43 protein-coding genes (1 of these 43 running past the window's edge) are annotated in these 57671 nt (G+C 56.2%); 13 read left to right on the top strand and 30 right to left on the bottom strand.

All coding sequences use genetic code 11. The features are described 5' to 3' along the window. Positions 1 to 514: 514 nt before the first annotated feature. Positions 515 to 2152, bottom strand: a complete 1638-nt coding sequence (locus BLQ12_RS18670; RefSeq protein ID WP_226860196.1) for a putative Na+/H+ antiporter — start codon at positions 2150 to 2152, stop codon at positions 515 to 517. 1313 nt (positions 2153 to 3465) lie between these two features. Between BLQ12_RS18670 and BLQ12_RS18675 the strand changes: the two genes are divergently transcribed. Continuing rightward, positions 3466 to 3912 (top strand): DUF6144 family protein, encoded by a 447-nt coding sequence (locus tag BLQ12_RS18675; RefSeq protein ID WP_092212910.1) that lies wholly within the window; start codon positions 3466 to 3468, stop codon positions 3910 to 3912. A 177-nt stretch (positions 3913 to 4089) separates the two neighbouring features. On the opposite strand, the gene BLQ12_RS18680 is transcribed toward BLQ12_RS18675, so the two are convergent. From BLQ12_RS18680 to BLQ12_RS18730, 11 genes are all read right to left on the bottom strand, one after another. Continuing rightward, positions 4090 to 4308 (bottom strand): hypothetical protein, encoded by a 219-nt coding sequence (locus tag BLQ12_RS18680; RefSeq protein WP_139164032.1) that lies wholly within the window; start codon positions 4306 to 4308, stop codon positions 4090 to 4092. A gap of 534 nt (positions 4309 to 4842) precedes the next feature. Further along, positions 4843 to 6105: a hypothetical protein gene (locus BLQ12_RS18685; RefSeq protein ID WP_092212914.1), complete on the bottom strand. Its 1263-nt coding sequence runs from the start codon at positions 6103 to 6105 to the stop codon at positions 4843 to 4845. Between the two features lie 839 nt (positions 6106 to 6944). Further along, entirely contained in the window at positions 6945 to 8210 is a 1266-nt protein-coding gene (locus tag BLQ12_RS18690) for a hypothetical protein (RefSeq protein ID WP_092212916.1), read from the bottom strand. A gap of 14 nt (positions 8211 to 8224) precedes the next feature. Beyond that, positions 8225 to 9313 (bottom strand): Lcl C-terminal domain-containing protein, encoded by a 1089-nt coding sequence (locus tag BLQ12_RS18695; RefSeq protein WP_092212918.1) that lies wholly within the window; start codon positions 9311 to 9313, stop codon positions 8225 to 8227. Positions 9314 to 9443: 130 nt separating this feature from the next. Continuing rightward, positions 9444 to 10853, bottom strand: coding sequence for an HlyD family type I secretion periplasmic adaptor subunit (locus BLQ12_RS18700; RefSeq protein WP_092212920.1), 1410 nt, complete (start codon positions 10851 to 10853; stop codon positions 9444 to 9446). Beyond that, on the bottom strand, positions 10850 to 13129 hold the full coding sequence (locus BLQ12_RS18705; protein WP_092212922.1) for a type I secretion system permease/ATPase: 2280 nt from the start codon (positions 13127 to 13129) through the stop codon (positions 10850 to 10852). Before BLQ12_RS18705 ends, BLQ12_RS18700 begins: the two co-directional genes overlap by 4 nt. 1463 nt (positions 13130 to 14592) lie before the next feature. After that, complete coding sequence (meaB, locus tag BLQ12_RS18710; RefSeq protein WP_092212924.1) at positions 14593 to 15579, bottom strand: methylmalonyl Co-A mutase-associated GTPase MeaB; 987 nt, start codon at positions 15577 to 15579, stop codon at positions 14593 to 14595. A 350-nt stretch (positions 15580 to 15929) separates the two neighbouring features. After that, positions 15930 to 18056 (bottom strand): methylmalonyl-CoA mutase, encoded by a 2127-nt coding sequence (scpA, locus tag BLQ12_RS18715; RefSeq protein WP_092212926.1) that lies wholly within the window; start codon positions 18054 to 18056, stop codon positions 15930 to 15932. A gap of 206 nt (positions 18057 to 18262) precedes the next feature. Continuing rightward, positions 18263 to 18685, bottom strand: coding sequence for a methylmalonyl-CoA epimerase (gene mce, locus BLQ12_RS18720; protein WP_092212928.1), 423 nt, complete (start codon positions 18683 to 18685; stop codon positions 18263 to 18265). Positions 18686 to 19097: 412 nt separating this feature from the next. Continuing rightward, positions 19098 to 19934: an OmpA family protein gene (locus BLQ12_RS18725; RefSeq protein WP_092212930.1), complete on the bottom strand. Its 837-nt coding sequence runs from the start codon at positions 19932 to 19934 to the stop codon at positions 19098 to 19100. A gap of 199 nt (positions 19935 to 20133) precedes the next feature. Beyond that, positions 20134 to 20685, bottom strand: a complete 552-nt coding sequence (locus tag BLQ12_RS18730; RefSeq protein WP_092212932.1) for a ferritin-like domain-containing protein — start codon at positions 20683 to 20685, stop codon at positions 20134 to 20136. A gap of 415 nt (positions 20686 to 21100) precedes the next feature. Between BLQ12_RS18730 and BLQ12_RS18735 the strand changes: the two genes are divergently transcribed. From BLQ12_RS18735 to BLQ12_RS18745, 3 genes are all read left to right on the top strand, one after another. Further along, positions 21101 to 22414: a M20/M25/M40 family metallo-hydrolase gene (locus tag BLQ12_RS18735; protein WP_092212934.1), complete on the top strand. Its 1314-nt coding sequence runs from the start codon at positions 21101 to 21103 to the stop codon at positions 22412 to 22414. 131 nt (positions 22415 to 22545) lie between these two features. After that, positions 22546 to 23130 (top strand): hypothetical protein, encoded by a 585-nt coding sequence (locus BLQ12_RS18740; RefSeq protein ID WP_092212936.1) that lies wholly within the window; start codon positions 22546 to 22548, stop codon positions 23128 to 23130. An 8-nt stretch (positions 23131 to 23138) separates the two neighbouring features. Beyond that, positions 23139 to 24869, top strand: a complete 1731-nt coding sequence (locus tag BLQ12_RS18745; RefSeq protein ID WP_092212938.1) for an Ig-like domain-containing protein — start codon at positions 23139 to 23141, stop codon at positions 24867 to 24869. Positions 24870 to 24974: 105 nt separating this feature from the next. Here the strand turns inward: BLQ12_RS18745 and BLQ12_RS18750 are convergent, their stop codons facing one another. The 3 genes from BLQ12_RS18750 to BLQ12_RS27530 all read right to left on the bottom strand — a co-directional run bounded on the left by BLQ12_RS18750 (position 24975) and on the right by BLQ12_RS27530 (position 29043). Beyond that, positions 24975 to 27161, bottom strand: coding sequence for an acetyl-CoA hydrolase/transferase C-terminal domain-containing protein (locus tag BLQ12_RS18750; protein WP_254782084.1), 2187 nt, complete (start codon positions 27159 to 27161; stop codon positions 24975 to 24977). Positions 27162 to 27637: 476 nt separating this feature from the next. Then, on the bottom strand, positions 27638 to 28879 hold the full coding sequence (locus BLQ12_RS18755) for a glycosyltransferase family 4 protein (RefSeq protein WP_092212942.1): 1242 nt from the start codon (positions 28877 to 28879) through the stop codon (positions 27638 to 27640). Further along, a complete protein-coding gene (locus BLQ12_RS27530) occupies positions 28876 to 29043 on the bottom strand; it encodes a hypothetical protein (RefSeq protein ID WP_175469931.1) in 168 nt (55 codons plus the stop codon). Before BLQ12_RS27530 ends, BLQ12_RS18755 begins: the two co-directional genes overlap by 4 nt. 279 nt (positions 29044 to 29322) lie before the next feature. On the opposite strand from BLQ12_RS27530, the gene BLQ12_RS18760 reads away from it, so the two are divergent. After that, positions 29323 to 30741 carry a deoxyribodipyrimidine photo-lyase gene (locus BLQ12_RS18760; RefSeq protein ID WP_092212944.1) on the top strand — a complete coding sequence of 473 codons (1419 nt, stop codon included), beginning with the start codon at positions 29323 to 29325 and terminating at the stop codon, positions 30739 to 30741. A gap of 224 nt (positions 30742 to 30965) precedes the next feature. Here the strand turns inward: BLQ12_RS18760 and BLQ12_RS18765 are convergent, their stop codons facing one another. The 11 genes from BLQ12_RS18765 to BLQ12_RS18815 form a co-directional block, all read right to left on the bottom strand. Then, entirely contained in the window at positions 30966 to 31550 is a 585-nt protein-coding gene (locus BLQ12_RS18765; protein WP_092212946.1) for a DNA-3-methyladenine glycosylase I, read from the bottom strand. Positions 31551 to 31584: 34 nt separating this feature from the next. Next, on the bottom strand, positions 31585 to 32655 hold the full coding sequence (gene mutY / locus BLQ12_RS18770) for an A/G-specific adenine glycosylase (protein ID WP_092212948.1): 1071 nt from the start codon (positions 32653 to 32655) through the stop codon (positions 31585 to 31587). Between the two features lie 379 nt (positions 32656 to 33034). Beyond that, on the bottom strand, positions 33035 to 33928 hold the full coding sequence (locus tag BLQ12_RS18775) for a DMT family transporter (protein ID WP_175469932.1): 894 nt from the start codon (positions 33926 to 33928) through the stop codon (positions 33035 to 33037). Between the two features lie 361 nt (positions 33929 to 34289). Continuing rightward, positions 34290 to 36017 (bottom strand): NAD-dependent malic enzyme, encoded by a 1728-nt coding sequence (locus BLQ12_RS18780; protein ID WP_092212952.1) that lies wholly within the window; start codon positions 36015 to 36017, stop codon positions 34290 to 34292. 160 nt (positions 36018 to 36177) lie between these two features. Next, positions 36178 to 36930 (bottom strand): succinate dehydrogenase/fumarate reductase iron-sulfur subunit, encoded by a 753-nt coding sequence (locus BLQ12_RS18785; RefSeq protein ID WP_092212954.1) that lies wholly within the window; start codon positions 36928 to 36930, stop codon positions 36178 to 36180. After that, positions 36927 to 38840: a fumarate reductase/succinate dehydrogenase flavoprotein subunit gene (locus BLQ12_RS18790; protein ID WP_092212956.1), complete on the bottom strand. Its 1914-nt coding sequence runs from the start codon at positions 38838 to 38840 to the stop codon at positions 36927 to 36929. The genes BLQ12_RS18785 and BLQ12_RS18790 overlap by 4 nt, the downstream gene beginning before the upstream one ends. 353 nt (positions 38841 to 39193) lie before the next feature. After that, on the bottom strand, positions 39194 to 39832 hold the full coding sequence (locus BLQ12_RS18795) for a succinate dehydrogenase cytochrome b subunit (protein WP_092212958.1): 639 nt from the start codon (positions 39830 to 39832) through the stop codon (positions 39194 to 39196). A 69-nt stretch (positions 39833 to 39901) separates the two neighbouring features. Continuing rightward, on the bottom strand, positions 39902 to 40774 hold the full coding sequence (sucD, locus tag BLQ12_RS18800; protein WP_092212960.1) for a succinate--CoA ligase subunit alpha: 873 nt from the start codon (positions 40772 to 40774) through the stop codon (positions 39902 to 39904). 28 nt (positions 40775 to 40802) lie between these two features. After that, complete coding sequence (sucC, locus tag BLQ12_RS18805) at positions 40803 to 41963, bottom strand: ADP-forming succinate--CoA ligase subunit beta (RefSeq protein WP_092212962.1); 1161 nt, start codon at positions 41961 to 41963, stop codon at positions 40803 to 40805. Then, the gene (locus BLQ12_RS18810) at positions 41960 to 42679 is read right to left on the bottom strand and encodes a TetR/AcrR family transcriptional regulator (protein ID WP_092212963.1); all 720 of its coding nucleotides are present in this window, start codon (positions 42677 to 42679) and stop codon (positions 41960 to 41962) included. Before BLQ12_RS18810 ends, sucC begins: the two co-directional genes overlap by 4 nt. A 289-nt stretch (positions 42680 to 42968) precedes the next feature. Beyond that, positions 42969 to 44627 (bottom strand): sigma-54 interaction domain-containing protein, encoded by a 1659-nt coding sequence (locus tag BLQ12_RS18815; RefSeq protein WP_092212964.1) that lies wholly within the window; start codon positions 44625 to 44627, stop codon positions 42969 to 42971. A 206-nt stretch (positions 44628 to 44833) separates the two neighbouring features. Here BLQ12_RS18815 and BLQ12_RS18820 point away from each other — a divergent pair, with 206 nt between their 5' ends. The 7 genes from BLQ12_RS18820 to BLQ12_RS18850 all read left to right on the top strand — a co-directional run bounded on the left by BLQ12_RS18820 (position 44834) and on the right by BLQ12_RS18850 (position 50857). Then, positions 44834 to 45799: a tetratricopeptide repeat protein gene (locus BLQ12_RS18820; RefSeq protein WP_092212966.1), complete on the top strand. Its 966-nt coding sequence runs from the start codon at positions 44834 to 44836 to the stop codon at positions 45797 to 45799. After that, entirely contained in the window at positions 45789 to 47471 is a 1683-nt protein-coding gene (locus BLQ12_RS18825) for a 4Fe-4S dicluster domain-containing protein (RefSeq protein WP_092212967.1), read from the top strand. Before BLQ12_RS18820 ends, BLQ12_RS18825 begins: the two co-directional genes overlap by 11 nt. Before the next feature lie 61 nt (positions 47472 to 47532). Further along, the gene (locus BLQ12_RS18830) at positions 47533 to 47835 is read left to right on the top strand and encodes a VcrB family reductive dehalogenase putative membrane anchor (RefSeq protein WP_092212969.1); all 303 of its coding nucleotides are present in this window, start codon (positions 47533 to 47535) and stop codon (positions 47833 to 47835) included. Between the two features lie 13 nt (positions 47836 to 47848). Beyond that, positions 47849 to 49021 carry an FMN-binding protein gene (locus BLQ12_RS18835; protein WP_092212971.1) on the top strand — a complete coding sequence of 391 codons (1173 nt, stop codon included), beginning with the start codon at positions 47849 to 47851 and terminating at the stop codon, positions 49019 to 49021. Continuing rightward, positions 49018 to 49236 (top strand): hypothetical protein, encoded by a 219-nt coding sequence (locus BLQ12_RS18840; protein WP_092212973.1) that lies wholly within the window; start codon positions 49018 to 49020, stop codon positions 49234 to 49236. The genes BLQ12_RS18835 and BLQ12_RS18840 overlap by 4 nt, the downstream gene beginning before the upstream one ends. A 47-nt stretch (positions 49237 to 49283) precedes the next feature. After that, positions 49284 to 49604 (top strand): DoxX family protein, encoded by a 321-nt coding sequence (locus BLQ12_RS18845; RefSeq protein WP_092212975.1) that lies wholly within the window; start codon positions 49284 to 49286, stop codon positions 49602 to 49604. Between the two features lie 383 nt (positions 49605 to 49987). Then, positions 49988 to 50857, top strand: coding sequence for a DMT family transporter (locus BLQ12_RS18850; protein WP_217640353.1), 870 nt, complete (start codon positions 49988 to 49990; stop codon positions 50855 to 50857). A gap of 499 nt (positions 50858 to 51356) precedes the next feature. Here BLQ12_RS18850 and BLQ12_RS18855 read toward each other — a convergent pair whose 3' ends face one another. Then, complete coding sequence (locus BLQ12_RS18855; RefSeq protein ID WP_092212977.1) at positions 51357 to 51971, bottom strand: flavodoxin family protein; 615 nt, start codon at positions 51969 to 51971, stop codon at positions 51357 to 51359. A 197-nt stretch (positions 51972 to 52168) separates the two neighbouring features. Between BLQ12_RS18855 and BLQ12_RS18860 the strand changes: the two genes are divergently transcribed. Continuing rightward, entirely contained in the window at positions 52169 to 52582 is a 414-nt protein-coding gene (locus BLQ12_RS18860) for a winged helix-turn-helix transcriptional regulator (protein ID WP_092212979.1), read from the top strand. A gap of 52 nt (positions 52583 to 52634) precedes the next feature. On the opposite strand, the gene BLQ12_RS18865 is transcribed toward BLQ12_RS18860, so the two are convergent. The 3 genes in view from BLQ12_RS18865 to BLQ12_RS18875 are tightly spaced (at most 24 nt apart) and all read right to left on the bottom strand, a layout consistent with a single transcriptional unit that may run on beyond the window. Then, positions 52635 to 54230 carry a cation:proton antiporter family protein gene (locus BLQ12_RS18865; RefSeq protein ID WP_092212981.1) on the bottom strand — a complete coding sequence of 532 codons (1596 nt, stop codon included), beginning with the start codon at positions 54228 to 54230 and terminating at the stop codon, positions 52635 to 52637. Between the two features lie 21 nt (positions 54231 to 54251). Then, entirely contained in the window at positions 54252 to 56621 is a 2370-nt protein-coding gene (locus tag BLQ12_RS18870; protein WP_092212983.1) for a TolC family protein, read from the bottom strand. A 24-nt stretch (positions 56622 to 56645) separates the two neighbouring features. After that, positions 56646 to 57671: the end of an efflux RND transporter permease subunit gene (locus BLQ12_RS18875; protein WP_092212985.1), read on the bottom strand. The gene runs 2028 nt beyond the window's last position; the window shows 1026 of its 3054 coding nt (coding positions 2029-3054); its start codon lies off the right edge, out of view; the stop codon is at positions 56646 to 56648.

A 57671-nucleotide genomic window follows, 5' to 3' on the forward strand; every position in this document is an offset into this window, starting at 1 on the left:
TCAGTACAGTTAATGCTCCCATTTACGTGAGTTGGACAGCAGGCAAAATAATGGGACCTGTTTTTCAAGAATTGAACAACATCTACTAATCACAGGGGCCTCTCGAAGAAAATTATTCTTTGAGAGGCTATTTTGGACAGTAGTGCTATATTTATTTTATTGGGCATAATGATGGGCACGCCTCGGGCTTAGCCCATCCTACCGGGAACCAACCATCCTTGAACCTTTATGGTCATATACTGCATCCCAAAAGCCATGCTCGGGCAACGCGTCGGAATGGAGACAAAACGTCTGCATTTACCAAAACATTCGGTGCGCACAGCGAACCCTACCATAGGACAAGGCGACAAATACCCTGATGCAGGTCGGGAGATGGGCCAGCCAGACAAAAAAAGCGCTTCCCATCCACGAAGATGAAAAGCGCTTTTTTTTATACCGTATCTTATGTGCGGGCCCTTATTCGCAAAAGGGCCCGTTTATTATGCAGACGGCTTTGTAAGCCTTTGCCCCCAGTCTACAGAAGCAGAAAGGCGAGCACCACCACAACCGTGGGAAAAAAGGCCGCCATGGCAAGCTTGCCGGGGTTCACGCCGTTTTTGAAGTACTTCTTCAAAATGGCCTGGCCCGCGGGGTTCGGGGCGTTGGCGATAACGGTCATACCGCCACCGGCAACGGCACCGGCCACCACCGCGTACTTGAGCGGATCGGTGAAGTTGGGTACCAGCGTACTCAGAAAGGTAATGGCCGCGTTGTCGTTAAACGCCGTGAGTACGGTGGCGCAGATCATCAGGGTGAGTTCACCCAGGTTGCCGAGGACAGGGGCGATCCACCATCCCTGAACGCCGCCGTGGATGACCAGACCGCCGAGGAAGAAACCAACAAGAAGTGCGGGCTTCAGGTCGATGCGGTTCTGGAAAGGCGAGGTCACCTGAGCAAAGCCCAGGAAGAAAAGCATGCCGCAGACAAACAGCGCCGGGTAGTGGGCGTTGAGAATGGTCCAGACCATGAAGAGGACATGGACGACGATCACCCAGATGGGGACGGGATCATCACGCTTGTCCCATTCGGGATCGTAGAAGTTCGCACGCTCGTTGTGGGGCATGAGGCCGGGAATGGTCTTTCGCATCTCGCGGCGCTTGATCTCTTCAAAGCGCTCGTTAAAGGCCTCCCTCACCAGTTCGGGATCGGTGCCCCTGCGTTCAATGCGTTCTGCCAGCTCCTCACGAAGCCGGGTGCGGGTCCTTTCCTTAATCCGGCTGCACGCCTCGTTGAAGGACTCGGTGAACCCAAGCTTGTTGCTGATGATGTGTTCCAGGTCGCTGAACTCCTGCTCAAGGTTTTCCCGGGTAAAATATCTTTTACCGATCTCCTCCTTGAGGCTCGTAAGCTCAAATTTTTCCTGCAGCTTATTGAACTCTTTTTTGAAAAGCAGGAAGTAGACCACGTTGGAAATCAGGATACCGGTCAAGGCTTTCCATCCGAAATTGGTCAGCATATGCATCATGCCCCAATCCCAGGGACTCGCAACCATAAGGACCGGAGGCGCCGCAAAATGGGTCAGGGTACCGCCCACGGAGATGTTCACGAACAGCAGGCCGATGGTGGCATACTTAAACTTCTCGCTGGGGTTCAGATCGTAGAATTTTGCGGAAAGAAGAAGCGCCGAGATGGTCATGGCGGCAGGCTCGGTGATGAAGGACCCAAGAAGGGGACCGAAGGTAAGGATGGTAAACCACCAGGCGATGAGGGTTCCGCCGGCAAGGTTGGCGATCTTCCACATGGCCCCTTCGGCCAGTTTCAGAATAGGCCGCGTGGAGGCCAGGGTCATGATGACCACGACGAACATGGGCTCCGTGAAATTGACCTTATGACCGAGGTAGTTCAGAAGAGTGTGCCAATCGTAAAACCCGAGAATGGACACAGCAAGGGCAATGGCCCAGATGCCGAAAATAGCCTCCACTTCCCCAAGAAAGTGAAACAGCTCGGCCCCATGGCTCACGGAATACTTATTCGCGTCCCCACGCTCAATCTTTGCCTGATGTTCATGTTCCCACTTGTGGGCTATGGCAAGAAACTTGTTGGCAACAAAGGTGTGAATGATGGCAAAGAGGAAGATGAGGCTCGCCACCAGGTTAAAGGGTTCCTCGACCACTCGGTCCTTTAGAATCTCTAAAATGCCAGAGGCATGAGCGTCCCCGTAAGAATCAAGGGCTCTCGGGAAAACATCTCCACTTGGCGCGCCATGCCCTCCCCCACTGGCGTAAACCAGTGAGGCCATAGCCACAATTCCAAGCGAAAACAAAACGATACTTAATAGCTTTCTTTTCTCCATAACATTTACTCCACGACAGACTGCGAAAATATTTCAAAAGAGGAAACAAACCTTAAACACGCCAAAGGACCGAGGGATTCTCATTGGACTATGATAATCCTCGGCTTCAAAAAGAACATGGAGCGCCTTTATAATCGCAAAAGACAGTCCATGCGTCTTGAAAATCTATTTCCTGAACCTGTAACACGTCGAGTCATACTGCTCCGGGAACGAGCACAGTGCAGAGTTACCATCACTGTCGGCAGCACCCGAAATACCAGGTGCTAAGGCTCGTGACTTATTGGAACTCTCAAGAATCTTCCAAAAAAGCAAGCCCCTTCCTGAACCTTTTTTCCCGGCCCATGAAGGACAAATACGATAAAACCTTCTGATTTCGGGAAACTCCAAAAAACGCGCCCCAATAAAAACAACGTTTCATGTCCAGATTTTAATGTTGTTTTCAGCCACCGACGACATCAAGCGCCGCCAAATCCACGAAAGGGGAAAGAAAAGCCCCGGCCGTTTACTTAAAAAAAATTGGACGGTTACATCAAAATAATTTATCTCATTCCTACGCATAGAAACACGACAAATATTCCCCGGCAGGCCACGTTTCATGCATCGACATCGGCTAACCCCGGAACAGACAACGCACAGGCGAATGTGCCATCGGGAAGCCCTGCCACGCATTCCCCCTTCCGGTTCGATGGTCACCACAGTTATTAATAAGGATGGAGCCCCCCCCCGTTGCAGCGTAATCGATGCCTGCTCTATCCTTTCTGCTGTAATAACGGCCACAGCAGGACTGCAAGGCGGCAGACATCTCACCGCTCATCATAAGACAGAACAGCTACAGTGCCATAGGGCCTGTCAACCCAAACCGCTCCTCAAGCGACGTCGAAGCCCTTGCCGGCTGATGTCGCCAGCCTTGCCCTGCAAAAGCCCGTATGTTAAGCCGTTCAATGATCACCTGGGTTCTTTTTGTCCAGAGGCTGTCCCGTCATTAAACATACGGATCGCCGCAAAAGCCAGGCCATACCGGGTGTAAAAACCAGAACGCTCTCAGGCGTCACGAAAGATTCCACTCGTTTCTCGCCATGCGGCGTTGTGATGCCGGTTGTTTATGCGTCAGTATTATGAAGGGTAATCTTTAAATGATTGAAAAGAATAGACGTTGGGTTGGAAGCTTGCAGACGGCCATAAATCAACTCAGTAAAAAAGACCGTTTAATGGTTATGCGTGAGGCGGGTGTTGGATGTTCCTCTGACATACTGGCCTTGTGTGAGAGCGTGTTGAATCATCCTGTGGGTTCTCTTGAGGATCTAATCACTGGCTGGAACACCGTCAGGGAATCGAAAAATCTTCAGGGAAAGTGGGTCATGCATGGTGATTGCATCACGGGAACGTTCCATGAATGCGGCTGCCCATTGGTTCGGTCGGGCTTTGTTCAGCTTACTCCTATTCAGTGTTTGTGCTCAAAGGGCATGATTGAAAGGGTTTTCTCACACGTCACATGTAAAAAAGCTGACGTCCATATCAAACAATCCATTGGAAACGGCGATGATATTTGTGAGTTCACGGTCATGATCCGGGACGATTGAATTTTAGGATTACATCGTCATGGTGAAGGGGGCGCACTGATACAATAACAGCACCCAAGGCCGTCCATCGATGGGTTGTTGCCAAAAAACCGGTGCAACGGTATACCGTCCGTATCCCGGTGCCCCGATGCAAGAGCAACACCCATCCTGCCACAAGGCAGATCGGGATGTTTGAGGTCACTCGGCATGAGCCACTTGGTCCCCCACCAATCCAGTCCCCGGGTCTCCCACGTATTGAACCAGAAGGCGACCTTCGGCTGCACGCAGTTCCACCATGGATTTTTGAAGCTGCACAAATCCGTCCAGCCTGTCCTCTTTGGCTTCAATGGCGTCCTCTTCTCTGTTTAACACCTCGTCGCTGTTGGTCCTGCCTGCGTTAAATCGCGCAAGAACCATTTTAAGCAGACGGTCATTGGTTTCACAGGATTTTGACAGGTACGCCAGCTGATCAAAGGCGCTGTTGACCTCACCGGTCAATGTGTGGATTAGAAAAATGAGGGTCGCGTCTTGACATTCGACAAAAAGAAAAAATGTTCAAATTCAACACCTTTATTTTGAGCAGCAACTCAATACACCCCTCATTTTCCGATCCCCCCATTGTGACGATCAACTCAAGAAACAAAAGAGCCAGACGTCTTCGACCTGAAGAATTGGTTTGCTCACTAAGCACTTGGCACAATCATTTGCCCCCAAAGGACTGTCCACCCTTCTCGCCTGCAATCGCTGCTGCAGCCAGCAAAAAAATGCTCGGAACAATTACCCCAACCTTAACTGGTGCACTGCTTCACGCCGCGATCCTGTTTCCATAATCATTCCCAATAAAATGATAATCGTAAGAACCAGCTCTCTAATCACGAAAAGCAACGAGTACTTCCGTGATAAAAGAGCTGCCTCTGATTTGTAAAATATCAAGACGTGCCCCCTTTTCACTCATCTCGCCGCCTCAATTATATTCATCAATTCTTCACGATAAACAAATTCTATTGACCTTTTCGTTTTAAAATTACAAGAGTGGCCTTGCCTACTAACCACAACATATTTTTCTTCTGGAAATTCACGCCCACACATATGCTTTAGAAGATAATACCCTGAAGATCCAATGGCCCCATAAACAGCGCTTTTATAAAGAAGTTTGGCTTGTTTTACGTTTCTTTTCTTGTATTGTAGAAACGTATTTCGTTCCGGGTCATCGGACATGGCATTCAAGTATTCTTCATACAGCCTTTCCACCAGGGGATGATCACAACGGAACTCTCCAGTGATAGCCAATGAAAGTGAGAGGTTTTGAAGGATATTCATGAGAGCATCCTGCCTGCATGCCGACACCCAACTGTACCTTCCCTTCACTTCATCTTCATAGCCATTCTCAGCCCAAACACTCTCAACATTATCCAGCCAAACGAACAATTCGTACAACTTACCCATCAACACAGGATCTTTTCGCCTTAAAGTCCCCCCGCCAAATAATTTTCCAGTATAATGACTCTGCAGAATTGAATAATAAGACGCAAGATTTGGGTATCCCAAGGCGTACTGGCGAATCATCCGCTTGTCCTGGTACTCGTTAGAGGCCATACCTTCCAGTGAAGACCAGCAGGCATCAAGCAATGTGACCATTTTGGGTTCGTATCTCTTATCCGTCACAAAATAAGGGCGGTCTTTTTTCCTTGTGTAATGGTATAAAAACCATTGATTCATCCAGACATATCTTTCCCCATCGTTTTCCGGGAGATACTTCACCCCCATCCTGTAAACAGCTTTCAAAAAAAGAGTGTATGGATAATGCATAGGATTTTCAGGATGAAGATACTGCCCCAACACCATGCGATGGTAATTAACAACCTGCCCTACCACCCAGTACTCTCTTGCCTCATAGTAGGCATTACCGTTACGCATCCATTGAGAACGCTGGTAGACATAAATCAGACTTAAAAAAGCCATGCACACAATAAAGAATTTTTTGGCCAGCTGACCATTGCGGCAGTGCCATGAGGGGCGGCTCAAAACGTCTTGCGGAGCAGGCCCTGAGCCTTGGATCCAATTCTTTTCCGCAACAGAATAGCGAGCCTTATACAAGACAGTGCGTAGCAACAAAGTTATTAGGTAGCCCAAATAGAGCATGCTCACAGTTACACACACACAACCGGCAAGAAGTAAAAGACTCACGAAAAAATGAATTCCGCCAAAATTCATACCCCGCCTTTCGATGCCCATTTAGACAATGGAAAAAAATCATTACCCGACTCTGCGATTACCTTCTGAATCATTCAAAAACGGAGCATAAACACCGGTTATTTCCTTTTAAACTCTCCCCCACCCCCCTAAAAAGACGTCAGAAAGAACTCAATGAGCCGGCGTTTACCGGTTTTTATTACCAACCCATGGAGCTACGCATCCTTCTCACCAGCAATCGCTGCTGCAGCCAGCAAAAGAATGCTAAGAACAATTACCCCGACCTTAACGGATGCAATGCTTCACGCCACGAGCCTGTTTCCATAATCATTCCCAATGAAATGGTAAACGTCAGAACCAGATCTCTAATCACGAAAATCAACGAGTACTTCCGTGATTACAGAGCTGCCTCGGAGTTGTCAAATGTCAAGACGCGACCCCTTTTCCTATGATACCGTCATAAACACTCAGATTCTCGTGAACAACTCTCTCGATCGAATTCGTTTCATTTTCTGTTGCACTCATGTCCACTCCTTTTCAATAAGAAAGTATTGATACACAAACCAGCTTCACAGATACAATGAGAGGCTTACTTTTCTCGCATTTAGCCACAGTTCTGTCAGTCAAAATGCTAAATACAAACAAAGTAGAGACTTTAAAGCTTCTTTAACACGCAACAATTCGACAGAGTATAAGTCAACACATCGGCATAAAGAGGCATTTAAGTTTTAGCAACTTTCCTTCACCAACCATAACACCATGCTTATATTTCCGCGATGCAATCAATAATTGTGATTCCAAATTGTTGGCAACCATAGCTTTACTACTTTAGTATAATCATAGGTTCCATAATCCTATCTTTAATTCAACTTTTCAATTTCTGCTTTAAAATTATATTGGAGTTCTTTTAAAGACAAACGATTGATATCCAGAATAGATCTATGGATCGGATATCCACAGTGTTTCTTCAATACATAGTCATTCAAAAAGTCTGCAGCATATGGCTTCATAGCCAACACAAAAAGGCGCTTCCTTTGTGTGCGGTTCTTAACTTTCCTTAGAGAGGATTTTGGATTAAGAATCAGGTCTTCCATAATTTCTTTATATTTGAGAACTGAGGTATCAGAACAGTCAAAAACTCCGTCTCTTATTTGTTTATAAATAATATCTCTTAATTGAAGCAACTCAACAATACTCAATGTTGCTTCTAACTTGGGATGTTGATCAATATTGACCTTCATATACTCTGAATTATTCCATGCTATCCGAATCTGGCCTGTCCATTTTGCAATCTTATTGATCCGATAGTTCAAAACCTCATCAGACAATGCGCTTTCACGAGACCCGAAGATTATCCCAATGCTATAGTTTTTATAAAGACTATAGTAAAATAACATTCTCGGGATATTCCTCATGAAATGGACTTCTTCCATTTTTTTACTTTCAAAAGAATTCGTCATACACTTATTGATCGAATACCATGACAAATCTATTAATCGAATCATATCATGAGGAGTTTTCCCGGTCCCTGATTCATCTCGAGTCAAATAAAAAGAGCGCGAATAAGTACCCACAAACCAAAGATCGACCCAAACCCCAGCCTCACCGTCATTAGCCGGTAAATATCTAACACCACGGTTAAAAATTATTTCCTGCAAAAGATTGTACGGATATAGTAATTTATTTTCAGGATGTACAAACCGTACGGTCATACTGCGGAAAGCATTGACAACTTGCCCCGCCACAAAATATTCACGCGCTATAGTATGGTGAGCGTCCTTACGTATCCATTCGTTACGTTGAGAATTATAAATTATAACATTAACGACACAAACAACGCACAACGGCCAAAAAACCATCTTTATTTTATTCTTAGAAAGAAATATTAGCCCTTGTTTTAATATTATCGGTCTGCCATATGATGGTTTATTAATGTCTTGATATTCAGATCTTCTTGCCACGCCATTGTTAATCAACGCACAAGATATAGATCTTTTAATTCGTGCATAAAAAGGCATAAAAATGGCAACACAAAGCAATCCCACCAACAGGCCCATAACAAGCAAATAAATCCATTGAATAAAAATCACTGATACCACACAGAACATGCCGCAAAGCAGATGCATTCTATCCTCACTTATTATTCAGTAAAATTTCTTACGAGGCGTATATATGACGGAGTGCCGGCTATATCAAAGTCACCATTTTTCAAGGGAAGAATATATGGGCATTGGCTTTTACCGTTGGGAGTTGACGACATAAAATCACCATTATCAATGGTATCATTAAAAATACTATATATAGCGGGATATTCTTTTCTATAATCAACAATGGATATAAGTTCTTTAATATTAGGAAGTCTCCAATCTGTATAGCCCGCATAATCAGATTCTTCACTAAATACTCTTGCATCGTGCCATTTAAATTTATTTTTTTTCTTCTCACCGGTTTTATTTTTCGAACAATCCTTTTGCCACATAAGACCGGTTGAATAATCTGTAACTGTTCCGTCTCCATTGTCTTTAAATCGTATTGTCTGATCACCGAATAGCTTCACATGCTCAAAAGCCTCGTTTTCAATACAAACTGCCCGAAAACAATAACGCACCTTTTTAAAATGGTTTAGTGCAACGCCTCTTTGGAATAAAATGCCCCAAGCAAACCGATTATCATCAACACATTCAGTGGATGACCAATAGAAAGATGAATATTGATTTTTAAAATAATCCGTATTACTCGAAGGAAATTTTTTTTCGAAATGTATGATTGAAGACAACTCCTTGAGGTTGGGAATTCGCCAATTTGAGAAACCGCCATATTTAATACTATTTAGCCAATCAACATGATCTTGCGCTTCTTCAAAGGTAAAAAAAGTATTTCGGTCATGAATGGATCCATCGGCTGTTTTAGCCTCCCAAACTCGGCCTGTTATATTATCCCTGATAAGAGCCCATTTCTCAGTAGAATCAGGGAGAGAGGCTCCTTCCGAATTTAACTTTGTATAGGAAGGCTGATTAGAATCATAATTATAATCAGCGTCTTCTTTTCCTCTCTTGGTTTTTTCGCTTAAATACTCTTTTTTAATTCCCATCATTTCGTAAAGATGCACCTCTACACCGGTATCAACGACTGGAATGACATAATAATCAGGGCCTTCGGCTTTCTCTTGTCGACACGAACAGATAGATAAAAAAAATATGACCATCGACAATTTCACAATTCTATTCATTTGATTTTACTCATTTTTTCGATATGATTCATTAAAGATTAGTTAGCAGTAGCGGGTCAAATAAAAAACCTTAAAAACCACAACACTCAATTAGCCAAAACACTGCTATTCCGTTTAATAGGACTTCCCATTACCTTTCCTTCAAACTCTCATCCAGCCCCCTTAAAAAGGGAGTCAGAAAAAACTCAATAACCCGGCGTTTGCCGGTTTTTACTTCGGCCGTGACACTCATGTCTGGAGAAAGGCGCACCGGTCTCCCCTCGACCTGAACATGTTGCTTCTCCATCGAGACCTTGACTGGAAAGAGGATCCGGCCGTCTTCAAACTCCTCTGCGTCCATGGAGATATGCCTCACGGTGCCTTCGATCATGCCGAATTTGGTGTAAGGGAAGCTGTCCACTTTGACCTTCACGGCCTGGCCGTTCTTGATGAACCCAATATCCTTGTTTTCCACCATGGCTTCCACTTCGAGGCGCGTATCCTCTGGCACAATGGTCAAGAGAGGCACAGCGGGTTGCACCACGGCCCCGACGGTATGGACCTGGAGTTGCTGGACGATGCCTGCCACAGGGGCTGTGAGGATAAAATTCTTTTCCCGTTCCCGGGCTTTGACAATGGCCGGACGAAGCCTGGCGGCCCGGGCGCGGGCTTCGGTGAGTTCGGTAAGGCGATCGGAGAGAAAGGATTCACAAAATGAGGTTTTTCGTTTCTCCAGGGCGCTGATTTCAGCCATGCACCGGTTGATGGTGCTCTCTTCAACGGCCAGCTGCTCGCGGGTATTGACCAGTGTCTCTTTGCTCCGCAGCCACTCCATATGATCGATCAGCCGGGCGTCCTCAAGTTTACGGTTCACCTGCTCCTCTTCCAGATACAGCGGCAGAAGGGTTGCGAGCTTTTTGACACGGGCGCGGGCTGAGACGGTTTCAGCTTGATAGGTTTTAATCTGCTCTTTGTAGTCGTCCACCTGGGCTGTATACTGTCCCACCTGGCGATTGCACAGCACCTGGTGCAGACGAATCTCCTCTTCGGGGATCCCGTCTGAAAACGCAACCTGTCTCACGGCCTCCCTTAGGCCGGTGCTGCGGACCGGAAGGCCTGACCTCAATGCTTTAAGCACCTCTTCGGCCCGACAGCTGATGAGGAGGTCTTGAAGATATTCCTGGGTTACCTGCTCCAGGTCACTGGTACGTTCCGTGGGGTCCAGCCGGATCAGCTCCTGGCCATTTTCCACATATTGCCCCTCTTCCACGAGGATACTTTCCACCTTGGCCATGTCCAGGCTCTCTACCTTTTTGATATGTCCCAGGGGAATTAATTTGCCCCGGGCAACGGCTTCGATGTTCATCCTGCCGAAAATGCAGAGAAGCAACACAAGGACAAAAAGCGCGCACAAGCTCAAGGCCACCGCTCGACCCGCCGGTGAGACCGGGATTTCAACGGCAGCGGGCAGGAACTCCACCTCAAACCCTTCCCGAGGAGTCTGCTCTTTCTCTTTTTCCAGGCGAACCGCCTCCCTGAAAATACGGATCCAGCTCATCATGCTGCTTTTCCTCCGCTCTCCTGTCGTTTCCAGAGTTCAGAATAGCGACCGCCACGGACCAGGAGTTCGCTGTGGGTGCCGGATTCGATGAGCCGTCCATTTTCCATGGTGATAATGCGATCCGCATGCCTTACGGCCGTCAGGCGATGAGCAATGATAAGGACGGTGCGTCCCCGTGCGATATGCTTCATGTTGTTCTGGATAATCTCTTCGGACTCGTAATCCAGGGCCGAGGTGGCTTCGTCAAAAATCAGCAGGCGAGGGTTGGTGGAGAGGGCCCGTGCAATGGCGATGCGCTGCCGCTGTCCTCCGGACAGGCTGGAGCCCCTTTCTTCCACCAAGGTGTCGTAGCCACAGGGAAGTTCCAGAATAAACTCATGGGCCCCTGCCAGCTGTGCAGCCTGGATCACGCGTTCCATGGGCATGCCGGGATCGGCCAGGGCGATGTTGTCTCGAATGCTTCGGTTAAACAGGGTGTTCTCCTGGAGAACCACGCCGATTTGCCTGCGAAGCCAGGAGGGATCGAGAAGGGAAATATCCTGGCCATCCAGGAGTACCCGCCCGTGCTCCGGCATGTAAAGTCGCTGGACCAGCTTTGTCAGGGTGGACTTGCCTGAACCAGAGCGACCCACAATACCGATGGTCTGGCCCGGAGTGACTAATAGGGAAAGGTCATCCACAGCCAGTGGGCTCTTCGGGGTGTACCGAAAAGAGACGTTTACAAGATCGATCTTACCGGTGAGGGGCGGCATGCCCGGGCGATCCAGCTTTACACTGGATTCAGGGGGCGAATTGAGTACATCCCCAAGGCGGTCCAGGGAGATACGAAACTGCTGAAAGTCCTGCCAGAGTTGAGCGAGGCGAAGAATGGGTTGTGCGACCTGGCCGGAGAGCATGTTGAAGGCGATGAGCCCGCCGATGGTAAGTTCGCCACCGATGACGAGCTTGGCCCCGGTAAAAAGAAGCAGGGCACCCACCACCTTGCTGATCAACTGAACCGACTGGCTGCCGAAGATACCCAGCACATTCCGGCTCACCGATGCGCCGACGTACCCGGCAAGATTGTCTTCCCAGACGTTTCGCATCTGCGGTTCCACGGCCATGGACTTGATGGTCTCCATCCCCACGACCGCTTCGGTGAGAAAGGACTGATTCAAGGCGCCGCGCTGAAAGGTCTCTTCGGTGCGGGCCCTCAAGGACGGGGTAATCAAAAGAGAGAGGATGACATAAAAAGGAATGGATCCCAAAACAATCCAGGTAAGAAGGGGGCTGTAGACAAACATCACGGCGATAAACACAACGCTGAAGATGAGATCCAGCACTACCGTCAAGGCGTTGCCTGTCAAAAAGGAACGAATGGTCTCCAGCTCCCGAACCCTTGCCACCACCTGACCGGCCTGGCGCGTGCTGAAATAAGCCAGGGGCAGCCGCAACAGGTGATCAAAAAGCCGGGCCCCGAGTTCCACATCGATTTTGCTGGTGGTGTGGCTGAAAATAAAGGAGCGCAGCCCCCCTAAGATGTACTCAAAAAGGTGGATGATCACTAACCCGGCAAGTACCACATGGAGGGTGCTGAACGCCTGATGCACGAGCACCTTGTCCATGACCACCTGGAAGAGTAAAGGCATCACCAGGCCGAAGAGCTGAAGAAAAAGGGAGGCGATAAGGACTTCACCGAAAATTTTGCGGTACTTTGCAACGGAAGGGATAAACCAGGTGAGATCAAACCGCCTCTCTCCCCCGGCGATTCGAGAGCGACTGGTGATAAGGACCGCGGTCCCGTCCCAGATTTGCCAGAGCGCTTCTTCGGAGAGGGTCTCCGGCCGTTGGCCCGGCCTGTGGATCAGGGCTTCGCCGTCCTTTGCACCCCCGAAAATAAAAAACCGCGACTGCGTGTCGCGGCATATAAACGGGGGATTGAATTTTGAAAGCCTGTCCTGCTTTATCGTGACAACCTTTGCCTTAAGCTTGAGCCTCTTGGCGGCCCTCACGAGGGTATCGGTACCAAACGAACTCCCGGAAGCCGCAAACTCATGTTTGATCGCTTCCGGACTCACCGGTTTCTTCATAAATGCAAGCATCATGCAAAAAGCCATGACCGCTTCGTCACTATAAGAAAGCTCCTGCTCTGCACCTGCAGGCGATTTAAACTCTGTGGGCCCGGGCACCACGCCTGAACCTTTGTTTTTTTCCTTCGCAGCCCCATCATGCTTCGGGCTTACACTGGCAACCTGAACCTTCACATCATCCACGACACATGACTCCCGACAATACATAACCCTGATATTTCATGAGAAGACAGTCGATATAAAGCTATTAAATGTCATCACAGATAGTTATCGAGTAAAATTGAGGCATTTCAAAAAATGCAAAATGTAATTGACCGTTTTTTGCTTGATTTTCTCTCCCTTCAAGGGAACCGAGTGCGCGTTATCAGAGCTTTGAGGTAAACCACTACATCTGCAGCTCTGAGGCCTTGGATTATGGGTGCACTCGGCTCGAAAAATATCCGGGCTAAAACAGTCACAGCACGATCAACATGCGGCCTGTACCTGAATACCTGGAAATATCGAATTATCGATTTACATGCAGGCCCTTATCTGGCCTGTCATATGACTGATATCAAAACGAGGGATCTATCGGGCATGTCGCTTAAAGGCTGAAAACGCGACACGTATAACGAATTTCATCGCATCGGCAAGGCCAATGAGTCTCCCCGATGGTTAAATGGATGTGTGTAAAGCCATGGACTTGCCTTGGCCAATCAACAGACTCGCCACATTAATTCGCAGATTATGATATTTCTGAATTCGTACCGGTATGCAGGGCAAGTCTGAGGCTGCCAAAAATCGTCACTGGCAGAGCACGGCGAGGCACAACACGATGCGGACACAAAAATAAGGCATTTCATGGTGTCACTCTGGTGATAGAACACGGGAAGATAGATATCATCCGTCCTCCCCGGGGTATGGCAAGAGAAGACCTAAAATTGTCCCCAAACCTTGGCATGGCTAAGGTTATTTTTTCATCGATATAGTCATTGAATTTGTATTCAAAGGAAGACCCATAACGGCAAGTAAGAATTGCTTTTGTGGTTATGGACCATTATAGACATAATGAATTATCTCATCAGGAACGTAAAAGAAAATGTACTTAATACCGATTCCTCTTTGGCAAAATCACAATAAACAGCGTTCAACCACATTGTCAACACTTATCTACATAGAAAACTATTCTACATTCAATATTTCACTTACAGGTTCCCCCAAAGCTGTACATTGCGAATCTCGAAATTCCTGAATTCAATCCATAGGAACGCAGCAATAAAATAAATCGTCGTGCTATACTCACTCCATCGTCAACACCATCACGGCAATGAAACTTCCTGCAACGGAGGCCATATTGGGACTGGAAAATCGGTGCGCACGGCTCACACTACCGCATCTCGTTGCCCAGCAGAAAAAACGACAACCATACCGACACAGGGGAGAAGACGATGCCACCGGTTCTTCACCCCACTGCAGGCTTTATAGATGATAGACAAATGGGGCGATGAGGGTGTTTGCTATGGAGCCCTTTATTGTCGCATTAACTCAACGCCATGCGTTCCGCGTGAATTGTAGGATGGTCAAAGGTAATGCCGTACCCACCGGGCTCTCGCGCAACCGATTACGCAGGAGCAAAGTATCGAGCACTCGATATACTGCTGTTTTTGTATGCTTTATTCGTGCAACAAACCTTACCTTTTCTGCCCGGCAAACCGATCCAGAAGATTCCGGGCTGCGTGGCCGGGGAAAAGATCCCCTTTTTCGACCCCCGCCACCGTTTCCTCCATAAGGGACGCCACCATGGGGGCATGCCTAAACCGATCCATGAGCCCTTCTTCCACCAGTTCCCAGAACCAGGCCACTTGCTGTTTTTTTCTTCGTTCAAAAAGGGTCCCGGAGGCCCTGTCAGCGTCATACAATTCAAAGAGGCTGCCCAACAGGTACTCCAGCCCTTCTCCGTCAAGGGCGCTGGTGGTGACAACGGGCACATGGCGATCAAGGCGGAACAGGCCCAAGGCGTTTTCATAGGCTTTGCGGGCCCTTTCCGCGGGCTCCCGATTCTCACCGTCGGCCTTGGTGATGGCCACGACATCGGCCAGCTCCATGATGCCCCGCTTGATTCCCTGGAGTTCGTCACCGGCCCCTGCCAGCATCAGAAGAAGAAAAAAATCAACCATGCCTTTGACGGCGGTCTCGGACTGCCCCACCCCCACCGTCTCCACGAGGATGACGTCAAACCCTGCCGCTTCACAGGCCACCATGGCCTCCCGGGTCCGTGCGGCCACACCGCCCAGGGTTCCCCCCGAAGGAGAGGGGCGGACAAAGGCCTCCGTCCGTCGTGACAACTCCTCCATACGGGTCTTGTCCCCCATGATGCTCCCCCGGCTCAGACGACTTGAGGGATCCACGGCCAGCACCGCCACCCGATGCCCCCGCTCAACCAGATGAAGTCCCATTCCTTCGATAAGGGTGGATTTTCCCACACCCGGAACCCCGGTGATCCCCAGGCGCAGGGCGTTGCCCCCATGGGGGGCCAGGCCTTGCAAAACCTCGGCGGCCAACCGGAGGTGGTCGGGGTTCCGACTCTCGAACAGGGTGATGGTCCGGGCAAGGACACGGCGGTTTCCGGCAAGGACGCCCTGGATGAGATAATCTGGAGGATGAGGGAAACAAGACATGGGATAGTGAGTAGTAAGGGGTGAATGGTTAATTGAGGCCAAGGGCTAAGGTAAAAAACGCACGTCTCCGCTTTCGACACGTCGTAGCGTCAAGAAAAAACCAACATCCATGGAAGCACCGTGATGTGTAGGGTGCATTCCATACACCAAAAAGAAAGCGTTACGCATATCGAATACGGTGGTTTAATTGAGGCGCCACCACCGTTCCAAGATGGTGCTTAAAATGCACCCTACAAAGGTGTCGTCAGGTTCAGCTGATGCCTTGAATATGGGTGCACTCGCCTCGTGAAATATCCGGGCTAAAACACGCATAAAAAGCATACAGTAGAGTGATAGAATACCCTTTTATCTTATCCTTCCATCAACACGTTGAGAATCCGGTTGGCGGATTCGGTGACGCGGGTACCGGGGCCGAAGACGTCTTTGACGCCCATTTTGGATAAAAGATCGTAATCCGACGGCGGAATGATGCCGCCGACGAAAACGACGATGTCATCGGCATCCTGGTCGGCAAGGTGACGGATCAATTCCGGAACCAGTATGTTGTGCCCGGCGGCCAGGGAGGAAACACCGATGGCGTGGACGTCGTTTTCCACGGCCATTTTCGCGGCCTCCTCAGGGGTCTGGAACATGGGGGAAAGATCCACGTCAAACCCGAAGTCAGCGTAAGCGGTGGCGATGATTTTGATGCCGCGGTCGTGGCCGTCCTGGCCCATCTTGGTGAGGAGGATGCGCGGACGCCGTCCGTTGCGTTCGGCAAAGGCATCGGTGCGATCCCGCAGGGTCGCCATGGTCCCGTTGTCTCCCATCTCGCCGGCGTAGACCCCGGAGATGCATCGGGTGGTGGCGGTAAATCGGCCGAAGATCTTCTCCATGGCTTCGGAGACCTCCCCCACGGTGGCACGGGCACGCATGGCCGGGATCACCGCCTCTAAAAGGTTGCCCTCCCCTTCAGCGCAGCGGGTGATGGCCGCAAGGCATCGGTCCACCTCAGCCGGGTCCCGTTTTTCCCTCAACTCCAGGAGCCCTCGGACCTGCTCCTCCCGGATGGCGGCGGGCACGTCCAACACCTCCATCTCCTCTTCCTCCTCCACCTGGTATCGGTTGACCCCGACGATGACATCCAGCCCCTGGTCTATGCGCGCCTGACGCCGGGCAGAGGCCTCTTCGATACGCATCTTGGGCATGCCCGATTCAATGGCGCGGGCCATGCCGCCCAGGGCCTCCACCTCGGCCAGGACCCCGCGCACCTTTTCGACGATCTCCCTGGTCAGGGATTCCACGTAGTACGAGCCTCCCAAAGGATCCACCACACCGCACACCCCGCTCTCCTCCTGCACCACGATCTGTGTGTTCCGGGCCACCCGGGCGGAAAGTTCCGTGGGAAGGCCCACGGCTTCGTCGAAAGCGTTGGTGTGAAGGGACTGGGTACCGCCCAGGACGGCGGACATGCACTCCAGGGTGGTGCGGATGATATTGGTGTAGGGATCCTGCCGCGTGAGGCTCCACCCGGAGGTCTGGCAGTGGGTGCGCAGCATGGAGGACCGGGGGTCCTTCGGGTTGAACCGGGCCATGATCTCCGCCCAGAGAAACCGGGCCGCCCGGAGCATGGCGATCTCCATAAAAAAATTCATGCCGATACCGAAGAAGAACGAAAGACGCGGGGCAAAGGCATCCACATCCAAACCCGCGTCAAGGGCGGCCTTGACGTACTCCAGGCCGTCGGCAAGGGTAAAGGCGCACTGAAGCACCGAGTCTGCTCCGGCCTCCATCATGTGGTACCCGCTGATGCTCACCGTGTTGTACCGGGGCATCTCTCCGGAACAGAACCCGATGATATCCGAGACGATGCGCATGGAAGGAGCCGGAGGATAGATGTACGTGTTGCGGGTAAGATACTCTTTTAAGATGTCATTCTGGATGGTGCCGGTGAGCTTGTCGTGGGGCACGCCCTGCTCTTCCGCGGCCACGATGTACCCGGCCAGCACGGGCAGCACCGCTCCGTTCATGGTCATGGAGACACTCATGGCGTCCAGGGGGATCCCATCGAAAAGGACCTTCATGTCCTCCACGGAATCCACGGCCACCCCGGCCTTGCCCACGTCGCCGGATACCCTGGGATGATCCGAGTCGTAGCCCCGGTGGGTTGCCAGGTCAAAGGCCACGGAGAGGCCCTTCTGCCCCGCCGCCAGGTTGCGACGATAAAAGGCGTTGGACTCCTTGGCTGTGGAAAAGCCCGCGTACTGGCGAATGGTCCAGGGGCGCCCGGCATACATGGTGGCCTTGGGCCCCCGGACGTAGGGCGGCAACCCCGGCATGGCGCCGGCCCACTCCAGGCCCTCCAGGTCTTCCTCAGAGTAGAGAGGCTTGATGGATATCCCCTCCGGCGTGGTCCGGGTCAGCTCCTCAAGGGACCTGCCCCGAAGTTCTTTTTCCGCCAGCTTCCGCCACGCCTCAAGGCGCTTGCCACTGTCCATGCCGAGTCTCCTATGGTCAAAAAGCATGAAAAAAGCCTCCGGCGGCAAGGTGAGCCACCTTGAAAGCAGGCTTCCGCTGGACTTTGCCCCTTGTTCCTCGGGTCAAATCCCAGAGGTATTCTGGTGAGCTATTCCATCATTGCTTATTTCCACCAACAGAACCTGATCACATTTTCCCTGTGCCCTAGTCTCTATTACCTATTTTCCTATGACCTGGTTTCCCTGCCTCCCCTCTCACACAACTCCACCAGCACCCCTTGCGTCTCTTTCGGATGGATAAAGGCGATCCGAGCGCCCCCGGCGCCCAGACGGGGTGTCTCGTCGATAAGGCGAATGCCTTTGGCCTTAAGTTCAGACAGGGCCTCGTCGATATCCGCCACCCGAAAGGCGATGTGATGAACCCCTTCGCCTTTTTTCGCAAGGTATCGCCCCACGGGACTGTCGGGCTCCACCGCCTCCAGAAGCTCCACTTCGCTCTCCCCCACAGGGAAAAAAGCGGTGGTCACCTTCTGTTCGGACACGGTCTCCATCCCGTCAAAGGGTAATCCCAGTATCTCTTCCCAGAAACGGCGACCGGCCTCGATACCACTTACCGCCACACCGATATGATCCACGTGAAGCACCTTCATGGTGATCTCCTCCCATGGTGAGAACTATAAAACACCGCCAAGATCGGCACACAGTTTGTCATTGATGGACCGCGCTCGCGGGTAAAGGAATAGAAAAGAAGATCACCAAAAGAGAAATAAGAAAAACTCCGGCGCAGAGGAAGAAGAAACGAAGTTCAAGGGCCTGAACGAGCGCTCAGTCAGGTAAGAAATACCACGCCGCTTTTTTGGTTGTCAAGGGGATTCAAGGAAGAACACCGAACAATGGTGAGGAAAGGATACGACCATAAAAAAAGACACAACAAGCCATGTTGTTTAACGATCCATGCCACTTTTCATCGCTGGTCACAGAAGAAAAAGCTGCACAGGGGTGCGGCGCTCCGGGCAGACGACGCCCTTATATGCCACAAAAAGACTTCGATTCGGCTGCCCCTTACCCCGGGGTCACCTCATCGGGAGACGAAATCCTGAAGGAGACCTCCACCCGATCCATGCCCGCCTCTTCCTGACGTGTACGGATGGAGAGATCGTCAGAGGCCATGCCGGCGTCCAGAAACTCCCGGGCCACATTGGCCGCACGTTCGGCGCTCAGGGCAAACCGGGCGTTGGCCCTGGCAGAGTCTGTGTACCCCGTCACCACCACCACGGGACGGTAGGGTTTCAGCACAAGGGCCACGCGATGGAGGGTGTCGCGATATTCGCCGGAGACACGGCTTCCGTCGGCAGAAAAAATCACGGGAAGTTCCAGGTGAACCACCAGCTCGGTGGTGGTCTTGTCCAAGGTGAGCCAGGTGCCCACCTCGCTTTTTTCAATGCGGGTGGCAAGATCGGCATGGAGGGTACGCCGTCTCTTTTTCACAGAAAACCGGGGATCAGAGATCAGCCCCTCTTCTTCAAGGACAACGGCCATGGTGCCTTTGAGCCAGACCGGTATGTCACCGCCACCGGCCTCGGCCACCACCTTGACCATATCGGAGAATTCACGCTTGTGGCTGAGGAGCACCTCTTCCAGATGAGCGACCTCACGCATAACCCGTCGGGTGTCCTTGCCTTCCACGGCAAGCACCACAAGGCGTTCCTTGGCGTCGAGGAGCCGTGCGGACACCTCTTCAACGGCTTTGGCCACCACGGCAATGGCCTCGGCATCCGGTTTCAGGCCGTCCGGTCCGTACTCGTTTACACCGTCGGCCCAGGCCGCAGTGCATGCGAAGCCCAACACGACGAGGGCGCACACGACGCCTCGTATCTTTGAAATCAACATTCGTCCCATAACCTTCCCTGGTCATTCAACGGTATACCCGGTGCCTGCGCACCACAGTCCGGCCCGGTGCATCCTTGCTCCGGGGTCTTTCAAAAAGCCATGCAACATGGCCCTGTGCACGGGCCGTCGCCACGGGACAACCGAGTGCATATCACATATATCGCCGGTTCCCGATAAACCTGAAGCCAGGGAATAAAAAAACATCGGACTAGGCAGGGGTTGGTGGGGCGGCTTTCCGTGCCACAAAGCCCTGGGTGTTGAGGCCGGTGGCGGACGAGGTCCCCGCCTTCTGAGCCAGGAAGGCAGCCCCCAGGGTCTTGATGTGACCGGCCACGTTGTCAAAATAGTTGTAATGGGCCTGCTCTTCGTCGATGACATCGTCAAAAAGCTTGGCGCTCAGGCTGTCCCCGCAGGCCAGGCACACCGCCAGAAAGGCGTTGTACTCGGCCAGGGCACCATCTTCCAGCTCCGTGTCGAAACCGAAGATCACATCCACCGCCTGCCCACGCTCCACGTTATCGGCAGGCTCGGTGGTGGGCTCCCCCCCAAGCTCCTTGACGCGCTCGGCAAACATTTCGGCGTGGCGCATCTCATCAATGGCGATGAGTTTCATCTGGGCCGCAAGTTCCCCGAAATCCATGTCGTCCAGGGCGTAGTGCTGGTTCATGTATTGCCCGATGGCGTGGAGTTCCATGGCCCTAGCCTTGTTCAACACCTCAATCACCTTGGCCTTCTTCTCTTCACGTGAAGTCTGTGTCATGGGTCTGCACCTTTCTATTAGGAGGTTGTGTGTCTTAGCACGCACTCGCATCGGTACCGTCCGGTGGAGGGCCCTAAAAGCGATTTGCGTCGTCGTATGTGACAAGGCAACATCAAAAAAGAAGCATCACAAATGGGGATGCTCACGCATGTCTGCATGGTCTGTGGGTAAAACAACGTCAGAATGGGTGCCGGTGTGACATGAACCCATCGGCCCGGTGAGGGCGAAGGTGGCAGGAGGACGAAAAGTCCCTTTCCCCCGGTTCGTGTTTACAAGAATAAAAACCTTGCCTTTCCAAGTCAAGCCCCGCTGTGATATTGGAAGGATCCCGACCCAACAGAATCCTCCTGTAAAAAGACGTAAAACTCGCTTTTTACGGGCTGCACCGGGCAGTTCACCGGAAGGAGTGCCGACCATGGAATCCCTTGTATTAAACCATGCGAATCGTTATTTCGCCCATCTTCGCAAGCTGGCGGCCCTTCCGTCCGTTTTCACCCGGCCCGAAGACGTGGAACACGCCATGGCATACTGCAAAGCGACCCTTTCATCCGTTCTCCCCGGCCACACCATCTGTGAAGACAAAGGGAAAAACCTGCTGGCCCTGCCCGGCAACATCAACCGCCAGGAGCCCATTGTCTACCTGAGCGCCCACGTAGACACCGTGGATGCCGACAAAACGGAGTGGGACGCTCCCTTTTCCCCTTTTGAGCCCTATGAAGACGAGGATGAACTCGTGGGCCGCGGAGTCTCCGACTGCAAAGCAGGTGTGGCGTTCCAGCTCTTCCTGGCAGAGCTGGCCGGTGAGGGACACCTCTGCCTTGAAAACCTCATTTTCACCGTCACCTTTAAAGAGGAAGGTGCCGGAGACAAAAGCGCAGCCCATATCGGCCGGGCTTTAGGGAAAGCCCTGCCCGTCAGCGAAAAAGAGACCCTGCTTTTCGTTCTGGAAAACACGGTAACCTCAGGGCAATCGCCCTGCCTGGGCCTCTACACGGCGGAACGCAGCAATTTCGTCATCGAGGTCACCGGGCCCCTTGCCGAACTCCGGCGTACCCTTGATCGCCTTCCAAGCTGGAACCCCGCCTGTATCTACCCGGACACGCCCCCGGAGTCCTGGCCTGAGGTTCTGACTCAAAAAGGGGGCCATGTGTGCTCCGTCCCGCGGGACAAAAACCGCCTGACCGACATCATCCTATCGGCCGGAGACACCGACCTGCTCAGCGCCGGGAGCCCGGACAGCTTCGGAGTAATCCCCACGGAGATAAAGCGGGGAAGCGCCCCGGTGCCCACAGCCCACACCCTGGTCCTGAGCAACCGCACCTTTGAGAGTCTCGCATCGGTGCGCAGGCAGCTTTCGGGGATGACCTACCGGGAACTCAAAGCCTTTTCCATCTCACCGGGCATGGACATGCGAGACCGATGGACAGGCTCCACCCTTCAAAGGACCCTGGAGGCCATGGGCCCCCAGCCCCTTGCCGTCACCCTTGATCACAACACCGGAATCTCGGACGCCTCCACCATCATCAACACCATGGACCCGGCCCTTGGGGACCGGTTTTTCCCTGTGGTCATGGGCCCCGGGACCCGATCCCAGAGGCAGGCGACGCCCCAGCGGCTCACCCACGGAAAAAACGAAACCTTCGACAAAAAAACCGGCATCCAGGCCACAGCCACCCTCTTCAATATACTAAACAGACTGGATGTCATACGAAGCAAACAGAAGCGATGAGACCGGTTTCGCCGTTTAAGGGGCTCTTTGCCATAAAAATGACGAAACCATTCTCCTGTGTGTGCCGATATGGTACATATACAGATAATTAATCCAACGTATCATGGTATAAAACACAACCCGAGGCTTGTATGGCTCCCTTTCGTTATGCTGCGTTTTTTTCCATTCTGTTGTTTCTCTTTTCCGTCCCCACCACCTCTGCAACAACAGTTATTCCTGTCAGCCTGACCCAACTGACACAAAAGGTCGACACCATCGTGGCTGGTGTTGTTCGGGAAACCCATGCGTATTGGGATGAGGGCCGTATCTACACGGATGTGACCCTTGAAACCATGGAGTTTCTCAAGCACCCCATCGCCCATCGCCCCGAGACCATCGTGGTGCGCACCATGGGCGGCCAGATCGGGGACATGCGCATGGAGGTCCACGGCGTACCTGACCTCGCACTCGATGAAGAGGTGGTCCTCTTTCTCAGGCAGCATGGAGAGGATTACACCATCTACGGGCTCTACTACGGCCTCTGCCGCATCGAAACCAACCCGGATGACGCCTCCCAGAGCGTCACCGGCCCCGTCTTCCGGGCCAGGACCACGCAAAGCGCGGACACCAAGGCCCTCAGCCTCAACCCACTGCCCCCCAACGGCGAGGCCCTGGACTCTTTTTTCCAGCGTGTCCGGGACCTGCTCCCGCCCGCCGATGAAACACGACAACCATAGGCATATTCATGAAATCAACCCTGTCGAAATGTATCGTCTCGGGCCTGCTCCTTCTCCTGTTGCCCGGTACCCTCTTTGCCTGGTGCTGGATTCGGGACACGGGCAGCACCAATCAAGGGTGCGGGGCACTGCTCTACGTCGAAAACTGCTGTGACGGCAACCTGCGCCTGTGGTCCGGTGGCACCATGGCCTACCACATATCCAACACCACCCCGGGCAGCCTCACGGCCCCCCTGCAGGCAGGTGTCAACACATGGAACGCCATCGTAATGAGCACCTTCAACTTTGCATACCAGGGCACCTCTCCCCTCACCTCCGTATCCAGGGACGGCACCAACCTCATCAGCATCGACCCTCAGTTTGCCACACGCAACGGCCGGATCGGTGAAGGGATCCTTGCCATCAGCACCACCTGGACCCTGGGAGCAGGCGGCTCGTACAGGGCTGTTGAATCGGACATTGCCTTTAACGGAGAGGAGTACACCTGGGGAGACGGTACGGCCGGGACCATTGATACCGCCGCCGTGGTGGCCCATGAAAGCGGCCACAGCGCAGGGCTCAGCCATGCCGGTGCCCAATGCCAGAACGCCGGTTCCGAAGGATGCGGCGCCAATTTCCAAGAGGCCACCATGTATTGGAACTACTCGGCCGGTGCCGCCGGGTTACGGGACAAGGGCAGCCTGGAATTAGACGATGCGGCGGCCATGATCCACGGCTACCCCAGAAGCACCTTCACGGTAAAGGTTGAAAACAGCATCGGCCAGCCCATTGTGGGGGTCACCGTGGACCTTCTGGATGCTGCCGCCCCCCGGGACGGCCTGAACAACCTCGAAGGGGGCCGGATCTATGGCGACGTCACCAACATTTCCGTTCTCATGGGGGATAAGGCCCCGAGCGGCAGCTACATCACCCAGACGCCCTTTACGACCACCGATTCCGCAGGCCTCACCAACGCCATTCACCCCACCCACCGGTCCATACGCCTCCGCGCCTCCATCGCGGCCTTCAGCCATACCGTCTCCCACACCGTGGCGGACGGGACCTCGACCTATACCCTCACCATGCCCGAAGCCATCGGTGACCTGGTGGCCCCCTTGCTTACCGTCACCAGCCACACTTCGGGGCAGTTCGTCACAACCGACACCATCACCCTTGCCGGAACCGCGTCGGACGCCGGTCGAGGCGACTCGGGTGTCCAGAAGGTGACCGTCAACGGCGTCCCCGCCGCGGGTGGCTCCGCACCGGCCGGTGCAACCGCGTCCTGGTCATCGGACATCAGCCTGTCGCCGGGGACCAACACCATCACGGTGACGGCAACCGACGACGCCCCAGCCCAGAACCCGAACACCCAGGTCCTTTCCATTACCTATGACGTGGTCCCCCCCACGGTGACCCAGACCTACCCGCCGGCCAGCACCTCGGGAATCGCCGTTAACAGCACCGTCTCCGTTCGGTTCGATGAGCCCATGGACCCGTCCAGCCTCACCACCGGGACCTTTACCAACGCCCGGGGCCTTCCGGGGACCGTCAGTTACGATGCGGCGAGCCGCACCGCCTCCTTTACCCCCGATGTCCCCCTCTCCTACCAGACCTCCTACACCTTCACCCTGACCACGGGTGTCCGGGATGCCGCCGGCAATGCCCTTGCCTCACCGGTGACCTGGAGCTTTACCACCCAGTCGACACCCTCGTCATCGGGGGGCGGTGGCGGCGGAGGATGTTTTATCCAGTCATTGTAGGGCCGACAAATCGGCCCCCGGAACCCAAACAAAAAAACGGCCGATGTGTCTCCACATCGGCCGTTTCGCATCATGCGTGCATCAATCCCTGCCGGGGCATATGGATCAGATCTGCCCGGACTCTTTCAAGGCAAAGGCCACCAGCTTCCGGGTGACCTTCTCCTTGAAGTCACCGGGATGGTCCAGCTGCATCCGCTTCAGGTAGGGCTGGGCTTCGGCGGGAACGGCCGTGAGCATCTGCTTGGCAAGGCCCATAACGGTCTTGATCTTCTGTTTGTCCATCTTGGACTTGAACTCACGCAGGGAGCGCCCGAGGACGAGCTCCTCTTTGGTGAATTCACACCCGAAGGGGAACACGTCGAAGTACTTCTTGCCCATGGCACGGAAAGGTTGCAGCCTTTTGGCGATGACCTCGGGGTAGTTGTTTCGATACTCTGCGGGGATTTCGTAGTCAGGGGGCAGTTTTTTGGCTTTTTTCGCCTTCTCCAGCAGCTCGTCCTGAAAACGGGAGTCGGCCACGTTGATCAGGGCCGCCACCACCTCATGGTCCACCTTGCCGCGCAGGTCTGCAATACCGTACTCGGTCACCACGATATCCTTAAGGTGCCTGGGAACGGTGGTGTACCCATAGTTGAAGACCACGTTGGACTTCGGTCCGTTTGCGGTCTCCTTGACTGCGCGGATCATCATGATCAGCCTGGCATCGTCGATGGCATGGGCCATGGAGACAAAGTTGTACTGTCCGCCAACCCCGCTGATAACGGTGCCGTTTTCAAGGGCATCGGATGCGATGTTCCCCACGACGGAGACAATCATCCCGGCGTTGACGAACCGCGCCTTCCTTCTCTGGAGGGTCCGGAGCTTTTCGTCACCGTAGAGCTGGTTGAGAACGGCCACACCGGTCATCTCAAAGAGCTTGCGCTCGTCATCGCTCATGTTCCTCAAGGTATCGTAGAACTGGTTGGGCCCGATAAAAAAGCCCCCATGGGCAATAACCCCGTTGGTCAGGGACTCTCCGATGCAGTTGTCCAGGATCGCATCCAGGTTGGCCCCGTCCCGCAGATCGGTGGAATAACGGGTGTCGCCGTCCACAATGGCATAGTCATCCCAGGTGAGCCCCTCCTTGAACACGCCGTAATGCTGGAGGCCCTCAAAATCACCTTTTTTCAGGATGGGCTGAAAGGACTCCTGGGAGAGAAGCGCCTTCACCGAGTCCCGGGTCAGGGTTTCCGTGAGCACCCCTTCGTTGACCAGTCGCTGGATTTCGATGTTGCCGTACACCTTCCGTTTGATGACGCCGCCCTTGTACAACTCGATAAAGGCATCCACGAGCATCTCCGTGGTGCCGTAGAGGCCCTCGTCAAAGGTGTCCCGTCCCCCGATGTGATCCACGAGGGTACCATATTTTTCATTGATGCCGAGGTCTTCCAGCACCTTCTTGTAATCCGCGTTGGCCGTGTTTCGCATGATCAGCGCCGAGGCAATGGCATCACCCAGGGACCCGATGCCGATCTGCAGGGAGCCGCCGTCCTGAACCAGGGAGCTGACATGGAGTCCGATCATGTGATCGGCTGTTGTTACAGGGGCCTTGGGAACAGAAAAAAGAGGGGTTTCGTATTCGGGGTTGTCCAGGATGATATCGTAATCATCCTCTCCAACCACGGCATCGCCGTACATAAAGGGCAGTGAGTTGTTGACGTGCCCCACATGGAGAAACTTTTTCCCGGCGGCCTTGGCTTCGGGGATAAATTTTTTGATATCAAGGGACAGGTCGGCGTTGCAGCTGTCGCTGTAGCACACCTTGCCGTCGATCTCTTTTTTGGCCACGGCATGGCAGTAGAGAACGTTGCAGTCCTCGTTCATGATGTCCCGGCCCACGTGGGTATAGTTGGAGCTGTAATGGTTCTGCTGAGCCATGGGATCGTTCTTGACAGAACCGGCCTTGTAGTAGAACTCCTTCATCTTCACGTTGGGAGGCAGGGCCCCCTTTCTCAGGTCCAGCATGTAATCGAAATCGGGGATGCCTTTCCAGACACGCTCCCTGAGGGGCTGCAGCATGCGCCTCTCAAGATCATTCGACCAGGTGGGCTTCTCAAGGGAAAGGGCCGTGATGATCGTCAACTCGATGGTCGGATCGCTTTTAGCGCGGCGGTAGATCTCATTGGCAATCTGATACGATTTACCCAGGGCAATGGGCATGCCGAAGGCTATCTTCTTATCAAACGCTTCGATGATATGGTCCACAACCTTGGTGACATCTGTGTAGTACGTAGGTTTATTATGCTCACTCACAACTATACCTCCCTGCAGATCAACCTGAATTATATCCAAACGGATGCGTCGAGCAAACGCACTCCCGCTCTCCCTCACATGCCGTTTGCAGCAAGGCACTGAACCGGTATTCATATTTCAGCCGTAAAGGGCCACCGTCGGCCAAAAAGGTCCACCACCTTCCCGCAATGTTCCATGGGCCACGCACCGTCCCGAATCGGGATTCCTGCCCCTGGCACCAAAACCGCAACACGTTCTCGCGGATCAAGGGTTGCTTCAGAAGCAACCGGTACACGGGCTTTTTTGCGAAGCCATGCATCAAAACAGACATAGCCTACAAACATAGTCACAGCGTGTCAACACTGTTCGCTTTGACTATACAAATATACCAGCGCTTACAGGAGCTGAGAGCTCACACCTTAGTTCCCTTAAAGATCACCGCTCCCCATAAAGCCGTAAGCCATGATTTACATGACACAATTCACGGCACCAGCCGTTCAGTGGCGATTCATCACCCGGCGATACACATCAACGGTTTCCTCGGCCGTCCGCTTCCAGACGAACCGGCGATGCACCCTGTCCGCCCCTTTACGTGCAAACCCATCAGCCACATCCCGGTCGTCAAGGAGCTCGCTCAGCCCGTCCTTCAGGGCCTGCACATCACCGGCGGGAACAATGCGGGCCGCATCTCCGGCGACCTCGGGCAACGCCCCCCCATCCGTGCAGACCACGGGCACGCCACAGGCCATGGCCTCTCCAACGGGCAGGCCGAACCCTTCGTACAACGATGGAACCACCGCCACGGACGCCCGGGCATACTCGTGGACCAGGCGCCGGTCCGAAACCCTGCCGGTGAACTCCACCACATCGGAAAGGCCGAGGGAAGACACCAGGCGCTGCACAATACCGCCCTCCTTGGGCTTACCGATGACCGTGAGCCTCACCTCCCTTTCGTCCTTCATGGCGGACACGGCGTGCATCAGGTAGTAGAGCCCCTTCAAAGGGCTGTCCGCGCTATTGGTCACGATGATCCGTAAGGGGTCTTTGGGAACCTCGGGCAGGGGAAAGAAACGAGACGTGTCGATGCCGATGGGGATAACGTGCAGCCTGTCCGAAGACACGCCGAAATCCGAGGCAATATCGTGTTTCGACACATTGGAGACCGTAATGACGGCGGGAAGCTTGCGGGCCACCCGTTTCTGCATGCCGATAAACGAGTACCAGCGCATGGCCCGCGCCCGCTTCCAGAGGTTACGGGTGCTCATCACGGCGATGTCCCGGTCCCGGGTCATGGGGTGGTGAATGGTTGCAACCGTGGGGATCTTCCGGCTCACAGAAAGAAGCCCCCAGGAGAGGGACTGGTTGTCGTGAATGATATCAAATCGGTGGCCCTCGGCCTCGAAAAACCGCCGGGCACGCACCCCGAAGGCAAAGGGCTCGGGATACCCCAGGGTGGAGTTGATCCACCATTCCGAAAAGTTGAGGGGGTCCTTCAATCGACTGTAGGCGGCCCCATTCTCCATGGTCTCGGGGCTGTAGAGATCCAGGCCCGGCAACACGGTAAGGCCGATGTCGTCGTCAAGGATGGGGGCAGGTTCCCCGGAAAGAACGTGGACCCGATGCCCCAGATCGGCCAGTGCCCTTGCCAGGTGGCGAATGTACACCCCCTGTCCCCCGCAATAAGGGTTGCTCCGGTAACTCACCAGACAAATACGCAACGAAGGCTGTGACGTGCTCATGGCAGGGACCTCCTGTTAAGGCCCGGCACCCGATGGGGCTTTCGCCCTTCGATCCCATACTCCCAGAGATAAAGAAAAAGCCCCGCCACATACCCCAACCCGGGGAGCAGAAGGACAATGACAACCTCAATATAATTCCGACACCACGCCTTGAACTCTTTCATCACATGCCACCTGGTTTATCGTCACTAAAAAATCATACATTCCTTATTCTACCGGGCATAGCCTTCGGCAGCCCTGCCGGGGGTAAACCTAACGCACCCCGGGCGGCCTTGAAACCCTTTTCCATAACGACGAATCAACCCCTTGGACACGCCCATCAAGGATCCCTCTGTCTCTTCAGCCCCATGCATCCCTTGCCCAAACATAGCGCCTGTGAGAAAATAGGGGCCTCATTTCCCATTCACAGAGTGTCCCATCAACCCCACCGCACCGGAGTCCCCATGGTCATCACCGCCAACCCGTTTATCGATGAAACCCGAATCTACAGCCTCAACGACCGGCTCCCGGCCAAAGGCCGCTACGTCCTCTACCTCATGCAGCAAAGCCAGCGTACCCGGTTCAACCACGCCCTGGAGTACGCGGTGCAGCGGGCCAACGCCTTAAAGCTCCCCCTGCTTACGGTCACAGGGCTCATGGAAAGCTATCCCGAGGCCACCTGGCGCCACTACCAGTTCATGTTGGAAGGGCTCTGCGATGTCCAAAAAAACCTGAAAACACGAAAAATCGGGTTCCGCATCCTGAAAGGAATCCCGTCGGAGGTCGCACTGGGGCTTGCAGGCGAAGCGGCCCTCATCGTATGCGACCGGGGCTACCTGAGGCACCAGCGGAGCTGGAGACAGGAGATCGCCACATCAGCCCCGTGCCCCGTCATTGAGGTGGAATCCGATGCCGTGGTGCCGGTGGAGTGCGCATCAATCAAGCGCGAATATGCCGCCCGAACCCTCCGGCCCAAGATCGAAAGGCTCCTGGACCGCTACCTGGTGGGACTCTCCGCCACCCCCGTCGAGGTGCCCTTTCCCCCCACCCTCCTGACCAAAGGCGGCATCGACCCAAGCAGGGGCCTTCCGAAAAGCTTTAACGTGGATCGATGCGTAGCGCCCGTCAACCGGTTCAAGGGCGGAGAACAAGAGGCCCAAAAACGCCTGGACCGTTTTGTTTCGGAGACCCTCTCCCGCTACGCAACCCACCGCAACAAGCCCGAAGAAAACGCCATTTCGGAGATCTCACCCTACCTCCACTTCGGCCAGCTTTCTCCATTGGACGCGGCCCTTGCCGCAAGCCATGGCGGTATCTCCTGCCCGGAGGCCGTGGCCGTCTTCATCGAAGAACTCGTCGTCCGCCGGGAACTGGCCATCAACTACACCTGGTTCGAACCGGACTACGACACCTTCGAGGCCGCAGCCCCTGCCTGGGCACAGGAAACCCTTGCCGCCCGAGGCATGGCACAGGACCTCTACACCAGGGAGGAGCTTACGGCCTGCAACACCCACGACACCTACTGGAACGCGGCCATGGCCGAGATGGTCCACACAGGGTTCATGCACAACTACATGCGAATGTACTGGGGGAAAAAAATCCTGGAATGGTCACACGATGCGAAAGAGGCCTATGAAACGGCCCTTTACCTCAACAATCGCTACTTTCTGGACGGACGGGACCCCAACTCCTATGCCGGGGTGGGCTGGACCTTCGGCCTCCACGACCGCGCCTGGCCTCAGCAGCCCGGCTTCGGCAAGGTGCGCTCCATGAAAGCCTCGGGGCTGAAGCGAAAATGCAATATCCAGGGGTATGTCCAAAGAGTGGAGGCACTGGTTCGCGAAGGCTCCGGCCACGACTCGGAGCCTCCGGCGGCGAGGTGAGCCACCTCGAAAGCATATTGCCCTTGCGTTTTGTCCCTCGTTCCTGGGGCCAAACCGCAAGGGCCTTCGGTTCGGGCTTCGCCCGATATAAATACTGACGGCTTGTGCGGGATGGTTCACAAGCTTCGAAGTACCTTGAAGCTGGTTGCTTCGCTCCCAAGGGGAGCCTGGGAACGGTCAAAGAACTCACATCACGACGTTCTCCATGCATTTGCCACAGGATGTCAAGGAACCCCCACCTTGCCGCCCAGTTCGCGGTATCGCGGGCAGGTCACCAGATGGTCGTTGACCATTCCCACAGCCTGCATAAAGGCGTAGCAGATGGTGGACCCCACAAAGGTGAACCCCAGCTTTTTGAGAGCCTTGCTCATGGCATCGGACTCCGGGGTGCTGGCGGGCACCTCGGCCATGGCTCGAAAACCGTTGTCCAGGGGCTTTCCGCCTGTGAACCCCCAGAGAAACCCGGAAAAGGCACCCTGGGACTGCTCCATCGCGAGGAATGCCTTTGCGTTTTTCACCGCACCCCGGACTTTCAGCTTGTTTCGAATAATCCCGGGATCGGCCAAAAGGGCCTCGATCTTGGCCTCGTTGTAGAGGGCGACCTTTTCCGGAGCAAGGCCGTCCATCACCTCCAGATAGTGCGCCCTTTTTTTCAGCACCGTGATCCAGGAGAGTCCGGCTTGAAACCCTTCAAGCAAGAGCATGGCAAAGAGTTTTCTGCTGTCGTGCTCGGGCACGCCCCACTCTTCGTCGTGGTAAGCCACGTAAATGGGCGTATCCCCGCACCAGGGGCATCGTTCGTCCGTCATCAACTATCCTTCCTTACATTCTATATCACTAAGATTATGCCAACGCCTCCACCAGCAACGGAAACAGTTTCCGATTGGCCGTGGGGAAGGCAAGGCGCTCCAGGTCCTCCGGCACGATCCAGTCCACGGGCTGCCCCTTTGTCGGCTTAGGGGTCCCCCCTTCGACCTCTGCCAGATAGACGAAAAGCTGCACCCGAAAGTGTGAATAGGCGTGGGTGACGCTTCCCACCATCTTCCCAACAACCGGCACGATACCCAGTTCATCCACAAGGCACCGCTCAAGGGTCCCGGCGTGGGTTTCCCCTGCCTGGACCCGTCCCCCTGGGAACTCCCACATCCCGGCAAGATGGCCCTTTGCAGGGCGTTTCTGCACCAGGATTTTTCCGTTTTGGACCACCACTGCCAGGGCCACGGGATACAGGGGCACCGCTTTTCTGATCCCTTTGACGGGAAAGGCCTCCTGTTTTCCCAAAGCCCGGGCTTTGCATCCGGCACCCAGGGGACAACGGGGACAGTCAGGCCGCTTGGGCGTGCACACCGTTGCCCCGAGCTCCATCATGGCCTGGTTGAAATCCCCGGGCCGGGTTTCCGGCACCGCCACGTCCACCGCCTCCTGGATGGCCCGCTTCACCCCCGCAGAGGTCACCACACCATCAAGGGCGAAAAGCCGGGTCACCACCCGGTTGACATTGCCGTCCACGGCAGCTGTGGGATGCCCGAAGGCGATGCTCTGCACTGCCGCACAGGTATAGGGCCCCACGCCGGGCAAGCCGGAGAAGGCATTCGGGGTGTCCGGCACCCTTCCTCCATGCTCGTCCCGCACCGTGCGCATGGCCTTTAAAAAGTTGTGGCAGCGGTTGTAGTAGCCCAGCCCCTCCCACATCTTCAGAACCCGATCGTCCTGGGCGTCCGCAAGGGCCGTGACGTCGGGAAAAGCACGAGTGAACCGGTCATAATAGGGAATCACCGTGGCAACCTGGGTCTGCTGCAGCATCACCTCAGAGAGCCAGATCCGGTAAGGGTCCGTCGTCTGCCGCCACGGCAGGATCCGTTTGTTGGTGTCGTACCACGAGAGCAGAAGCCCCGCGTCCAGAATGTCTGCCATATGCGTCCTTATGTTGCAGGGTTATAACGACTCGGCCTATTGCTGCCTTCTATGGTTAAAGTGGGTGGAAAAAGCTTGCCTCAGGCGGCGAGGTGAGCCACCTCGAAAGCAGGTTGCGAATGCGCTTTCCCCTGGAGCGCCGCACTCCTGTGCGGCACGGGTAACGACGGACTAAAAAGCCGCACCGGAGTGCGGCGCTCCGTTTCCGTCGATTTTTCTCGATTTTTTTTGAAGGTCGCGGCCCAAACTTCATTCAAAAAGAACGAATGAAACGGGCCTCTCCTGCAAAAACGGTTGCCATATGTCACACATCACGCAAATGCCCCGAAAGCGATTGAATACCAAGTACCTCCATGCACTTAACCATAGGAGGCGTTTTTTACCCTTTCCGCAATGTCACCCATAATGCAGCGGCCAGAATCATGGCCCCACCCGCAAGGGACCGTGCCGTGGGCACTTCTCCCAAAAAGAAACAGGCCGCGGCGATGCCGTACACCGGCTCCAGGGAGGCGATGATGCTCGCTTTTCGAGCCGAAACGGTTTTCATGCCCTGGATAAAAAGGGTGTGTGAGACCCCGGTGAAAAGAACCCCCAGAAGCAGGAGATACCCGAAATCGGTTACCGTGGGGATTTCTGGAAAAAGGCAGAGGAAGGGAAAAAGAACCAGCACAGCGGCGGCATCCTGCCAGAAGGAGACCACAGCGCCGTGGTACCTCTGCCCGAACCGACGATTAAGGAGAGAGAGCACGGCAAAGGTCAGGCCCGAGGCCAGACCCCAGAGCGCCCCTTCAAACACGGGTTCTCCAGGGTGAAATCGGGGCACCACCAAAGAGACACCGGCCAGGGTCCACAGGGCCGGGGCAAGGGTTCGCCACCGAAAGGGCTTCCTGTCAAAAAGGGGTTCGAGGAGTGTTGTAAACACAGGAAATGTGGCAAAGGTAAGCAGGCCGACAGCTACGGAGGACACCTGAATCGACTGGAAAAAGGTCCCCCAGTGCACCGCCAGGATAAGGCCCTGAAGGGCCATCAGCAAATAATCCCGCGTGGAGGCAAGGCGCAGGGTACGCCCGGTCAGATGAATCAAAGGCCCCAGGAAGAGCGCGGCAAAAAACACCCGCCCGAACACAATGGACACAGGGGAAAGGTGCACCAGCTTCCCAAAGAGCCCGGCCACCCCGAAGAGCAGCGTGGCCGTATGGATCAGCACATAATCCCGGGACATGCCCGAGGCCAAAAGACCCTTTCCTGCATTGGATGCATAGGTTTCGTTCATGGACCTGTTATACCGGAGACGGACCATCCATGCCACAACCGGAAGAAAAAAACAGCATTGGTCATCGTTGGGGCCACCAGGGTGTTATTGATGACACCATCCCAAAAGGCCGACAGCCCGTAGGGTGAACTCTATGCACCGTGTCCGAGTCACCCAAGGTTTCGATTTTTATTATAGATATGGCTATAACGAGGACTAAGCCCACAATATCCGTAGAGTCACCAATTTTGGCGACGGGCGTAGCCCGCGACGAATGCCCTTGCGCTTTGCCCTGAGGAACGAAGGGCAAAGCGCAAGGGTAGTCAGCTTTCGAGGTGGCTCACCTCGCCGCCGGAGGCGTGTTCATAGAAGGCAGCTCTATTTATGCCTCCAGGGGAAGGTAGACCGGTTTCCAGATCATGTGGTCAACGGCTTCGTCCAGGCGCGCAGGGTCCGTGTTGTGGTCAAAGGCGCTGAAGGCGCACTTTCGGGCGACGCCTTCACGAATGGCGGCGCGTCCCACGGCCTTGGCAACCTTGAGGGTTACCTCCTGGAGCCTGTCCACGGAGGGAAACAGGGCACCACGGGCGAGGTCGTGACTGCTGACGCAGTCCGCTGCGGCATGGGCGGCGGCGGTGAAAAAGCTGGGGAGCACTTTGGTGGCACCGGAGGCGATGACGCCCAGGCCCACACCGGGAAAGATGAAGACGTTGTTGCACTGGCCCACGCGGTACTCGGAGCCGCCGTGGTTCACCGGATCAAAGGGGCTGCCCGTAGCCACGAGTGCCTTGCCGTCGGTCCAGTTGTAGATGTCCTCGGGAATGGCCTCGGTGTTGGCCGTGGGGTTGCTCAAGGGGAGGATGATGGGGCGTTCGGTGTTGGCAAGGACCTTGGTCACCACCTCTTTGGTAAAGCAGCCGTGCTGGCCGGAGGTGCCGATGAGAACAGTGACGCCCGCCTTTTCGATGACGTTTTCAAGGGCGCCGTCGGCGGAGCTGTTGAACCAGGGGAGCGCCCCGGGGTCCTTGGCAAATTTTTCTTTATACGGGTCGAGGCTGCGATCGGTGGTGACAAGGCCCCGGGAGTCCAAAGTAAAAATCCGGGCGCGGGCCTCGGCAACGGCCATGCCCTCTTCCACCAGGGCCGCCTCGATCTGCTCGGCAATGCCCACGCCGCCGGCCCCTGCACCGTGGATAAGGTAGACCTGATCTTTAAGGCCTTCGCTTTTGATCTTCATGGCGGCAAGGATTCCGGCCAGGGTGACGGAGCCGGTGCCCTGAATGTCGTCGTTGAAGCTGATGAGGTCATTCACATAGGTGTCGCGGACGGTGAAGGCGTTCTGCTTGGAGAAATCTTCCCACTGGCACAGGGCGTTGGGAAACACCTTTTTAAAGGCCCTGGCAAATTTTCCCACAAAGGCGAGGTAGTCGTCCCCGGTGAGGCGCCTGTGGTGCCAGCCGATGTATTTGGGGTCCCTGAGCAGCTTCTCGTTGTCGGTGCCCACATCCAGAGAGATGGGCAGGCAGTGCCAGGGTGCGATGCCGGCCCCCTGGGTGTAGAGCATCAACTTGCCGAGGCAGATGGCCTGGCCCCCTGCCCCCTGATCGCCGATGCCCAGGATGCCCTGGTTGTCGGTGACAACGGCCACACGGATATCCGCCCGCTCGTAGCGGCGCAGGATCTTTTCGGCGTCGTCGATGTTGCCGGGATAAAAATGGAGACCGTTGCCCTGGCGAAACATGGAGGAGAACCGCTGGCAGACTATGCCCACCGTGGGTGTGTACACGATGGACATGTACCGGGTGATATCGCTTGAAAGGAGGGCATGGGCGAGGGTGACGTTTCTGTCGAACAGGGACCGGATATAGATAAACTTCTCAAAGTCGCTGACTTTTTCCTGGATGATATCCTGGGCGTTCAAGACCTGCTGGGAAAGGCTTTTCACTTCAGGGGGAACCAGTCCGCTGATTTCAAAGACTTCGCGTTCCTCGTCGGAGAAGGCAACCCCTTTGTTGGTGTAGTTATGAAAAAGAACCGCGTTGCCTTTGGCGTTGACCTTCAGTGCCCTGGTGTTGCCGTAGTCGTCAAACTGTAAATCGTAAATACTCATGTGTCGTCTACCCCCTTCATTCTATCCGAATCCCTGACTTTATTATTCCTTACTTCTCTGGCCGCATCCGCACCTCTATACCATGATACCCGCCGGATGAATAGTGTCTTAGTTTGAAATATCAATCAGTTGTCAGGGTGAGCACGACACACACAATCAATCACTTAAAAAACGATTTCAAAAACTCCCGGTTCAAGCGCGAGATGTGGGAGATAGAGATACCCTTGGGACACGCCGCCTCGCACTCCCGCTCGTTGCCGCAGTTGCCGAACCCCTGCTCGGACATGCAGGCCACCATGGACTCCACCCTTTTTCTGGCCTCGGGCTTTCCCTGGGGAAGGGTCGACAGGTGGGAAACCCTGGCACTGGTAAAGAGCATGGCCGCGCCGTTGGGGCAGGCCGCCACACAGGCCCCGCAGCCGATGCACTCGGCAGCGTCCATGGCCAGCTCGGCCTGTTCCTGGGAGACGGCCACGGCATTGGCATCCGGTGCGCCTCCGGTGTTTACTGAGATGTAACCTCCCGCCTGGATGATGGCATCCAGGGCGCCGCGGTCCACCACCAGGTCCTTGATAACGGTAAAGGCCCGGGAGCGCCAGGGCTCGATGACCACCACATCGCCGTCTTCAAAGTGGCGCATGTGGAGCTGGCACAGGGTGGTCTCCTTCAGGGGGCCGTGGGCCTTGCCGTTGACCACCGCCCCGCAGGTGCCGCAGATCCCTTCCCGGCAGTCATGGTCGAAGGCCACGGGCTCTTCCCCGCTGCCCACCAGCCGTTCGTTTAAAATATCGAGCATCTCAAGGAAGGAGGCATCCGTGGAGATATCCCTCACCTCGTAGGTATCAAGGCGCCCACCGGAGTCTGGGCCATCCTGTTTCCAGATTTTCAGGGTCAAACCGATGGTTTCCGTCATTTGTAGCTCCTTTGGCTCAACGTGACGTGTTCAAAGCTCAGCTCTTCCACCACCCGCTCCGGTTCCTCGTCTTCTCCCCGATGTCTCCATGCCGCCACATGGGTAAAATGGGCGTCGTCCCTCAGCGCCTCATGGTCCTCGGTTTGAAAGGCCTGGTTGTAATGGCTTCCGCAGGATTCCTGGCGGGCCCTGGCATCGGCAATCATCACTTTGGAAAAGGAAAGAAAATCAGAGACCCGCATCGCTTTTTCAAGGTTCTGGTTAAAGGAATCTGCCGTGCCCACCATGGCAAGGTCCTGCCGGAAGACCGCCTCCAGGGCCTCCACCTGGGAGAGTGCCTCCTCCAGGCCCTCGTTGGTCCGGGACATGCCGCAATGCTCCCAGACAATACGCCCCAGCTCCCTGTGGATGTCGTCGCAGGTTCGCCTGCCCGTGGGCACCAGGAGCCTCTCGATGCGTGCCTTCACCGCAGCTTCCGCCTCCGTGAAGGCGTCCGATGATTCCTTGTGGGCCCCGAAGGGACGATCCGCCAAATACCCGCCAAGGGTGTAGGGGATAATGAAATACCCATCGGCCAAGCCCTGCATCAGGGCGCTCGCCCCGAGCCGGTTGGCCCCGTGGTCGGAGAAATTGGCCTCCCCCAGAACAAAGAGGCCGGGGATGGTGCTCATGAGGTTGTAATCCACCCACAGCCCGCCCATGGCGTAGTGGGATGCTGGGTAGATCCGCATGGGCGTGCCGTAGGGATCCTCGTCGGTGATGCGCTGGTACATGGAAAAAAGGTTGCCGTACTTTCGCCTGATGACCTCCTCTCCGTCCCGCTCAATGGCATCCCGGAAGTCAAGGTAGACGGCATACCCCGTCTCCCCCACGCCCCTGCCCGCGTCGCACTGTTCCTTGGCATTGCGGGAGGCCACGTCCCTCGGGACGAGGTTGCCGAAGGCGGGGTATTTTCGCTCCAGGTAGTAGTCCCGGTCCGCCTCGGGGATCAGCCGGGGCTCTCGCGTGTCCCCCGTTTTCTTCGGCACCCACACCCTCCCGTCGTTTCGCAGGCTCTCGCTCATGAGGGTCAGCTTGGACTGCCACGTTCCGTGAACCGGGATGCAGGTGGGATGAATCTGGGTAAAACAGGGGTTGGCAAAAAGGGCCCCTTTTCGGTAGGCGATCATGGCCGCCGAGACGTTGCAGCTCATGGCGTTGGTGGAAAGGTAGTAGACATTGCCGTAGCCCCCGGTTGCCATGACCACGGCATCGGCGGCGTGGCGTTCCAGCTCCCCGGTGACAAGGTTCCGGGCGATGATCCCTGCGGCGCGGCCGTCCTCCACCACCAGCTCCACCATCTCCCGCCGGGTAAAAAGGGTCACGCCCCCGGCCGCCACCTGTCGGGACAAGGCCCCGTACGCCCCCAAGAGAAGCTGCTGACCGGTCTGTCCCCGTGCATAAAAAGTCCGGGAAACCTGGGCACCCCCAAAGGAACGGTTGGCCAGGTGCCCCCCGTACTCCCGGGCAAAGGGAACGCCCTGGGCCACACACTGATCAATGATGTTGCAGCTGAGCTGGGCCAGACGGTAGACGTTGGCCTCCCGGGACCTGAAATCCCCGCCCTTGATGGTATCGTAAAAAAGACGGCGCACGCTGTCCCCGTCGTTCTGATAGTTCTTGGCCGCGTTGATCCCTCCCTGGGCCGCGATGCTGTGGGCCCGCCTGGGGCTGTCCTGAAGGCAAAAGGTTTTCACCCGGTACCCAAGCTCCGCCAGGGTGGCCGAGGCCGACGCCCCGGCGAGCCCCGTCCCGAGCACAATGACACTGTACTTACGCTTGTTGGCGGGGTTCACGAGCTTCATCTCAAAACGGTGCCTATCCCACTTCTCCTCCAAAGGCCCGTCCGGAATTTTTGCGTCAAGCGCCATCGCTCATCTCCTTGGATAAATCAAAAAATAAGTAACTATTCAGCATCTAAAAACAACCCCCGGCAGCCAGGTGGGGCACCTGGAAACCCTATGGCGAATGCATGGAGACTATCGTTATGCAGACATCTTCGTTCCATTCGCACGATGGGTGACATCCGGCAACCGTCTCCCCAGAGAGGCTGGTTTCATCGTTCGATTTCATGACCCTGGTCATCGTTTGGCCACCACGGTGTTATTGATGGCACCGTTCCAAAAGGCCGACAGCCCGTAGGGTGCACTCTGTGCACCGTGTCCGGGTCACCCAAGGTTTCGATTTTACCCAGGCGTTCTGACGGGCTCTGCTTCCATCGCCCTTACAACAAAAAAAACACCAGAGGGATTGATCCGAATCCTATACCCACCCCCACCGCCAGCCAGGTTGCGCACCGCATCAAAAAAGGCGTGCTCCCCTCGCCATTTGCCCCCAGGCTCTGAAACGCACTCCAGAACCCGTGGCTCACGTGGAACGAGATGGCAAGGATCCCCAGGAGATAGGCACCCACATACGTGAGGCGGGAAAAAGTCTCCACCACCACCGGATAGCGCGAAGCCCCCGAAGGGGGAGAAAACTTGAAGCCGATGAGATGCAGGACGATAAAGGCCAAGGTCAGCAGGCCGGTGTAAATCATGGTGGAAGAGCCCAGGGTTCGCCCCCCGTGACGGGCCGTGACCTGATACCTTTCGGGGCGCGCCTGCAGATTCTCAAGGGCCAGCACCACCCCGGTAAGGACATGGGCCAGGGCCATCAGCAACAGCACGAACTCGGACAGCTGCAACAAAAAGCCCAGGGAATGAAGCTTCTCCGTGTACTCTGCAAAGGCCTCGGCGCCCTGGAACAGGGTAAAATTCCCGGCCAGATGCACCACCAGGAACCCGCAGAACCCCAACCCTGTAATGCCCATGAGCATTTTTTTCCCCACAGGTGTGGCGATCCGTCCAATGAAATCCATCATGCATGCCTCCGGTTATCATCCTCATGTCGCCGACCCGCAGCGCAGGTGGCGCCTTCTGCCTTCCGGCCACTACCCGAAAACCTCCCAGCAGGTTTCACCAAGGCGGCCCAGGTTTTCACACACATGGACACCGCAGGAGGCCATGGCCTTGACCTTGGCCTGGCCCGTGCCGCTGTTGCCGCTGATGATGGCACCGGCGTGGCCCATGCGCCTGCCGGGGGGGGCGGTGAGCCCTGCGATGAAGCCCACCACGGGTTTGGTCATGTGATCCCTGATGAACTCTGCGGCCTCTTCTTCGGCGGTGCCGCCGATTTCTCCCACCATGACCACCCCCTTTGTCTCGGAATCGGCTTCAAAGGCTTTCAGGACATCCACAAAGGAGGTGCCGTTTACCGGATCGCCGCCTATGCCCACGCAGGTGGTCTGGCCGATGCCCTGGTTGGACAGTTGATGAACCACTTCGTAGGTGAGGGTCCCGGATCGGGACACCACGCCTGCCGGGCCCCCGGCCTTGTGCATGGGCCCCGGCATGATGCCGATCTTGCACTCCCCCGGGGTGATGATGCCGGGGCAGTTGGGCCCGATGAGGCGCACCCCCGTTCCGTCAAGGACCTTTTTCACCCGGGCCATGTCCAGAACGGGGATCCCTTCGGTGATGCAGACCACCAGCTCAAGGCCTGCCTCGGCCGCCTCCACGATGGCGTCGGCTGCAAAGGGAGGGGGCACGAAGATCATCCCGGCGTTGGCACCGGTCTCTGCCATGGCCTCCCCCACGGTGTTGAAGACCGGGGTCCCCTCGTGGACCTGTCCACCCTTGCCGGGGGTCACCCCTGCAACGACCTGGGTTCCGTAAGCCTTGCACTGACCGGTATGAAAACTTCCCTCACGCCCGGTAATTCCCTGGACCAGCAATCGCGTGGATTTATCAACGAATATGCTCACAGCTCACTCCTTTCCCGCAGGATCCATATCACGCCACGATGGCGGCAATCTTTTCTGTGGCGTCTTTCAAATCAACGGCGGTCTGGAGGTCAAGGCCCGACTCTTTCAGGATGCGTCGGCCCTCCTCCACGTTTGTCCCCTCCATACGCACCACAACAGGGACGCTGATGCCGGTTTTGGAGGCGGCTTCCACCACGCCCCGGGCAAAAATATCGCAGCGCAGGATGCCGCCGAAGATGTTGATGAGGACGCCCTTGACCTTTTCGTCTTTTAAAAGGATACGAAAGGCGTTCTCCACCATGTCACTGGTGGCACCGCCACCCACGTCGAGGAAATTGGCGGGTTCGGCACCGGCCATTTTGATAAGATCCATGGTGGCCATGGCAAGGCCCGCCCCGTTGACGATATTTCCGATGTTGCCGTCCAGGCTGATGTAATTGAGGCGATGACGGGAAGCCTCCACCTCCAGGGGGGCCTCTTCGGTGACGTCCCTTAAGGCGGAAATCTCCGCGTGGCGATACAGGGCGTTGTCGTCAAAATCCACCTTGGCATCCAGGGCCACGGCCTCTTCATCTCCGGTGATCACAAGGGGGTTGATCTCCAGCAGGGAGCAGTCCTTGTCCACAAAAAACGCAAAAAGCTTTTGGACCAGGGCAGAAACGGCCTTGCCTGCCCGGCCTTCCAGCCCCAGGCCAAAGGTCACCTGGCGCAGGTGGCTAGGCCACAGGCCGGCAAGGGGCCCCACGCGCACCTTGATGATTTTGTCTGGACTCTTCTCCGCCACCTCCTCGATCTCCGTGCCCCCTTCAGAGCTCGCCATGATAACGATGTCGCCACTCGTGCGATCCGGCACAATGCCTAAGTAAAGTTCCCGGGCAATATCCAGCCCCTCCTCCACCAGGAGGGTGTGCACCTCCTTGCCTTCGGAACCGGTCTGATGGGTCACCAGAATGGAGCCCAGAAGCCCTGACGCCACGTCTTCCGCTTCTTCCGCCGAGTTCACCAGCTTCACGCCCCCTGCTTTGCCACGACCACCTGCATGGATCTGGGCCTTGACCACCACAGGCCAGGCGCCCATACCCGCCGCCCGAAAGGCCGCTTCGCCCGGTGTTCGTGCCACTGCCCCTTCAGGGACGGCAATGCCATGGGCCCTGAAGAGTTCCTTTGCCTGGTATTCATGGATCTTCATGGTTGTCTCCAATGCATAGAGGATGGATTGCCCGCATGTTGGTCAGGCCCTGGACCGGCCCCTGCCGAGGGCGCCCCGCCCTCTCGTGCCGCCGCCAGGATAAAGCGGGTTTGAAAAGCGATGTACCCTTCAAGGGTGTAGCGCCCCTTTAAAAACCATCGCCTGAAGGCCCACATATGGCCGATAACCATGATGGTGTGGGCCAGAAGTTCCACGGAGGAGGGCTCCATGGGAGCCAGGGTACCCTCGTCCACGGCCTGCTCGATACGCTCCACAAAGATATTGGTGATGCGCACCTCGCTTTCAAGAACGCGGCGCCGCCATTTCTTGGAAAGGGACGCGGTCTCCTGGTAGATCAGCTGGAGGTGATCGGCCATGGTATCGCACACCCGGATGTATACCCCGATGGCGGCCTCCAGGCCGTCGAGCCCCTGTTTCTCCCGCGCAATGTCGCGATGGATGCCCGTTTCTATTTCGTCGTGGATGGCGTCACAGACGAGGTAGAGGACATCGTCCTTGGATGAGACGTATTCGTAGAGGGATCCGATGGAAAACCCCACGGCTTCGGCGATCCGGCGGGTGGGGGTCTTGTGGAACCCCTTTTCAATAAAAAGACGAACGGAAGCATCCACAATCTGGCGACGGCGGGTGTGAACCAGCTCCGGGTTTTTCACCTGGGAGACCACACCGGCTTCATCGGGACGTTTACGGGCCATGCTCCCTCCGGGGTCGGAGACGTTGGATAGTCGCGGGTGATAAAGTAGGACAGCACTGCGAAGAAAAACCGGGAAAATCAGGCAGAGGGCTCAGGGTAAAACGAAGAGAGGATGAGAACAGCAACAACCGGTTTCCTGAACGAGCGCTCAGTCATGGATACCATGAGCGTTTTTTCAATGTCAACCTTTTTACAATCAAATATAAACAGCACAATCAGGGCTTTAAGCCACAACGTTTCGCCAAACGTTCCCTACAGCTCAACATCCCGGGATTCGTAAATGGAAAACCTTACTGCTTCCAGGCGTCGGCCCGGATTTGCAACTTGGCCATTTTGTTTCTCAGGGTACTGGGGTTGATGCCCAGAACGGCGGCCGCGCCTGTGGGGCCGTGGACCTTCCCCCTGCAGTGGGAGAGGGCCGCCTCGATGCATTTTCGTGTCGCCTCATCAAGGGTCTGGAGAGGTTGTCCCGAAGCAGCGCTTTTGGTTTCACGGATCTGTGCGCCCGGCATCTGAGTTTCAAAGCAGGCGGCGACCTTCTCCTCCACCAGCCGTTCCAGTGCCGACAGGTTCTCCGGTGTTTCCTGATACAGCTCCGACTCCCGGGGCAACAACCGGTCCAGATGAAGGGGCCCCCCGGGCCACAGGGTCATGGCCCGCTCCACAAGGTTTTCCAGCTCCCGCACATTACCCGGCCAGGCGTAATGCATCAACGCGTCCACGGATCGCGGCGAAAGGGAGGGACTCTGGGGCAGCTTCAGCCTCCGGCGTATCTTTTCGATAAAATGATACGCCAGGGCTTCGAGGTCCTGCTTGCGCTCCCGCAGCGGCGGCACCATGACGGGGAACACATAGAGGCGATAATACAAGTCCTCCCGAAACGCCCCCTGCTTCATCATCGCCTCAAGATTGCGATGGGTTGCGGCAATGATGCGCACATCCACGGAGATGGACTCCTTCCCCCCCAACCGTTCCACCACCCCGTTCTGCAGGACCCTCAGGAGCCGTACCTGGACCTGGGGAGTCAGCTCACCCACCTCGTCCAGAAAAAGGGTACCCCCGTGGGCCTGCTCAAAAAAACCAGGCCGACTCCGGGTGGCCCCGGTAAAGGCCCCCTTTTCGTACCCGAACAGCTCCCCGTCCATGAGGCCCTCGGGGATGGCGCCGCAGTTGACCTTCACAAAGGGCGCGTTTCGACGCGGTGAAATCCGCTGCACCTCATCGGCGATGAGCTCCTTGCCGGTGCCGGTTTCCCCCAAGATAAGCACCGGCACCTCCCTTCCTTCCAGGCGCCGGACCACCTCCATAACGCTGCCCAGGCCGCCAAGCCCCCCAACGATGCGATTGTCCCGGAGTTGCTCCAGGGCCCTTTCCAGCCCGCGCTTCTCCTCGTTGAGCCGCTCCTGGAATGCCAGCACCCTCTGAAACCGAAGCATGTTGGACATGGCCAGGGCAAAGGGGGTGAGAAGCAGGCGGATCTTGCGCTCATGCTCCTCGGTAAAGCAGTCTTCCTCCTTACCGATAAAGCAGAGGTGCCCCACGGTTTCGTTGCCGGACGTAAGGATCCCCACAAGGTACGCCCGGGGTTCAACGGGCAGCAGGTGCCCCAGGGCCTGGGCGTGCTTTGCGGCCCCTCCGCCCCGGCTGATTTTCCGTTCCAGGATGACGTCGCCGGCCTGCTCGAAATGAAGCATGAGCGCCCCTTCGCGGGGGGTGAGGTCCACCAGGGTCTCCACATAATCGAAGCGGCCTTCACGCACGAGAAAAAGTAATTTTAAGGCATTGAGCCCCTGGGAGTACTGATGCAGGGAGATCCCTTCCAGGGGAAAATGGTTCCCAAGGTGATTGAAGACCGACACCATGGAGTCGGCAAGTTCAAGGCTCCCGGAAAGATGGGAGACGGTCTCCTGGAAAAAATGCAGATCATCTGTGGGGGAAGGGGTGGGCATGGGGCACCTCGTATTGCCGAATAAAGTAAAAACTTATCTTATTTGACAAATATAGATCAAAAACGCCTTATTTGCCAATTCAATCTCCCCCGTGATTTCAAATTCGCTGTCATTTCAGACCACTGCTTTTTGGCACACCGCTTGCTATCCCTAAAAAGCCGGTCGAGTTGCCGCATCACACAAACACGCCACTCAAGGAGACACCCATGCCAACGGCCATGCCACATAACCGCCCTCCCCTGAAGCCTGACCTGTGGTCGGAAGAGGCCATAGAGGAGGCCATAGGGAAACTCAAGGACACAGAACCCCCTGAATCGCTTCGGGTTTTTCTGGAGAAACGGATTGAAGAGATCCCGCAAACAAAAGCCCACACACGCCTGCTGGCAAGGCTCCACAACGAGCTGGGCCTGTTCTGGCTTCAAAAGGAAGAGATGGGCTGGGCCCGCACGCACCTTGACACCGCCGTCTCCCTTGACCCGGAAAACCTCAAGGCCGCATACAACCGGGGCAACATCGCCTTGTATGAGGAAGAATTTGAGGCTGCTTTGGAAAGATACGAAACCATCCTTGCAAAAGAGCCCGACCATGGGGGAGCCACCTACAACGCTGCCCTCTGCCATGCATTGACCGGCCGGGTTGCCGAGGCCCTGCCCCTGTTTGAGCGGGCCGTGGTGCTGTCCCCCGACTATGCCGGGGCCCATTTCTGGGCCGGGGAGTGCCTTCTCCACCAGGAAAAGCCCGATGCCGCCCTCCCCTACTTTCACAAGGCCTCTGCCCTGAACCCCGATCACCCGGAGTCCAGCCGGGGACTTGCCATCTGCCTGTTCCACGCAGGCCGTCATGAAGAGGCCATCTGCCTGTGCGAGCACATGCTCGAAACCTTCGGGCCGGAGCTCACAGCCCTGCGGGTGAAAGGAGACGCCCTGCTGGCACTGGGCAACCCCGTTGAAGCGGCCCAAAGCCATATCGACATGGCCCTCATCGACTTCGACGCACGGGAATTCCTGGTGAACCGTGCCCGCTACCTCATGGAGACGGAGCCCGATAAAGCGCCCCCCTATGTCCGATGCGTCCTCGACCATTTCCCCGATTTCAAAAGCGCCCTGGATCCACAGGAGCCTTTACATAAAGACCGTCCACAGGATGGAAGGAGCCAATCCCATGCCCAATGAAAAAGATGCCCTTGAGATCATCAACGATCCGGCCAACTTCACCGCCACACCGGAGTACCTGGAGCCGGAAGAGACCGAAGCGGCCGCCCCGGCCCCTAAAAGCAATGAGCCCTCCAAAAAAGAACCCGGAGGCTTTTCACGCCGCGGCTTCCTTAAAGTAGGCGGCCTCACTGCTGCCGTGGCCTCGGTGGGGGGTGCCGGTGCCGCCGGCTTTGCCATCGGACGATCCGACGATGCCTACACAGGTTACAACCGCACCTACCAGGGCGGCGACATGTTCTTCAACCGCGAGCCCTTCAGGACGGACCTGCCCACCTTCTTCAAGCCCGTGGGCAAGGTGGAGCGCCCCGACTGGACAGAGTATCTCTTTCAGCGCAAGGCCGTCATCATGGGCTACATCAAGGAGGGGACGTGGACGCCCGACAAGGGCCTTAAAGCCCTGCCCGGCCCGGTGGGAAACTATTACCGCAGCAGGCCCAAAGAAGAGTTCGAGACCATGATGAAGGCCCTTGAGAACAGCGTCATCCGGGCCGAAGCCTGGAAAGCGGGCAAGCACAAACGCTACGCCATTGCCGACGCCTACAACGCCTCCTTCCGGGACACCGGCATGTACAACCGCTACGGCTCCACGGTCCCCGAAGATCCCGCGGAAAAATACGAGCAGACCGGCGTCCCTGTTCCCCCGGAAGAATGGGATTACCGCCATATATGGAGAAAGGAGCCCCTGAAGTTCAAGTCCCCCAAGCATGCCACCAAGCTCATCAAGCGCATGGCCCACATGTACGGCATGTCCCTGGTGGGAATCACCAAGTTCGACCCCCGCTTCATGTTCAAGGGGCTCATGCGCGGCATGCCCAACCAGGGCCACGACACCTGGGGCGACAAGGTCCCCGAGCACTGGAAGAGCATCATCGTCTTCGGGGTCCCCATGTACTGGGACAGCACCTATTCCGCCGTGGGGTACTCCACCTCCTTTGACGCCTATTTTCGTTCCCGGTGTGCTTCTGGCCTCCTGGAACGGTTTATCCAGGAGCTGGGCTACCCTGCCCGTGCCCAGTTCCCGGGCCACCATTACGAGGTCATGATGAGCCCCTATGTCCAGCTCGCGGGATTGGGCGAGTACAGCCGGGCCGGGGTGGTCATGGTACCGGAACTCGGGGCCAACTTCCGGCCAGCCGCAGTCATCACCGACATCGAGTTTGAATACGACAAGCCCATCAGCGTGCGCATGGCCGACTTTTGCATGAAATGCAAGATCTGCGCGGATGCCTGCCCCTCCGGGGCCATCTCCAAAAGCGACAGGCCGGAAACCGTCATACGGGGCTTCAAGCGCTGGCGCCTGGATGAGGAAAAGTGCCACCTCCAGTGGTGCAGCGGTCCCACCAGCGACGGCCTCGGGTGCCGGGTCTGCATCGGGCTCTGCCCTTACTCCCGCAAGAACACCTGGATCCACACCATCTCCAGGGAGTTGGAGCCCCGGGACCCCACCCACCTGGTCTCCAAGGGTCTCCTTGCCATGCAGACAAACTTCTTCAAGTACCCGGAAGCCGAAGAGTTCAAGTCGGACTGGGACGGCGGCAAAGAAGCCAACTACCACAAAGCGCCCTGGTGGATGCGAAGCGACGACTTCTTTGAGATCGAACGGACCTGGCAATACCACGGCATGGAATAAAAGGGCCCCGGCCAAAGACACGCAACCGAAAGACGCACCAAATCCTGAAAGGAATAAATCAATGTTTCCCGGATCAACGATACTCAACTACCTGTTCTGGATGGTCATGGGGGCCATGCAGGTGATCATCATCTTAAGCGCAAACACCTGGCTGAAAGAGAGCGGGCGGCAGGTTCCCTGGTGGCAGACCCTGCTCATGTACGGCTGCTTTCTCTCCTTCTGCGCCGTGGTGGCAGGCGGTTTCACCCTGGCCGGTGAATACGAACGCCGTGCCGGATTTTATTTCATCGGTTTTCTGGGGCTTCCCCACATCATCGCAGGCACGGTGATGCTCAAACTCTTTGTTTTCAAGAAAAAGGCATAAGGAACACCGGTTGATGCGAAAACAGCACATGGAACGCGCAGCCGCCATCCTCTCCCTCCTGGTCCTGATCCTCGCCTGGGCCGGGGGGAGGGCCAGGCTCCAGGAGTCTGCCACGGCGCACATCCAGAACATCTCGAACTCACTCACAAACATCTCCCAGGTAAGCGAGCACCTGTATCGGGCGGACCAGCGCAACGCGCCGGACGCCCCCTTGCATATCGCCCTTGCAAGCCGGCCCAGCTACGGCGGCCCCCTGAAGGTCGCCCTGGCAGCCGATGGGGAGGGGACCATCCGGCATGTGGCCATCATCAGCAGCACCGACACCGCCACCTACCTGGCCAAGGTGGTGGAAAACGGAATCCTCGATCCCTTTCCGGGCAACAAGCTGGACAAGCTCCCCGACGTCGACGCTGTCTCCGGAGCCACCATCTCCTCCACGGCGATCCTGGGGGGACTCAAGGAGGCAGCGGCCCGCATCGCCGCTGCCCGCAAAGGTGAGCCCATGCCCGCACAAGGCGCCCCCGGCCCCGTGAACCGAAAAGAGATCATGAAAAGCATGGCGATCGTGCTGCTCTTCGGCTGCGCCCTCTTTGTGGCCGGGCGCCGCTTCCCCTGGTCCAGAAAAAAGGGCCGCGCCGCCTTGTTGACGGTCTCGACCCTGCTGCTGGGCATCCTCTACAGCACCCAGTTTTCCCTTGCCACCGTGCACCTGCTTATCTCCGGCGGCTGGACACAGGGCCTTGCATCCTACGCCGCCCTGGTCTGCTTTATCCTTGCGGTTGCGGTCTTTTTCCTCACCCGCAAAAACCTTTACTGCGCCACCCTCTGCCCCTTCGGCGCGGTTCAGGAAGGGCTGGGGCGCATCACAGGCTGCTCACCGCCCAAACGGACCCCATGGATGACCTGGTCGGCGCGGCTTGTGGCCCTTGCAGCCCTTTGCGCCGCCCTTTTTTTCCGGAACCCTTCCCAGGCAAGCTTCGAGCCCTTTGGCATGGCCTTTAACTTCACCGGCTCCGATGCCCTCTTTGCCATGACCCTGGCCGTGGTCATGGGCTCCCTCATGGTCAAACGCCCCTGGTGCCGGCTCTTTTGCCCTGTTACCGCTCTCTTTGACTATATCGGGTTTGTCCGCAACCAATGGCGCCGTCGCACCGTAAAGGATATCCGCCCCAAGGAGGCCCCATGACCTTTCGACGTATCGCAACGACAATCCTCTTCCTGGCCTTCCTGGCCGCAAGCCTCCTGGAACTGATTCCCAAGTGGCAGGAGGCCGCCGGAAAAGAGACAGGTTCCGTGCTCTATGTCCGAAGCACCGAACCACAGGCCAAACCGCAAGACAACACAAAACACATCAGCCTTGAGAGCATCCTCAAGGCCAATGAAGGAAACAAGGACGGATAACCGGGGCCACCGGCCTCGTCCCACGATCCAGTGTAAGGAGACCAATTATGACCATCGTCACACTCATCGCCTCCGCCCTCATCCTCATTGCCGGGGTTGCAAAACTCTTGGGCGCAAAACCCCTGGCCGATCAATTCAAGGAATTCGGCCTGCCGAAACATACCATGCCCCTCATCGGCGGCCTGGAGGTGTGCCTCGCCATCGGCCTTCAGATAGAAGCCCTCACCCTGGCGGCATCGGCTCTTCTGGTCGTGACCATGGTCGGAGCCGTGGCCGCCCACGTCAAAACCCAGCATAAGCCGACCCAGAGCTTCCCTGCCCTGGCGGTGCTCATCCTGGGCGCCGTGATCATGGCCGGGACCATGTAACCATAAGGACAGCTCCCCTTTTGTAGGGGGCTTTCCCCAGGGTTAACGCATTTAGATTTTTGCCTCCGGCGGCCCTGCCGGGGGCCAAACTTTTGAAAAGTTTGACAAACAGGTTTTGTTTTTTGAAAATGCGTCACTACAGAGCATAGCCCCTCTTCTTTTTTAATTACCGGAACGTTTTTGCGGAGCTTTTTTCAAAAAGCGACCCGCCGGAGGCAACTGATTTTTTAAATGCGTTAACCCTGGGTCTTTCCCGGACAGCCCTTGACATGGCACACCAAGGGCCGTAAAGCTTGATCTCGCGTCACGGCCCTGCCCATGGCGACACGTTGGTCCAACCCGCTGACGCGGATCCGGTCAGACCCGATACAAAGGAGTTCCCCGTGCCGAACATCTCCTCACCCAGCCTCAAAGGCTATCTTTTTATCTTTGGAGCCGCCCTCCTCTGGGGACTCCTGGGCCCGGTCTCCCGGTACCTCTTTGCCGCCGGGGTTTCCCCCATTGAAGCGGGTTTTTTCCGAGCTCTTATAACCTGGATCATGTTCGGCACCCATGCAGCGGCCAAACGACAAATGGCGGCGCAAAAAAAAGACCTGCCCATTCTCTTTGCCTTCGGCTTGGTGGGCATCTCCCTTTTTTACGCCGCCAACATGATGGCCATCGACAAGGGCGGTGCGGCCCTGGCCTCGGTGCTGCTCTACACCGCGCCCTTCTGGGTCGCCCTCTTCTCCTTCTTTCTCTTCGGGGAACGCATGACCCGAATCAAGGGCATCGCCATGGCCCTTGCCGTGGCAGGGGTCTGGGGCATTTGCCTCGACGGCGGTCCCATGGGCGGAGAGTCCATTGCCACGGCCGTGTGCTGGGGGCTCACCGCAGGGCTCTGCTACTCCCTCTACTACATCATCGGCAAGATGTTCTCGGGCACCTACGCCCCGTACACCCTCTTCTTCTGGATCCTCCCCACGGGCATCCTGGGCCTTCTTCCCTTTGTGGAGTTCACCCCCAAAACACCCGTCATCTGGTTCCAACTCCTGCTCCTGGCCTTCTTCTCTTACAGCGCCAACAGCTTCTACTACCTGGGCCTGCGCACCCTGGCCCCCACACGGGCCGTCCTCACCGCCACCCTGGAACCGGTGGTGGCCACCTTCTTTGCCTGGCTCCTCTGGAATGAAACCTTAGGGCTCTTAGGCTACGGGGGCAGTGTCCTCATCCTCACCGGGGTGCTTCTCACCATCCTGGCGCCTGAACGATAAACACGTTCCGGGTCAAAGGGGTAGAGAAAGCTGAATGGTTACAATAGATCTTGATCTATCCACAAGATCGGCCCTTAAATCAAATCCGTCATCATAACACCGTACCGTGAGGCCCTCAGCCCGTAGGGTGCACTCTGTGCACCATGTCCGGGGTCCCATATGGAGTATCAGGGGGATGGAAGGCCGCCATTTTGGTGCACGGAGTGCACCCTACAGATCTCGGAGTTTCATCTGTTTCAGGTAAGTTCGCCATAAGGATACATCCGAAATATTTATTAAGCGTTGCTTGTTAAACCCATCCTTCTAAAGTCAGGCAAAAATTTAGCCGCCGGCGGCAAGGTGTGCCACCTTGAAAGCAGGTCACCGCTGGGATTTGTCCCTCGTTCCTCGGGTCAAATCCCAGCGGTATTATAGCGAACCATTGTGTGATTATTTGTTTCAACCAGCCTTACGTTAATTTACTCCCTGCAACCTTGGCCAATGCTCCGGGGCTGACTGCCTACCCAAAAAATTCAAGGGTCTGTGGGAAGCTATCCCGATGCGGGGCCGTGGCCTTGCCCAGCCAGGCAATGGTCTCCCCCAGGTTCTTCATGTTGGCCAGCCCTTCTGCATCCTCCAGCACGTCGCCCTTGTTCAGCCCCTGGCCGAGGTTCCAATAGGTGGAACCGGGCACGATCATCTGGGACATCATGAACATATGATTGATGGTATCAAAGACATGGGTGGCCCCCCCGCGACGCACCGCCACCACCGCGGCCCCTATTTTTCCCCTGAACGCCCTGTCGTTGGCCAGGGCCACCATGCCGGAGCGATCAAGAAGGGCCTTGAGCTCGGCGGTGACATCGGTAAAGTAGGTGGGAGAACCCAGGATGATCGCATCGGCTTTGACCATCTTGGCCATGGTCTCGTTGAAGCTGTCCTTTTTCAAAATGCAGCACCCGTCCTTTTTTTCAAAACAGGTCCCGCATGCGGTGCACCCCCGCATGGGTTTTCCGCCGATGCGGATGCTTTCAGTCTCCCAGCCTGCCGCTTTGAGGGGCGCGAGGGCGTGATCCAGGAGCGTTTCCGTGTTCCCTCCCTTTCGGGGGCTTCCGTTGATGGCAATGGCGTACATATCTGTTTCTCCTTGTGGGGTCATGGACAGAGCTGCCGAAGCAGTCCACCCTGGGTATTTTCACTTTTTCCGGGGGTCGAGGGAGCACATCCCCTTGACCGTTCCTAACAGGTGAACTATCCATAAGGGAGACACATTACGCAAGTACGGTATTGTTTGTGCCATACTTACAAAAAAGATACCTTTGGAGACTGGATATGCCGGAACCATGCAGGATAAAAGAGCTTAATGGAAAAACATACCGATGCTACTTCGAGTTGACACTTTCTGTTATCGGAGGGAAATGGAAACCCATCATTCTCAATCACCTGGCCCTGGAGCAGGTCATGCGTTTCGGGGAGTTGACCCGTAGCATCCCGGAGATTACCCAGAGGATGCTGACAAAACAGCTTCGGGAGCTTGAGGCCGACGGCCTTGTCCATCGCGAGGTCTACCGGGAGGTTCCCCCCAGGGTCGAGTACTCCCTTACCCGCCTGGGGTACACCATCATCCCCATCCTCCAGCACATGCGCCAGTGGGGCGTGGATTACGAGAAACACCTGGGCGGCGAGGGCCTGTTTGAAGAAGAAGGCTTCGAATGCGCCAAGCCCCCGGAACTGCTCGCCCTGTAGGGCCGAAAGAGCAGCATACCCCATAAGCCCTTGCAGGGGCCGCTTCACAGTCTCAGGCCGGTCCCTGCTCCGGCAGCCCGAGGTGCCCCACGGCATGGGCTGCCAGACCTGCCCCGGCCTCGGCAAAGACATTCAGGGCCACATCGGCCCCGGCCTCCTTCAACCTCTCCACCTCGTCGTCATACCGGGCCACGGCTGCCAGGGTCCCCTTGTAACCGAACTGCTTGAACCTTTGAATGGCCGAAAGGGTGGACTCAAAATTGTTCAAGGCCAGCACCACCAGCTTCACCCGCCCGTCCGGAGTGGGAAGGCGCCGCCAGAAGTCAAGATCGGTCACATCTGCCTGGACGATACTCCGCCCCTGCATTTCATGGCCTGCCACGGTCTCCTTGTCGTAATCGATACCCAGGACAACCTCGCCGTACTTCGCCCGAAACCAGTCGTAGGCCCCCACCCCGGTTCGTCCCATACCGATAACCACAATATCCGCAGATTTCCGCTCATACGGGGCTTCCTCAGGATGACGCTCGCAGGTCTCACACCGTTTCAGCATGTAGGCCAAACGGTCAAACAACTGGTCTGAGTAAGTATTCAAAGGCGATGCCAGGATAAAGGAGACGGACAGGGCAATGGCCATCACCACCAGCCACCGGGGATCCAGCCTGCCCACGGATGCGGCAAGGGAACAGACGATGAGCCCGAACTCGCTGTAATTGGAAAGGTTCGCCATGGTCATAAAGGAGGTCCTGGCCTTTAAGCGAAACCGGGTAAAGACCAAAAAATAGAGGGCCATCTTGAGGGGAAGAAGGGCCACCAGGATACCCACAGCGGCAAACCCCGCAGCCCCTGGAACGCCTCGCAGGCCGATATCAAGGAAAAACCCCACCAGCAGCACATCCTTGATGCTCATCAGGGCATTTGCCATCTCCTTGGCCCGGGGGTGCGGTGCCATGAGCATGCCCAGGATCAGGGCCCCTAAGTCCGGTTTCAGACGAACCAGGTCAAAGATATGAGCCCCTGCGATGAGGGCCGCAAACAGCCCGAAAAGCACCATCAGTTCCCCGTGGCCGATGCGGTCCATCATCAGGAGAAAAGCCTTTCTCACCACGGGAAGAAGCGCAATGACCCCAATGGCCATCACCGAGGGCACCTTACCGGTTGCCGCCGTCAGGTAGATCACCGCCAGGATATCCTGAATCACGAGCACGCCGATGGCCGTGCGGCCATTGAGGGAATCCATGCGCCCCTGCTCGTCGAGGATCTTGACGGCAAAGACGGTGCTGGAAAAACTCAAGGCAAAGGCCAGGAGCAGCGCGGTCCTCATGTCCATCGCAAGAAAAAAGCGAAGCCCGGAGTACCCCAGGCCGAACAGGGCCCCTCCCATAATCGCTACGGTAAGGGCCATGTGCAGGGAAGCACCGGCCCACACCTCCGGCTTCACAAGATTCCTGATCCTCAGCTTCAGCCCGATGGTAAACAGAAGCAGGGTCACGCCCACATCCGAGGCCGCCTCAAGCATGGGGGTGGAGGTATACCCCACGCCGCTGAGGCACAGCCCGGCCACAAGAAACCCCACCAGGGGAGGCAGCCCCAGGCGGTACATCAGGTAGCCCAACGCAAAGGCCACGGTCAGGACAACAGGGTCCATGGGTTCAATCCTTAGCTACAGTCACTGGGAGAAATAGGCTTCGATCAGGTCGAACCAGACATCTCGCTCGGCCTGGTCGGCATAGAGAAAATAAGCGCCCACGGATCGCTGCACCTCCATGAGGTCCGTGAGAAAATCATAGACGGCATTGGCTGCCTGCTGCTCGGCCACAAGGGCGAGGTTCTGAGCGTCGAGGAGGTCGATGATGGAGAGCACGCCACGGACATAGGAGTCCGTCACCAGTTGCAGGTTATTGGCTGCGGATTCGGCCGCGTCCTTGGAAAGGCGTATCCCCGGATAGGAGGCCCGGACGCGGTTCATGGCCACAACAGCCCTCTGGCTGATGCGTGCCGCCGCGGCCTCACGCTCCCTGCCGAGCCGCTGGATTTCCTCCCTTGCCTGCCTCAATTCGGCCGATCTTTCACCGCCGCTGAACAGGGGAAGGGATGCTGTAACCCCGACGGTCCAGTTGGTGTCGTCGGGGACTTCTGGGGTGGTGGGGGGAAACTCGGTGCCGTCGCCGCTTGTGTCAAAGACCTCGGTGACGTTGCCGACAAGTTCAAAGGTGGGGAGCCAGAACTCTCTCTTGGCTGCGGTCAGCACCCGCATGCGTGCGGCAATCTGGGCGTCAATGGCCCTGAGTTCCGGGGCCTTGGCCCGGCTTTCCTCCTGAAAAAAATCACTGAGGACACGAACCCTTCGGGGGGTCTCCAGGTAAGGAAAAATCCGGGGTTCACCCACCACGGAGACCGGGTCCCTGATCCCGGCCTCAGCAGGGGCGAAGGCCTCGGTCAAGGGCCGGTCCATGATGCGGTTCATCTCGCTTCTGGCGTCAAGAAGCGAAGATTCCGCGTTCAAAGCGTCCTGGAGGCGGTTGGCCAGCTCACTCTCCCAGCGGTAGACCTCTTCAGGTCCCGCCGCTCCCACGGAAACACGGACCTTGGCCCGCTCCAGGTTGGCGCGGGTCAGCTTGAGGTTGTCGGTCTGTATGTTGAGGACCGCCTCGGCCCTGAGCACATTGAGGTAGGCAACGGCCGCGCTGTTGATGATATCGAGCCGAAGGGTCTCGCGATCTTCCTCAAGGGCTTTTTGGGTTTGTTTCGAAACCGTATAGGCCGACCAGGCTTTGTCCGAATAAATAACCTGGCTGCCGGTTAATGAGCCGGACCATGTCTTTTCCGGCCTCTGGCCCTGGGCCGCCCTTGCCCTGTCGTCGTCAATCATTCTGGCCTCTGACCCGATATCCACTTGAGGCAACAGGTCGGCCCGTGATTTCTTGACATCCTCCATACCCGAGGCCACGGCCCTGTCCAGTGCTTTCAGGTCGAGGTTGGCACGCACCGATTCGTTGACGGCCCCCTCAAGGGTCATCCGCCTTCCCACGCCCTCGACGTGGTTGTTAAGAAGCTCCGCGCCGGTGATAATGTCCCACTTCGGGTAGACTTCGATGGCCTTTGCCGTGGCCCAGTTGATGGTCAGGCTCCGCCCGCGGCTGAAGAAAACCGGCAGGTCTCCGGCGTTTTTCCCGCGCAGCACCTCCATGACGTTGACGGCAACGCTTCTGGCAAGGTGCTGAATGTTTGACCTGGGGGTCATGGTCGCAAGGATCCCGGTCTCCACGTCACCCATGCCCCAAAAGGAAAAGCTGGGAAGCATCCTGTCGATGAACCCCGCCACCAGTTTTTCAAACTCGTCCGGAGGCATGCGGAGCAGAGAGGTAACAAACACCGCTTCCGTTGAAGGGGTGAGCTTCTCTAAGGTTTTCTCGGCGCTGGCGTCATAGGCGATAACCTCGACCCCTATGCCGTACTCGTCCTCATAGGCCTTCATATGCTTTGCGACATCCTCAAGTGCATTGATTTCAAACTGATCGGCGATGACCGTCAGGGTTTTGAACGGAGCGATGTCCGTGAAGAGCTTAACCTCTTCGGAGATACTCTTCTGCACGTTGATGTAATTGAGATTGGGCACACCGCTGGTACCGTCCTTAAAGGGAAGACGCTGGAGCCTGTCATCCACAATAAAAGGAGCAATCACCGGTTTTTTCAACTTGTTGAGACGACAGGCTTCGTTACTGGCCACAACCCCCAGGGCCACGACCAGATCCACGTCCGGTGCCTCAAGGAGGGTATCCAGGGCAGCAGTCACCGCCCCGGCGTTCCACCCCCCGTCCAGGATTCGGTTTGACGGAAAGCGGATATCGAACTCCCCTTCAGCCAGGGTGATGATTTCCTGCTTGAAGAGCTCAAGAGAATCGGGATACCTGGCCCAGGGCCCGTCGGTCACGATCCCTATGCGGGCAACGGGGAGCCCCGTGACGGCCACCGCCGAAGAAGCCAGGGTGAGCAGCGTGACCAGCATGATGACAAAACAGGTGGATGTACGTGTCATGGTTGAACTCCCGGCATATAGGGTTCATCCCTGGGAAGGGATCCTGTAGAAGATGACGTAAAGAACCGGAACGACAATGAGGGTCAGAAGCGTTGCAAAACTGAGGCCGGACATGATCGTCACGGCCATGGCCCTGAAGAAGACATCCGGCAGCAACGGGATCATGCCCAGAACCGTGGTGATGGCAGCCATGCACACCGGCCGCATCCTGCTCACCGCCGAATCCACCACCGCCAGGTAGGGGGCCTTGCCTCCGGCCAGCTCGATGTTGATCTGGTCGATGAGGACAATGGCACTCTTGATCATCATTCCCACAAGGCTCAAGAACCCCAGCAGGGCCATGAAATCAAAAGGCAAATCAAAGACAAGGAGCCCCATGGAGACCCCGATGATGGCAAGGGGCACGGTAAGCCAGATAATCAGAGGCTGCCTCAGGCAATTGAAGAGCATGATCACGATGAGCACCATCAGCATGAAGGTGACGGGCATGGAGCCAGCAAGCTTCTCCCTTGCCTTGGCAGAGTCCTCGAACTCACCGCCCCACTCCATGGAGAACCCCGGGGGGATCTCAATGGCCTCGATCTTTGACTTGACATCCCCGAGGATGATGCTGGCCAGGATCCCGGGTTTGTTTTCGCACTTTGTCGTGATGGTCATCTTCCGATCCCGACGATAGATCATGGAGTCTTCCCAGTCCGTCGTAAAATCGGACACCACCTGATACACGGGCACGGTTTTCCGAGTGACCGGGCTCCACACCTGGAGGCTCCGGATATTTTCCACATCCAGGCGCTCCTCTTCGGGCTGCCGCGCGATGATGGAGATCAACTCATCGCCCTCCCGATAAATCCCCATGGTGGTCCCGGTGACGTTCATCTCCAGGGCCCGGGCCAGGTCGGATCGTGAAATTCCCGCCAAGCGGGCCCGGGTGTCTTCAAACTGGGGCCGGATGGTCTTCACCCGCTGCCGCCAGTCGTCCCTCACCCCATAGGTGTCCGGGTGGGCCAGGAGGATATCCTTGGCCTGATTTGAGAGCTGCCTCAAGACAAC

The organism is Desulfoluna spongiiphila (assembly GCF_900101345.1).
Classification (GTDB): Bacteria; Desulfobacterota; Desulfobacteria; order Desulfobacterales; family Desulfolunaceae; genus Desulfoluna; species Desulfoluna spongiiphila.

Coding starts and splice junctions, on each gene's coding strand:
- BLQ12_RS18675 (WP_092212910.1), top strand. CDS start 3,466: ATGATTGAAAAGAATAGACGTTGGGTTGGAAGCTTGCAGACGGCCATA.
- BLQ12_RS18680 (WP_139164032.1), bottom strand. CDS start 4,308: ATGGTTCTTGCGCGATTTAACGCAGGCAGGACCAACAGCGACGAGGTG.
- BLQ12_RS18685 (WP_092212914.1), bottom strand. CDS start 6,105: ATGAATTTTGGCGGAATTCATTTTTTCGTGAGTCTTTTACTTCTTGCC.
- BLQ12_RS18690 (WP_092212916.1), bottom strand. CDS start 8,210: ATGCATCTGCTTTGCGGCATGTTCTGTGTGGTATCAGTGATTTTTATT.
- BLQ12_RS18695 (WP_092212918.1), bottom strand. CDS start 9,313: ATGAATAGAATTGTGAAATTGTCGATGGTCATATTTTTTTTATCTATC.
- BLQ12_RS18700 (WP_092212920.1), bottom strand. CDS start 10,853: ATGATGAGCTGGATCCGTATTTTCAGGGAGGCGGTTCGCCTGGAAAAA.
- BLQ12_RS18705 (WP_092212922.1), bottom strand. CDS start 13,129: ATGTATTGTCGGGAGTCATGTGTCGTGGATGATGTGAAGGTTCAGGTT.
- meaB (WP_092212924.1), bottom strand. CDS start 15,579: ATGTCTTGTTTCCCTCATCCTCCAGATTATCTCATCCAGGGCGTCCTT.
- scpA (WP_092212926.1), bottom strand. CDS start 18,056: ATGGACAGTGGCAAGCGCCTTGAGGCGTGGCGGAAGCTGGCGGAAAAA.
- mce (WP_092212928.1), bottom strand. CDS start 18,685: ATGAAGGTGCTTCACGTGGATCATATCGGTGTGGCGGTAAGTGGTATC.
- BLQ12_RS18725 (WP_092212930.1), bottom strand. CDS start 19,934: ATGGGACGAATGTTGATTTCAAAGATACGAGGCGTCGTGTGCGCCCTC.
- BLQ12_RS18730 (WP_092212932.1), bottom strand. CDS start 20,685: ATGACACAGACTTCACGTGAAGAGAAGAAGGCCAAGGTGATTGAGGTG.
- BLQ12_RS18735 (WP_092212934.1), top strand. CDS start 21,101: ATGGAATCCCTTGTATTAAACCATGCGAATCGTTATTTCGCCCATCTT.
- BLQ12_RS18740 (WP_092212936.1), top strand. CDS start 22,546: ATGGCTCCCTTTCGTTATGCTGCGTTTTTTTCCATTCTGTTGTTTCTC.
- BLQ12_RS18745 (WP_092212938.1), top strand. CDS start 23,139: ATGAAATCAACCCTGTCGAAATGTATCGTCTCGGGCCTGCTCCTTCTC.
- BLQ12_RS18755 (WP_092212942.1), bottom strand. CDS start 28,879: ATGAGCACGTCACAGCCTTCGTTGCGTATTTGTCTGGTGAGTTACCGG.
- BLQ12_RS27530 (WP_175469931.1), bottom strand. CDS start 29,043: ATGAAAGAGTTCAAGGCGTGGTGTCGGAATTATATTGAGGTTGTCATT.
- BLQ12_RS18760 (WP_092212944.1), top strand. CDS start 29,323: ATGGTCATCACCGCCAACCCGTTTATCGATGAAACCCGAATCTACAGC.
- BLQ12_RS18765 (WP_092212946.1), bottom strand. CDS start 31,550: ATGACGGACGAACGATGCCCCTGGTGCGGGGATACGCCCATTTACGTG.
- mutY (WP_092212948.1), bottom strand. CDS start 32,655: ATGGCAGACATTCTGGACGCGGGGCTTCTGCTCTCGTGGTACGACACC.
- BLQ12_RS18775 (WP_175469932.1), bottom strand. CDS start 33,928: ATGAACGAAACCTATGCATCCAATGCAGGAAAGGGTCTTTTGGCCTCG.
- BLQ12_RS18780 (WP_092212952.1), bottom strand. CDS start 36,017: ATGAGTATTTACGATTTACAGTTTGACGACTACGGCAACACCAGGGCA.
- BLQ12_RS18785 (WP_092212954.1), bottom strand. CDS start 36,930: ATGACGGAAACCATCGGTTTGACCCTGAAAATCTGGAAACAGGATGGC.
- BLQ12_RS18790 (WP_092212956.1), bottom strand. CDS start 38,840: ATGGCGCTTGACGCAAAAATTCCGGACGGGCCTTTGGAGGAGAAGTGG.
- BLQ12_RS18795 (WP_092212958.1), bottom strand. CDS start 39,832: ATGATGGATTTCATTGGACGGATCGCCACACCTGTGGGGAAAAAAATG.
- sucC (WP_092212962.1), bottom strand. CDS start 41,963: ATGAAGATCCATGAATACCAGGCAAAGGAACTCTTCAGGGCCCATGGC.
- BLQ12_RS18810 (WP_092212963.1), bottom strand. CDS start 42,679: ATGGCCCGTAAACGTCCCGATGAAGCCGGTGTGGTCTCCCAGGTGAAA.
- BLQ12_RS18815 (WP_092212964.1), bottom strand. CDS start 44,627: ATGCCCACCCCTTCCCCCACAGATGATCTGCATTTTTTCCAGGAGACC.
- BLQ12_RS18820 (WP_092212966.1), top strand. CDS start 44,834: ATGCCAACGGCCATGCCACATAACCGCCCTCCCCTGAAGCCTGACCTG.
- BLQ12_RS18825 (WP_092212967.1), top strand. CDS start 45,789: ATGCCCAATGAAAAAGATGCCCTTGAGATCATCAACGATCCGGCCAAC.
- BLQ12_RS18830 (WP_092212969.1), top strand. CDS start 47,533: ATGTTTCCCGGATCAACGATACTCAACTACCTGTTCTGGATGGTCATG.
- BLQ12_RS18835 (WP_092212971.1), top strand. CDS start 47,849: ATGCGAAAACAGCACATGGAACGCGCAGCCGCCATCCTCTCCCTCCTG.
- BLQ12_RS18840 (WP_092212973.1), top strand. CDS start 49,018: ATGACCTTTCGACGTATCGCAACGACAATCCTCTTCCTGGCCTTCCTG.
- BLQ12_RS18845 (WP_092212975.1), top strand. CDS start 49,284: ATGACCATCGTCACACTCATCGCCTCCGCCCTCATCCTCATTGCCGGG.
- BLQ12_RS18855 (WP_092212977.1), bottom strand. CDS start 51,971: ATGTACGCCATTGCCATCAACGGAAGCCCCCGAAAGGGAGGGAACACG.
- BLQ12_RS18860 (WP_092212979.1), top strand. CDS start 52,169: ATGCCGGAACCATGCAGGATAAAAGAGCTTAATGGAAAAACATACCGA.
- BLQ12_RS18865 (WP_092212981.1), bottom strand. CDS start 54,230: ATGGACCCTGTTGTCCTGACCGTGGCCTTTGCGTTGGGCTACCTGATG.
- BLQ12_RS18870 (WP_092212983.1), bottom strand. CDS start 56,621: ATGACACGTACATCCACCTGTTTTGTCATCATGCTGGTCACGCTGCTC.